Source organism: Kamptonema animale CS-326 (assembly GCF_028330895.1).
GTDB lineage: Bacteria > Cyanobacteriota > Cyanobacteriia > Cyanobacteriales > Microcoleaceae > Kamptonema > Kamptonema formosum.
Window position 1 is genome coordinate 1 of record NZ_JAQMUA010000020.1, and the last position, 57182, is coordinate 57182.

Below are 57182 nucleotides of genomic sequence, written 5' to 3' on the forward strand. Positions count from 1 at the left end.
CCCTCACAGTGCGTTCTGACATCCAAGAAGCCGACTCAAAAACAGGCATCGTCACCGCACGGGGTAACGTCCAGATTACTATCCCTCCCGGCAAATTCAGGCAACCGCAACTCAAGCTCAATATTTCAGCCGCGAACGCCGCATCGTCCTCCGAGGAGATGTTTACGTCTTGCAGGAAGGTAACAGTTTGCGGGGCGAAACCGTGACCTACCTGATCGACGAAGGACGCTTTATCGCCTTGCCAGAGTCCCAAGGACAAGTCGAATCGATCTACATCGTCTCCCCAGAACAGGACGCAGCAGCTCAAAGCACCGCCAGCCCGGAAACTCCTCCCTACAATCCCAAACCAGCCTTTAAAACGCCAATGAGTCCTCCGACAGCCCCTCGGCAATAGATAGGCGATCGAGGAAATTTTGCCTGTAAAAATCTACCGCTGTAGATAATTCCGCGATCTTGCTTCGATCCAGGCTCTATCCATTGGACTTTAAAATTTTAAAGTGTCTGCTGTGGAGGCTGCTGCGCTAAAAAATGAAAATTGTTCTGGAAAATATTCACAAATCCTATGGAAAGCGGCCCGTTGTCAGTAGAGTTAACATTTCAGTAACCCAAGGGGAAATAGTGGGATTGCTCGGCCCCAACGGTGCAGGCAAAACCACAACTTTTTACATTGCTACAGGTTTAGAAAGACCGAATCAAGGTATAGTTTGGCTTAACGATCTGGACATCACAGGCTTACCAATGCACAAGCGAGCGCATTTGGGTATCGGCTATCTTGCTCAAGAAGCAAGCATTTTTCGGCACTTGAGCGTCCGGGACAATATACTGCTAGTGATGGAGCAAACTAAAGTACCGCGCCGCGAGTGGCGGGAGCGACTCGATTTTCTATTGCGGGAGTTCCGTTTAGAAAGAGTGGCAAATAATTTAGGGGTACAGGTTTCAGGGGGAGAGCGCAGGCGGACAGAATTGGCAAGAGCTTTGGCCGCAGGGCCAGAGGGGCCCAAGTTTCTCTTGTTGGACGAACCATTTGCGGGGGTAGATCCGATCGCCGTGTCGGAAATTCAAACTATAGTAGCTAAATTGCGCGATCGCGACATCGGCATTTTAATCACCGACCACAACGTTCGAGAAACCCTAGAAATCACAGACCGAGCTTACATCATGCGAGACGGGCAAATTTTAGCTTCCGGGGGAGCTGAAGAACTTTACAGCAACCCCTTAGTACGACAGTATTACTTAGGCGACAGTTTCCAGCGCTAGCTGGCCTTAAGAGGGGAGCGGGGAAGCAACTTAATCAATTAAAAATTAAAAATGCAAAATTAAAAATTGTGAGCTTTAATTTTTAATTTTTAATTTTTAACTTTTAATCGATTTGAGGGAGCGGAGTCAATGAGAAGAGTAAAGTGATGAAATTAGAAATATCCAAAACTTTCAATTCGTTTAGCTGGCGGCTTCCCAGAATTTCGGTAATGGATTGGTACCTTACCAAAGAACTCATCGGCCCATTTTTGTTTGGCGTTGGCCTATTTTCCTCAGTTGGCGTAACTGTTGGAGCCGTATTTGAATTAGTGCGGAGAGTCACAGAATCAGGCTTACCCTTCAGCACCGCCATCCAAATTTTTCTGTTGAAAATGCCCTATTTCATTGTATTGGCATTTCCCATGTCAATGCTATTGGCAAGTTTAATGGCTTATAGCCGAATGTCTAGCGACAGCGAAATCGTAGCTCTCCGCAGTTGCGGTATTAATGTCTATAGGCTAGTAGTACCAGCAGTTATTCTGAGTTTGGCTGTTACAGGCATGACTTTTGCGATGAACGAGTTAATCGTTCCCGCTGCTAACTATCAAGCAACTGTTACTCTAGATCGAGCTCTAAAGCGAGAAAAACCCCTATTTCAAGAGAAAAACATTTTCTATCCAGAATTTCGTAACGTTGACAAAGGTAATGGTGAAGAAAGCGTACTCACGCGCTTATTTTATGCCGAACAGTTTGACGGTAAGCAGATGAAAGGTTTGACTATTCTCGATCGTTCCCAACCGGAACTCAACCAAATTATCTCCTCAGAATCAGCTATTTGGAACCCAGCTCAAAATTCCTGGGATTTTTTCAATGGTACTGTTTACATAGTTGCTCCTGATGGCTCTTACCGTAATATTGTCCGCTTTGAACACCAACAACTACAATTACCCCGCACCCCTTTAGACCTAGCTGCAAAAGCGCGGGACTATGGGGAAATGAACATTGCTCAAGCTATAGATTATTTGAATTTAATTCGCTCGAGTGGCGACGAGCAGAAAATTCGTAAGCTTAAGGTGCGAATTCAAGAGAAGTATGCTTTGCCTTTTGTTTGTATTGTCTTTGGTTTGGTAGGAGCTGCTTTGGGAACTAAGCCGCAGAGAACTGGTAGAGCTACCAGTTTTGGTATTAGTGTAATCGTGATTTTTACTTATTATGTGTTCTCTTTTATCACCAGTTCAATGGGTTTAAAGGCGGTTTTGACTCCAGTAATGGCTGCTTGGCTACCGATGATTTGTGGCTTGGGTGTAGGTGGGTTACTGTTAGTGCGTGCTTCGCGGTAAGGCTAAATTGAGGATGAGGAAAGTTCCTAATGCCGCCCTCTGGCGGGTATATTTAAACCGTCATGATGGCGGCGTTCCGAATATTTTTGTGTCAGGACTTACGCAAAGAAACAAAAACCGGGTTACTTAGAAAAATCGAAGATTCTCAACGAGGTATCTAGGAAGAAACCGCTAGGCGTAAGCCCGGTTCCTTCCCTCGATGTGCCTAAGTGTTGTGAATAAGTCATGAAACGAAAACCGCGTTTCCTGAAGATATTTCTCTAAAAATAGGAAGTTCAGAGAAATTTAGAAACCTAGTTTTGATGATAGCTTTTCTCAGCTATCAATACTTACTTGAAAAAGTAGCTCTTGAATCTTGAATCTAAGAAAATAGATTGTCTTCACTGAGAGCGATAGTCAGTTAGTTGATGGCAAAAATTGCAGGTTGACAAAAATCGTAACAGCAAAGGCAGTTAGGAACTCATTAATTACTCAAACCCTCTTCTAACTTCTTCCCCTTCTTCCCTAGCCCCTAGCCCCTAACCCCTAGCCCCTAGAATTAGGCTGTTTTGCGATTGCGGCGACGACGAGCGATCGCCATTCCACCAGCGCCAAGTGCCATACCAGCCATAGTAATTGGTTCGGGTACTGCTTGTGCAGAAACTGTGAAGTCGTTGTAGTCACCGTCACCCCCCAGGGTATCCTCGAAGGAAATTGCCACAGGAGCACCAAAGGGACTTGCTGAAGTTTGGCTACCCGCACTATCGTAACTTACTCCCTCGGAACCACCAGTAGAATTAAACACCACTTGCTGGCTACCGCCATTCTGACTGCTTGTAGAGAATACAGTCGGTATCGTACTGCCCCACAAAGTACTGCTGAGTCCTAAGCTATAGACTTGGTTAGCAAGAAATGTGAAGCTTGCGGTAGCAGAACCAACTAAGTTAGTGGCAGTTCCTAACCAGCTATTCGTACCATAACTATTGCCTTGATATCCTGCATCTGCGGTATTTGCTTTTGTAAACAGGCTTTTTAGCAGGACTTGATTGGCGTTATAAATTCCCAAGGAAGATATGGCTGCTCCCTGAGACTTAAGGAATGTAAAGTTAACAGTGGTATCTTCCTCAAAACTAATGCCTGTAGTTCCAAAAGTGGCAGCGTTGGCTGAAGTTGTTATACTCAGCATCGCAGTTAGGGCTGCGGCTGCTGCTAGTGTTAGTTTAGTCAAATCTATAGTTTTCATAATTTTGCCTCTTTTTGATAAGCCCTGTTCATACTTTCAGTATGGCCGATCCGATCGTGAATATTAACAGAATTCAGGAGGTTTCACGGAATCTTCACAGAAATCCTGCATTTTATGAAATTGGTCAAAAATTAGTCAGTGAATGGTTAGCGATCCGCCCAAAAGCGCAGTTTTCCCTCTCATTCTTCTCCGTGAAGTTACTGACTCTGTGCTGGATTAATCTTACGTAAACTCTAAACCTGCTGATTATTGTCAGTGAAGTTACGGACTCCGTATCTGGATTTGGCTGAAGTAAACTCTAAGCCTAATTATGGATTGGCAAAGGTATTGATTTCGCCTCCGCCGATATAGCGTCCGGGAATGGGGCGGGGTAATGAGACAGGCTCACTGGTAGGCGCAATCGGTTGCCATGTCTGATTTACTTGGTTAGAGCTAGCTCCAAAGTTAGGGCTAGGTGATGAAACTGATGGAAATCCTCCATTTCCTGAGTTGGTAGAGTTGGAGTTGATTATTTTGCTTCCCTGGATGGCACTAGGAAAAGCTGATTGCCCGAAGTTGTTTGGGAGTGATGATTCTCTCCCTGTTACTGTTGATGAAGGTGTGGGTAGTGTAGTAGGTTGGACTTCTGGAATAGGCTCTGAGCCATGCAAATTTGTCTGGTAAGGATTGTTACCCTGATTATTTAGATAGGAATTGGGGGATTGGTTAATTTGATAGGGGTTAGTCAGGGGGTTAATTGGAGCAGGGCTATTGAGTGGGATGGTACTTGTTGGCTGGGGAGTTAGGGTGGTGCTGGGTATACTTGGATTCAGACCCGGAAAAAGTTCTTGAGTAGTTGCAGGAGGGTTTGAAAATGGAGGTTGATTAGCGGTTAAAGCCGGAGTTGGCGTTGGTTTCAAAGGAGAATTGCCAGAGGTGATAGCATCAGAAGTCTGGACTGTTTTTTGAGGGGGAAAGTTAGCAGCTCTGTATTTTTCCATGGCTGCTTGTAGAGGACTTACAGATAACGAATTCGGGCTGGGTTTTCCAGAATTGGGGGAGTTGGTAGCAGATACGGAAGTTGGTGTGGCTGGAGATGCAGATTCTTTCGCCAACCCCCCGGCTACAGCAGAATTAGCCAAATTAGCACCAGAATTGGAATTAAACAGATTCTTGTTACCGGATATGGGGACATTTGTAATTTCGGAGTCGGGAACGGCGAAATATCTGTCGGTAAAGGAGGAGTTGGGAGCGATATCTGGTTTTGCAGTTTCCAAGCGGCGATCGCGAACTTCATCAAACAAACCCTTCGTGGTAAGCACGGGACTATTGAGTAAAACAGCACTTGTACTGGAGCGGTTTAACTGGTTTACCAAGACTGGCACTGTGTCGATATCGGCCGCAATCATGCTATCTTCGAGAGATAGTGCGATGTTTTGCTCTGTAGAAATTGAGGAAGTAATTTCTTCCTCGTCAAGGTTCAACCACTCTGGATGTACTGACACTTCCCAGAGAAATAATCCACCTACACAAAAAATTACCGTTGGTATCCACACTGTAGGCTGAATCAATGGGCGAAACTGGGCTGCGAGATGGCGGATAGATGTAGGGAGTAGTTTGAAAGCCGACATAGTTTTAGGAATTAAAAATTAAAAATTAAAGATTGAAAATAGGGAATTATGATGCGATCGGAGTTGTCACTAAGTTGCTAAGATTGTTTAATGGGGTAATGGTTGAGTTTTTTTTGATTCTGACTAGGGATTTAGAAAAATATTTGACTCTATCCTAATATATCATAAGCACAGCGATCGCTAATGTATGGGGTGTCAGCAGCGACTCGGGAAAGTGTAAAAAGCAAGCTGATTGCTTGCTCAAAAGAAAAAACAGGGGATGTGAGATTTTCACTATGAAAAAAATAGTAGAAGTTGTAGCGGATCGAGAAGCGCTGACACAGCGATCGCTCGAAGTTATCCGCTCTCAAATGCAAGCAGCCATAGCAGAGCGCGGAATCTGTACAATTGCTTTAGCTGGAGGGGGTACGCCTAAACCCGTCTACGAAGCGATCGCAGCTTGTGACTTACCTTGGGAGCGAATTCACGTATTTTGGGGTGACGAACGCTACGTACCGCCAGATCACCCAGATAGCAATCAGCGGATGGCTCGTCAGGCTTGGCTGGACAAGGTGAAAATTCCCGCAGCAAACATTCACCCGATGCCCACCAGTGCTGGCGATCCTGTAAAAGATGCCCTTACTCACGAAACTCAGCTACAGGAATTCTTTAAAGTCTCGGCTCTTGAGTTTCCAGCTTTCGACATCATTTTGCTAGGAATTGGGGATGATGCTCACACAGCATCGCTGTTTCCGGGAACAGAGGCCTTGCAAGTGCGCGATCGCCTGATTACAGTAGGTAACAAAGACGGTCAACCCCGGATCACATTTACAGTACCCTTAATTAATCACGCCCGCAGCGTCATCTTCATCATCGCCGGGGCTAGTAAAAAACCAGCTCTCGCGCAAATTTTTGCCCCTTCAGGTGACGAAATTACCTACCCTGCCCGACTTATCCAACCAGAAGGCGAACTTTGGTGGCTATTAGATGCAACGGCGGGTGAAGACCTACAGTCGCAAAAGGCATGACAATTGTTAAGATATGACCGTCTACTTGTCTGTTCTGACAGCGGCGGTTCTCTAAGACACAGCCGGTAAAGGAGAAATCAATGATTGTCTGTCCTAATTGCAATCACCAAAACCCTGATGGAGCCAACCAGTGCGAGGCTTGCTACACGCCTTTACCCGCGACTGCCAGTTGTCCAAACTGCGGCGCGGCTGTTCAGGCTGATGCCACCTTCTGCGGACAGTGCGGCTTTAACCTGCATCCAAGTTCCTCAACCCACGAGGCTGAGACAGCCGTTGCCAGTGCCTCAACTATTCCGCCAACAGTTGTATCTCCGGCTGTGCCTAATTTAGCGTCACCAGCTCCGTTGATTGAACCTGAACCTTTATTAGCGACGGCGGTAGCATCGCCCAATCTGGAAAAATCCAGTGCTAACAGTGCTGTGACTGCTGCCCCTGCACCGATTGAGGTTCCAGTGTCACAGCCAGGTGCTCAAGTTCCCAATCCAAGCTCTCCCCCTGCGCCAATGCCTGTGGGAGGAGCCGCGAGAACTCAACTGCAACAGCAAGCGGCGCGGCTGGTACACATCCAAAGTAATACTGCTATTGAATTACCGGCAAACTTATCGGTAATTCACATCGGCAAACCAAATGACCTTGTGCCGCCCGACATTGATGTTTCAGGATTTCCTAATTCTGAAGTGGTTTCTCGCACCCACGCGGACATCCGAGTGGAAGGAGATGCTTATTACATCGAAGATGTCGGCAGTTCTAACGGCACTTACATTAACAATACTCCGCTGTCTAAGGGAAATCGCCATCGGTTGCGGCCTGGCGATCGCATCTCTCTAGGCAAAGGAGACATGGTTTCATTTTTATTTCAACTCTCTTAGAGCAATTTTGGATTTGAGAGTTCAAATCTCAAATCTCAAATTGCTACTTGGGGCTCCCTACCAACACTCTAAGTTGCCAATGTGATTAAGCTCACTCTGCTACATCCATTGCAGTCTATACCCGTCCGAAGCTGGGCCTTTGAAGACGAATTGGTCGTTCGGATTGGTCGCTCTACTGATAACCACGTCGTTCTTTATAGCGCTGTCGTCTCCCGCCGCCACGTCGAGTTGCGGCGTACCGGTGTGAATTGGGAAGTGATTAATTTGGGTACGAATGGCACTTACCTGGATGGGAAACCCATAACTCAGGTTCCGGTTGTTGATGGTTTGATCATTCATTTGGCTCGCTCGGGCCCAAAAATTCAAATTCATTTGGAGAAGCAGGAGCCAAAACCACACTCAGGAAGAGTTGCTGTCAAGCCAAGAGATACTAAGGCGGTGAACGATCAGGAGGCGCTGGTGCAGATTAGCCTGATTTCCGTGGGCGACTATCCTCATAGGGGGCCGTCTAAGGAGGAAGATTTAACGGAGGGAGATTGCAAGCGCGGAAATTCTTAACCGGAGCGTTGGCTGGGGTGAGGGATAGGGGGGATACAAAATTACTTAACTGCTATCTCCTCTGGCGAGCGTGGCTAAGCTGGTGCCTCTTGAACTTTATTGGTTAGGCATTTTTTGAGAGCAAACCACAAAAAATTTTGTGACTATAGCTTGTGTTCTAGCTAGTTTAACCCTGAAGTTATGTCCTGAGTTAGCCTTAAAGAGATATTGAATTATTAAAGCAATTAGCAATTAGTAATTAGCAATTGGTTGAACAAAAAATATGGTTGCAACATCACAAAGCTCTTCTGAACAATCTGATGAGGTAACTAAAAAGCCAAGTGCGTCGGAAAAAAGGTGGGTGTTATTCAGCATCGGTTTGGGTGTACTGATGTTTTCCGTTGATGTCAGCATTGTCTATGTTTCTCTGCCGACATTAGTTGAAGCGCTCCACACCAACTTTGCCACTATCCAATGGGTAACTTTAAGTTATCTACTCGTCATCGCCGCTCTTATGTTAGGCGCGGGTCGGTTAGGGGATATGTTTGGTAAGAAATGGCTGTATCTTGGCGGACTAATACTATTTACTATAAGCTCACTACTGTGTGGATTAGCACCAGGGATAGGCTTTTTAATCGGCTTTCGAGCACTTCAAGGACTGGGTGCTGTGATGATCTCGGCATTAGGAGCAGCAATTATTACAGAAATCTTTGCTGAGTCAGGACGCGGACGTGCGCTAGGCATTATTGGCGCGATTAGCTCGCTCGGAATGATACTGGGACCAACATTAGGAGGCTTGCTAATTAGTATAGGAGGCTGGCGTTTAATTTTCTTGGTGAATGTGCCGATTGGTTTTGTTACCAGTTTGATTGTAGTCTGGAGTTTACCGTTTTCTGTTAGCAATCAGATCGAACAACGCTTTGATACTTTAGGATCGCCGATCGTAGCCGTAACATTAACCTGCTTCGCACTTGGAATGACTCAAGGACAGCTTGAAGGCTTTAACAGTCCGACAGTATTGACCTTGCTGACCTTAGCTGCTATTGGCTTAATGTGCTTTTTGGTGGTAGAAGCTAATATATTACAGCCGATGCTCGATCTGGGGATATTTCGGAACCTACAGTTTAGCCTCAGTTTGCTAGTTGGCTGGATGATGTATAGTATTATGGCTGGTACAGTTTTTATCCTGCCCTTTTTTCTGGAGTTGGTTGAAGACTATTCCATTCAGAAAGTGGGTTTGTTGCAGGCAGTGTTGCCGATTGCAGTAGGACTAATGGAACCAATTTCAGGCAGTTTGTCTGACCGCTTTGGCTGGCGAATAATTAGCTTAATTGGGTTGTTAATGATGATCGGCGCGTGCTTGGCGATCGCAACCTTGGGCACTGAATTAACGTTGTTTGGCTATATTGTGCGGGTTACTCTTTTAGGACTGGGAATGGGGATATTCTTAACACCCAACAATAGTGCCATTATGGGAGCGGTTCCACTGGAACGCTTGGGTGTCGCTTCGGCGTTGTTGTCTTTGTGTCGTATATTAGGACATCTGGTAGGTATACCGCTTCTGGGCGGTCTTTTTGCGACTTTGAGTCTTGCTAGCGCTAAGCTTGGACGATATATTGATATTACAAAGGTACCTGTCGAAGCATTGGTTTCTGCCGAACACGCTACTTTTCAGGTGGCTGCTATCATTTTGAGCGTTGCGGCTGCTTTACTAATTTTGGGAATGTTCCCAGATAGACATCGTGAAGAAATGCCTGCCACCATGAATGAAAATCCCTGACTTCTGACTATGAATACTTGAATCCTCAGCAAATAGGCTGATTAATTTTATCAATCTATGGGGATAGGATCGAGCTCCCCACAACGGTGATAATCACAGGGACTTGACACTACAAAACACGCATAACTTAAAGGCTCTCGATAATTCCTGTTAATATACTTAGCAAATTATTCGTAATTTGTTTCTAAGATTTTCTAAATCTTCTAACCACATATCTTCCCATTTTAGACCGAGAACTTTTTCTGCTGTTTGTCCCATTTGAAAACCTTTTGTTAGGACTTGTAAATAGAGTTGACCATCAAAGATTTTATCGTCAAATAGAATATGAGACATTCTCGCTATCATAAGACAATATAGATTGGGAAGCATTGCTTGACCCAGATAAAAACCTTCTATACCAATTTCACCCAAATTGTCAGTATTGAAGCCAGTAATAACGTGAATAATATCATGAGTCTCTCTGATTCTTTTAAAAAAAAAGTTGTGTATATTTTGCTCTTTGTGAGATTTGACGGGAAAAAATTTTAAGTTGTTACGATACATATGTTCTGCATATAGATAGCCGAGAGTGTTAGCTGGCATCTTAATTAATTCTTCCAAAATATGGACGGGATTATAGGATGCCTGGAATAACTCTTCTAAGCCGGGAATGCTATTGTATATAATTTCTTCAGCCTTGTCTTTATTTCTTTCAATAATAGTATCTCTGACTAACTCGGAGATATCAAGAATATTATTTAAACGACTAGGATTGACTGCTAGACCAAGCATCTTGACTAATAGGTCTGTAAACTCAGCACCACTATAACCTGTATACATTGGCAACTTCCTTAAAAATTGTCTAGCGAAAATTTGTCTGGTGGTTATGCCTTTTCATTCATTCCTTCCAAAGTACAACTGCCTGGTGTATTCATTTAGTTGAAAATTAGGAGTGCGATTGAACGACATGGTTGCGCTAATCCGAGGGGTATTGCCCTCTACAGGAGTTACCCGATGCACGGAAACCTTTCCTGAGTGCAATACCAAGACACCAGGAATGGTGGGAAGATCTTTAGTGAGAGAATGTCTTTCTCCTTTAATCATCCTGGTAAGTGCTTCTGTATCCTTTTCTATTTCGGAACGAGAGCAAGGTACATACTCTAGAACTCCTCCCTTCTGTGGAGCCAAGATGTGGAGAACAATAGTATATTCTGACACATCGAAGTGCCAATCTTGCTCGTCTCGATCGTGGTGAATATGTACTGTCATTGCTCCAAGTTTGTCTGCGGATCTGTAGACTTCTTGACCCACAATAGATGAGACGAAATTCACAAGAGGATTCCAGTTAAACAATACCTTGAGTGGAGAATCTGAAGATATTTGGTCGTGTGCTAGGGTACGCTTAGTATATTTCTTTTGAAGATGGCTTGGGTGGTCTGGAGGGAGATCGTTTATATCCTGAGTACCTAAAAATACATTATTGAACCCCGTAAAGCGAAAACTCTTGGTGAAATCATCTTCCAGTGTCTCAGCAGCAATCTGGGTGATGATTTCTGGACGTAAGAAGTCGTTGAGGATAGTCAAACTATTACTATTGAATTCCTTACGCGCTTTTTCGAGTAAGGTTCTTCCGGTTTCACTCTCTAAATCATCGATAGGATATTTATTAAGATTGATAATATTTGAAATTTGCGATTTCAATGTGCTGACCTCATATATGTTGGATTAAGGGATATAAATTTTCTCTATATTCTACTACAAAAGTGAACCAGAAGAGTTAGGTCTTGTTGCAAAAGTTTACATCATCCTTGATATTCCTCCTAGAAATCCTAAATTTCAGCGTCGGAAAATCAGTTTCTCTAATCAGTATATGTAGCGGATTTATTCACCCATCAGATAGAGAATCGAGTTAGAATTAACGGTGGAAACAATTTTTAGCTGGTAGAGTTTTAGTTAAGTTAACAAGAGCGATCGCCATACCCCAGACAGAAGCGCGATCGCGATCTGAAAACAAACCCCTTTTTGGAGAACTATTATGACTACAGCACAACAGATAATTAAGCGCAGTGATTTCTTCAATCGCCGAGTCATCGATCGCAAGACTGTGGAAGAGCTAGGTAAAGTCGATCAACTGTGGGTAGATCCTCAATCCCATCACGCGATCGGCTTTACTTGCAAGTCTGGATTTTTGGGCAATAAGAAACGCTGGTTTGCTTGGTCGCAGGTAGAGACAGTGGGTGATAATATTCTGGTCAATCTTAATCCAGAAGTGCCAGAACTAAAACAACCTGAGTCGGCTATGTCTATGATTGGCAACGAGGTATTGACGGATGGAGGCAATAAAGTGGGTGAGCTGATTGACTACCTCTTCGATGTTAAAACAGGTAATGTGGTTAATTATTTGTTTAAATCTAGCGGGTGGCGAGGTGTTTTGGATGGGATTTATCTGCTTCAACCAGCAGTTATTTCGAGTATTGGGTCTAAGCGAGTCATGGTTCCGGAGGCTGCGATCGCAGAACCTCACCATTATACGGATGGACTGAATCAAAAAGTAGGTCAAGCCAGAGATGTATTGAAAAAAGACCTTGACGATACCATCAAGCACGTAGAAGAGGCAAAAGGGGTGGCTCAAAGTTTAGCGGAAAAACTTCAAGAAAAAGCTAAAGTTGTCAAGGAAGCAGCTCAAGATCAGGCTCAAGTTGTTAGAGAAAAAGCTAAAGTTGTCAAAGAAGCAGCTCAAGATCAGGCTCAAGTTGTTAGAGAAAAAGCTCAATCTGTCAGAGAAATGGCTTCTGAGAAAATTGATGAGATCAGAGGTCATCGGGAAGAAATTGCAGAGCAGATTGCTACTGATGCTATTGAGGAGGCGATCGCACCTCAGCTACCAAAAGATCCAGAGTAGAACTTAATCTTAAGTCGAGATTGATAACGGGGCAAAACGCCCCGTCAAAAGATATCAAATCAAGCATTAAAATGACCTACACCGCCCAAAAACTTCTAACATTTGAAACATTCTTAGAACAATATTGTGACAACTCCCGCTATGAACTGGCTGACGGGGAATTAATTGAAATGGAACCTACAGGCCCCCACGAAACCGTTAGTGGCAAACTAGCTACTCAAATTGGCATCGCCATTACTACAGAAAAACTCCCTTGGTTTATTCCTCGTACTTGTTTAATCCGTCCCTTTGCAGATGCCGCTACTGCCCGCCGTCCTGATATTGTCGTGTTAGATGAAACCGTTCTTATCAACGAACCTTTATGGGAAAGAGAACCTGTAATTACACTGGGAAGATCAATCAAATTGGTGGTAGAAGTTGTTAGCACGAATTGGGAAACAGATTATGCTCGAAAAGTCGAAGAATATGCCTTTATAGGGATTCCTGAATATTGGATCGTGGATTATCGTGGGTTGGGGGGCGTGGCTTTTATTGGTAAACCTAAACAACCTACTGTTACGGTTTGTCAACTGATTGATGAAGATTACACTCAGAAACAATTTCGCCTCGGTCAAACAATTATTTCTCCTCTGTTAAAGAACTTGCAAATTCGTCTTGATGATATCCTACCCCGTTAAAGAAAGAGGGGGAGCGGGGGAGCAACTTAATCAATTAAAAATTAAAAATGCAAAATTAAAAAAAATGCAAAATTAAAAATTGTGAGATTTAATTTTTAATTTTTAATTTTTAACTTTTAATTAATCGGAGGGCAGGATGGGGGAGATGGGTAATTAGCAATTAGCGATTAGCAATTAGCAATTAGCAATTAGCAATTAGCAATTAGCGATTAGCAATTACCAATTACCAATTACCAATTACCAATTATGCAGGTATCCCCAATTGATTAACAGCCGCAGCAGGCCCTACTAAAGAAATATAGGGTTCAATAAAATATCGGCAAGCAGCTTCCTGAGCAAAATCTGCACTAACAGCAGCAATATCAGTTTGAAATTGTTGGTCAAACTCAATTCCCAACCCCAAGATTTCGTACCAGCCTAAAACTTGGGCAATTTGCGAATTAGTCTGTTTACCTAAAGCATACTGACCTAACATTTTATTCTTACAAGCTTGCAACTCCTCACTTGTCAAGGGCGCGGCGGCTAGGCGTTCGACTTCCGATTGCAAACCTTCTAAAGCGATCGCACTATTCTCAGGAGCCGTACCCATATAAACCACAAACTGAGAACTGTCAAGGCGTGTCGGGTAGAGCGCGGAAACGTCGTAAGCTAAACCCCGTTTTTCCCGTAATTCCACAAATAAGCGACTCGAAAGCCCATTACCTAAATATGTACTCAGCAACTTCATCGCTGCGTAGTCGGGATGATTCACCTCTGGTGTCAGATAACCCAGCATCACCACTGACTGCTGAGTTTCTTGAGGAGTGACAGTGAGGCGAGGTTTGGTCGAGATCGGTGCAACGCTCAATGTTGGTAGTGGGGTTGCTGGCGCTTGCCAATCTCCAAAAACCTTAGTAACTAAAGCGATCGCCTCCTCCGCTTTAATACGCCCCGCTAGAGAGATGACTACATTATCTGGGCGAAAATAAGTTTGATGGTAGTTTTGAATATCGGCACGACTCACCTGAGCAATAGTCGCTTCCGTACCCAAGGTTGAGAAAGCGTAAGGGTGATCCTCGTACATCACTTCCCGCAGTTGCTCAAAGGCGATCGCAAAAGGTTGCTCCAACTGAGAGCGAATTGCTTGCATGGCGATCCGCCGTTCCAAATCTACCTCAGATTCCGGGAAAGTGGGCGATCGCAGCAATTGCCCCGCCAACTCCAAAATTTCTGCAAAGTCAGCCGAAACCGTTTTCAGCGACAGTAAAAAATAATCACTTGAAGCGTCTGCACTCAGTCTTGCACCCACCGACTCTACACACTCGGCAATTTCCTGCGAAGACAACTTCTCGGTTCCCTTTGTTAGTACCGCCGCCAACAAGTGAGAAAGTCCAGCAAGCTTAGCTGGTACGCACCTGCTTCCTGCTCTTAGAAAAATACGAGCTGCAATAATATCGGCTGCGGGATTTTCCGCTGCTAGCAGGACAATACCGTTGTCTAAAACCGTGCGGTGAATTTCACTGTTCATTTTTTAGGAAGGGGAAATTTTGAGTTTTGAGTTTTGAGTTTGTAGGAATTGGTTTAGCTGCTCATTTTTACAACTATATAGACAAGTTTCTTACAAAACCTGCTCAGGAAAGGGCAAGGAGGGGGGAAGTTTTGAGTTGAAAATGCTTTAACTCATCACCGACAGCGGAAGAAAATCAACAATTAAAAATTAAATTGATGTTTTTAATTTTTAATTTTAATTTTTAATTATTCAGAGTGGCTTGACTGCCACTGCTGCATAGTGGGCGGGAGATAGATATTTTTGAGCTAAGCGCTGGAGTTCTGGTGGTTGAAATTCCTTAATCTTAGCTGGATAAGTGACAGCTAATTCGGCAGCAGCAATTGTGCTGTAATAACCGTAAAGGCCAGCCAGTTGGCCGGGTGTTTCGGTAGAGAAGGCAAAGTCGTTGCACAACTGTCGTTTGCACCGAGCCAGTTCAGAGTCAGAAACCGGAGTTGAAAGCAATTCCCAGACGCGATCGCCGATCTTATCTTCAACTTTTTCGATAAATTGCGGTTCAAGGACTGCACTAATTGTAAATAAACTCGAATCTTTTTGCAGCGAGAAACTGCTATCGATCGCCTGTACCCATTGTAACTCTTCCCGTAGTTCCCGAACTAAGCGGGAAGAGCGCCCATCTCCCAGCAGCACCGAGAGCAAGTCTAAACCATAAGCACTCTCAAATTCCTCTACTCCGGGCCCTACCCAAGCCATCATCAGCCGTGCTTGCTCCAGTCTGGGCAAGTAGAGTTCCTCGCGGCGGATTCCTCTGACTGGAGGCTCTATCTCTGCCTTCAGTTTGGGACAATAGCACTTGTCATAGAAACCGTCGAAAGCCAATTGCGCGGCCTCTAGAGCTCGTCCTTGCTCAATTCCTCCCACGATCGCCACTGTGATATTTTCGGGCTGGTAGTGACAGCGGTGGAAAGAACGCATCTCTTCGGGCGATCGCTCCCAAAGTTGCGCTTCCGTCCCCAAGACTGAGCGTCTGTAGGGGTGGCGATCGTAAACTATCTCCATCAGAGTTTGAAACGCGATCCAGTCTGGATTATCCTGAGCTTGGCGGATTTCCTCCAATACAACATCCCGTTCCAAGTTAAACTCGCCCTCTGGGATCGCAGCCCGGAGCAGCAACTCTGCCAATATATTTGTGACATCTTCAAAATATTCGACCGCAGTAGTAATGAAAAAATGGGCATAGTCGTGGCTTGTGGCTGCATTCGCCATCCCGCCATGATTTTCTATCACTTGGTCAAATACGCCCGGGCCAATGCGATCGGTACCTTTAAAAATCATGTGTTCCAAAAAGTGCGCCATCCCCGACCAGGGATCGGGTTCTAAGGTAGCGCCAGCCTTTACCCAAACATCTACCACTGCTACAGGTGTCGCAGGAATGTATTGGTGAATAACTGTTAACCCGTTGTCCAGCTTCAATACATGAGCTGGGAATTCTAAAGCAGTGGGGAGTTGAGACAAACTAATTAATCTTAAAACTCTACATAACTTCACATTGAACTATGGTAGCGCTTTGCGAACGCTGAATTCGGAATAAATTGATACAGATTGAGATCGCGATCGCTCATCTTGTCGCTAAAGCTCCTGGCAAGGGGGATAAATCAGAAATCCTGGCTGTAAACTTACACTTGTAGCACCCGATCGGAACTGACAGCAGATTTCCGGTAGATAGAATACGATCGAGCTCGGATATCAACTATAGCAATCCTAAATCATTTGTGAATTTCTTACTCCCTCCCCTTAGCAAGGGGAGGGTTGGGGTGGGGTAAAAAATTTACGATTCATTTAGGATTGCTATATTGACAGAGTAACTTTAAACCTGACTGTACTTTATCAACCTACAATCTCCAGTAGGTAGTTAACTATAGAGGAGACAGAGTAATTAAACGCGATCGTACTTTATCGACCTAGAATCTCCTCTAGGTAATTAACTGTAGAGGAGAGAAAAGCCCAGGGGAATAGAAGAAAATAGGCGATCTTAAAACAAAGGAAGGAAAATCAATAAATCGCTGAGCTGTAGCAAAAAGTTATTGCCTTTAAGATGAGAACCCTTATCTAGCAGTTTTCAATAAGCGTGAGTGGCTAGAGCCACAAGCTATTAGCTACTATCATTATAACTACTCAAGCATTATAACTACTCAATCGACGATTTCTATATATGCAGTATCTTTGATAAATTCTAGTTTATTTTGAGCATACTTAACTTCCGAAGTCAAGATTTAAGTTGAAATTCTAATAATACCACCTTCGACTGAGCCTCAATCAGTCGAGAGAAAGAGGAAGTAACTTGAACCCTCTCCTACGCTAAAAAGTGTACCGATCGAACACTATTTCAAAGAGGAGAACCTACATGGTAGCTACACTTGAGGATACTAAGCGCCAAGCGATTGCCAGTAAGCTAACAGACATGAAAGCGCTGCAAAACCTACTGATTGCGAATGAAGAAATGTTCTTGCAGTCATGTAGTGACTCCGACCTTTGCAATCGCTTCCGAGATATGCTCGAAGACGACCGCAAAAACCTGGGCATCTTAGAAACCACTATCGTTCAGTACGGCGTTCAAGGTAAGCCAAAAGAAACAGCCGTAAAAATGATTGAAGAAGTTCAGAAACTGATGAAAGGTTCTGAACTTACACTGTTTGAAAAAGTAGGCCAGCACGAACTGCTTAAGCACAAACAAACAATGACTGGACTGTTGATTCACAAAGCAGCTCAAGTAGTTGGTGCTGACATTGAAGCCGCCATCACCCCCCTCAATACAGTTAACTTTGAAAACCGCGCTCACCAAGAGCAACTTAAAGGTATTCTAGAAGTTCTCGGTGTCCGCGAACTAACAGGAAAAGACCCCGATCAAGGAGTTTGGGCCCGCGTTCAAGATGCAATGGCTGCTTTAACTGGTGTCATTGGTGGTGCTGTTAGTCGTAGCAAAGACGAGATGAACATCACGGAAATTATCTCGATGGATCATCGCAAAGTCGATGCCCTTTTCATGCAAATTGCTGCTACTAACGAACCCCAAAAACTGCAAGAATTCTTCGGTCAACTTTACAAAGACTTAAGCGTTCATGCAGAAGCAGAAGAGCAAGTTGTTTACCCCGCAGTCCGCAGCTACTACAATAACACCCAAGAGCTGTACGACGAGCAAGCTCAAATGAAGGAAATGCTAGCTGACATTAAGGCTACTAGCCCCAGTTCTTCTGAGTTCAAAGCTAAAATTGAAAGGCTGATGGCTGATGTTAAGGATCACGTCCGCCAAGAAGAAAATGATTTGTTCCCTTACATTCGCCGCAACTTAAGCGAAGTGCAAATGGAACAAATGGCTACTCAGTTTAAGGAAGCAAAAAGCCAGTTACAAAAACAGATGGCTTCCAGCATACGCTAATTAAGTAGATGCTAATTCTCGCTGAATAAAAGCGTTAGATAGCTAATCTGCAACCAACAAATCCCACCATCTAAATGGTGGGATTATTGTTAATACCAATATCGGCTTGGAAAACTTTACTTGTCCAGGCGATTAGAATATAACTTGCTCCTAAAAATAAAGTCTGCCGTAGTTTATACCAAATCCTGGTCATCCCCTTTATTAGTAATTATGTCGTCATTGCGTAGGCGTAGCCTGGACGTAGCACTTGACTTTGTGAAGCAATTCCAAAGACTAGGCGATTGCTTCTGTTTGCTTCGTTACTCGCAACTCGCAATGACAATAAAGGGGGCAATAAACCCGGATTTGGTATAACTAGGAAAAAAAATTGTTTAAATCTATCGCCTAGGTTTTTTGATACTAAAATTAGCCTGCGAAGGCGGACTTTGTTTGCGCGTCCGCCTTGCTTTGCGAACGATCTTCGCTGGGCATAATTTTTAACCGTTAATTACGTCGCCGCCGTTGGGATGCAATATTTGACCTGTCATATAAGACGAATCTTTCGAGGCCAAAAATACATAGCAAGGTGCAACTTCATCGGGTTGACCAGCCCGCCCCAGCGGTGTATTTGCACCAAATTTTTCTACTTTTTCTTCAGGAAAAGTAGAAGGAATTAGTGGTGTCCAAATTGGGCCGGGAGCTACCCCGTTGACGCGAATCTCTTTTTTGGCTAAGCTACCAGATAAGGAGCGCGTAAAGGCAACGATCGCACCTTTTGTTGAGGAGTAATCGAGCAATTGTTGATTGCCTTTGTAGGCGGTTACGGAGGTGGTATTAATAATTGCACTACCTTCTTTGAGATGTTTAAGAGCGGCTTTTGTTAGGTAAAACATGGAGAAAATGTTAGTGCGAAAAGTGCGCTCTAGCTGTTCGGCGGTGATGTCCTCAATGCTTTCTTGGGGATGTTGTTCGGCGGCGTTGTTGATTAGAATATCGAGATGGCTGAATGCTTTAACAGTTTGTTCTACAAGTTTCTGACAAAAGCTTTCATCACCTACGTCACCTGCGATCGCGAGACAGCGGCGGCCTTGTTCTTCTATTAATTGTTGGGTTTTTTTTGCGTCTTCATGTTCGTTGAGATAGGCGATCGCAACATCAGCACCTTCTTTAGCAAATGCGATCGCTACAGCGCGACCAATCCCGCTATCTCCCCCAGTAATTAAGGCTACTTTCCCCCGCAATTTATCACTACCGCGATATTCAGCCGCCTGCGATTCAGGTGGCGGTGTCATCTGCGATTCACTCCCCGGACGCTGTTCTTGATGCTGTGCTGGTAAAGTCTGTTCTTGTGTCGGCATAAAATCACCTCTAAGTTCTACCTTCCATAAATAAAGGTTTCCCTCAGAGCGTGAATCATTCTTTTAGCAGATCCACTTCTACGACTAAAGTTAAGTTATAAGTCTGCGGATGTGGACTTTGTTTGTACTCGTCGGTCATTAAGATTGGGAGCGATCGCACTCTATCGATCCTATAACGCGATCGACCATCTCATTCAATCGCACATCTTTGCAGCCTAAAAAAAGTGCACGCCAAAACTTGATTTTGACGTGCAGCTTAAAGATATTGCTCAAGGCATTAAGCCTTAAGTCAAACAGCTAATTGAGATTAAAATACCTGACTAGCAGCAGGAGCGGCCACCAGCAAGTTCTCGTCAAGAGAATTTTGCGCCACAATATACAGAGGATTCGAGCCGTATTCAGGCTCCGGAACAGTTACAACAGGTGCAGCAGCATTAGGGGCCAACAAACTGAAACTGTCAACTCCACTTGTCGGTTGAGTGACCGTACCGCCATTCGTTAAAGGATCGCTAGCTTCAGTAGCAGTAATAGTCACCCCATCACTTTTACCTATCAGCAGATCGCCGACAGAAGATAAAGGAGTTGTCCCATTCGCAGTTGGGGTAGCTGTATTCGATACCACTGGCGCTGTATTCGGCCCCGGTACATTGAATGTTACAGGGTTCGGCCCAGTGGGAATTGGGAAAGGATTCTGTACTTCCGGCGTGAAGACTTCCAGTACATCGTAAGTCCCAGGCGCTACATTAGTGAACGTGGCGATACCAGCAGCAGTGGTTCTTACCAGTTGTTCGCCTGCATCCACAACCCCATTCCTGTTCAAATCTAGCAAGAAGGGGATGTTTTCCAAGGGCGGTTCACCACCATCTTGGATACCGTTGCGGTTGTCATCTCGGAATTTAACAACGTTGAGGTTGTACAACAGACCGTTACCGACTACGGCACAACCAAACTCTTGATTTGCGCCGAGATTGATGTCAAGTTTTTGAGTAGTCTTGATCGCACCTGTGGGTGTTACTTCCCGGAGGCGATACAAACCTGGGGCCAAATTGTTAAATGAGAAGTTACCAAAGGTATCGCTGACAACGGTGGGTTCCCCGGCATCGAGGACGTTGTTACCATTCAAGTCCAGCGCGATTGTTACCCCTGCAATCCCCTTCTCATTTCCATCTTTATAGCCGTTGTTGTTTAAATCCTCGAATTTACACCCAGTGATGCGGCTGTTAAGGGCATTACCGAAGATCACCCGGGCATCAGTGTTGCTGAGGTCAAACTGAACGCGCGTAGCCATAGTAGGCGTGAAACCAGTCGGCACGACTTCCCTGACTACATAATTGCCTGCGGGCAAATTGGTAAAGGCAGCCTCACCTGCGGCATTGGTGGTAGTTGACTGTTCTCCAGCATCTACAGCACCGTTATCGTTAGCGTCAATAAAAACTTGAACGTTTGATATGCCTACCTCCCCTACATCTCGGCGACCGTTAACGTTTTGGTCATTGTATTTGAAGACCGTGATATTAGGTCGAGTATTTCCGACACCACCGCTGGAAGTCCCACTAGCAGGAACAGAGGGAAAAGTAACAGAAGGTTCCGGGTTGGTGGGGGGGAAAGTCGGAGCAAAATTCGCTCTAATTACCCGAATGCCATTAACGGCATTGGAATCGGGTATGGCGAATTCTAGGGGTGATTGTGGTTGCACCAGAGGGCCTGGTACGGCAATCTCGCGGGGATTGGTAGTCGTGGAGACTGGATCGTTAGCGTTACCTGTGGGGATGTCAGTGCCTGGTATTAGTGCAGGGCTGCCATTTGCGAGCGTCCCTGGGAATATTTCCCGTAAGGAGTAAGTGTTGGTCGCTAGTAAATCTCTGAAGCTAGCACGTCCGTCTACGTTTGTGATTCGCAGGGGTTCTCCAGCGTCAAAAACCCCGTTCCTGTTTATATCCAAGATGAAGGGAACATTAGCAATCGGAACTTCTCCCTGTGCCGGTTCAAAGGTACCGTTGCGATTGGTGTCTCGGAATTTGAAGATGGGGATTTCATAGAGTTGAGTGTTCCCAATATTCGCGCAACCCCAGATTTCGTTTTGGCCCAGGTTGATGTCGAGATTGGGAATGTTGTTGGGGGGAGTGCTTTGGGGAAAATCTCTTTCTAAGGGGTTCGTGTTGAGCCGTTCCTCCCGAATTCGGTACAGGCCCGCGTTCAAATTACTGAACTGCCAACTGCCATCCCGATTTGTGTAGGTAAAGGTTTCACCGGCATCAAAGGTATTGTTGTTGTTGTTGTCAATATAGACTCTGACACCTTCAATACCCGGCTCATTTCCATCCCGAAAGCCGTCATTGTCAACGTCAAGGAATTTGCAACCAATGATCTGGCTGCCAGTCGGAGAGTTGCCAAAGGTAATTCTGGCATCATTATTGTTGACGGTGACTGCCAGCGACTGGGGTGTGGTGGGTCGGAAACCGTTCGGCACGACTTCCCTGACCACATAAGTGCCTGGTACTAAGTTAGGGAATGTGAAGCTACCGTCGGATGCTGTAAGTCGACTGGTTTCTCCCGTATCCAGTACACCATCGTTGTCAGCATCTATGAAGATTGTGACATTTCCAATGCCGGGTTCTCCAGGTTGGCGGAGGCCATCAGCGTTGTCGTCCCTGAACTTAATACCCGTAATTCCGACTGGGACATCCCCGACAAACACTCTCGGATTTGGAATTACTGGACTTACTTGACTAGCTTCTAATTCTGCCATGATTTCTCTCCTTCACACCTAAATCCATTAAATTACAGACTAATGTATCGGTTTGTCAATCACCCATTAGTTTTTGTTAATGGCTGAAAACCGCTACTCACTCATACTGAATACGTTTGCACTTGCTCTGATGTTCCTCATCCAACAGGAAAATGCTTCAAGCTTTGTCGCAGGAAAGTATATCAGGTTTTTAACAACTCTGGCAATTTCAACCCAACATCTTCCGTCCTAAAAAATTGTAGGGCAGATGCGATCGCTGGGTTGCTAGCAGATGGGTCATCGAGCTGAAACATGGGAACGGTGCGTTGGCCCCCACAAAATTCTCGCTCTTTCCGAGGTCAGCCCCAGCCGTACATTAGAATTCTGCTCCCAATATACAAACTAGCGAACAGACTCCCGGAACCCAGACCTTACTGTTGGAAGTTGCCAACAATAGAGTATCACGGCAATTGCACTTTAACTGCTTTCCTATCCGTTATTGCTGTTTAGAAAACCGGGAAGAAAGGCGATCGCACCTGAAAAAACCGGGAGCCTCCCATATTGGAAAAAGACTTAACCTCCCCAGCCCCTTCCCTACAAGGGAAGGAGAAAGAAAGAAAGGAATAAATTTCCTCTTCCCGATCCGGGGGTAGGGAAGAGGTCAAATTCAGCATTCATGCAAATGGGGATGCTGCTAAAAAACCGAAATTGCTATCAACGATCGCACTGGCTGACCCCCCGCTTATAGATGCTATTAATTCACCTGTTTTACCAATTTGGATCGGGTTAGCATTCTTGTCCTGAGCAATATTGAGTTGCGGGAGGCTTAAGCCATTAGCCAAACTCAGTAAGTCTTTAGCGTCGTTACCGCTGTCAAAATTCAAAATGGCATCACTGCCAGCCGCACCCACGAGGAAACTATCGGGTTCCACTCCCGCCCTGAAAATCTCCTGTTCTAGTTTACTGCTGCTATCGGTCACAGGATCGCTATCAAAGGATTTCTTTGCCAACTCATCTTCAGAAGTCCCCGTCAGCAGATCGATACTACGGGCCGAGATGTCTGTACTCACGGTGACAATCGCAGGGGGTGTAGTCTGGATGAAACCGGGAGGCGCAATTTCTCTAAGTACATAGGTTCCAACAGGGACATTGCGGAAACTATAGTTACCTTGGGCATCTGAAAAGACGGAAGGTTCGTTTGCGTCTAAGCTGCTGTTGTTATTAAGGTCAATGTAAATTTGCGTGTTGGCGATCGGGGGTTCCCCTGCATCTAAACGACCGTTGGCATTGATATCGTTGAATTTAACACCGCTGATATTGCCCAACACCAAGCTGTTGCCAAAGGAGATGTTTGTGGCATTTGTGCCATTGGTGATGGTAATCGGGCTAGGATTGGGCGTAGTTTGACGAAATCCTGGTTGTTGAACTTCTCTAACAAAATAAGTACCCGCTGGCAAATTAATGAAAGAAAAATTACCTTCGGGATTTGTTAAAGTCGCTGGTTCGTTACTGTCTAGGCTACCGTTGTTATTGAGGTCGAGGTAGATAGACCAATTGGCAACTCTTGGTTCTGGTGGCTCATTTACGCCATCCCCATTAAGGTCATTGAATTTGAAGCCACTAATACTACCTGTGGGGAAGTTATTGCCGAAATTGACTCCTGCGGCATTAGTACCGCCACTAATGTTAATCGGGCCGGGATTAGCTGTAGTTTGTACCCAACCTGGTTGCAGCACTTCCCTAACTAAGTAAGTACCAGAGGATACGTTGGCGAAAGTATAGTTCCCTTGTCGATCGGTGAAAGTATTGGGTTCGCCTGTATCTAATCTGCCATTATTATTGGAATCTATGTAAATTTGCCAGTCAGCCAGTGTCGGTTCTGTTGCGTCTCTGAAACCATTGGCGTTGAGGTCACTGAATTTAAGACCGCTGATGCTACCCGTGAAGAAGTTGTTACCAAAGTTAATGTTACTAATATTCGCCCCTGGAGTTAGGTTGATCGTGCCAGGATTAGGCGTAGTTTGTCGAAAATTGGGTTGCTGAACTTCCCTGACTGTGTAGTTACCGGGGGGGATATTAACGAAGGCATAGTTACCTTCGGCATTAGTAAAAGTTGAGGGTTCGCCTCCATCAATATTGCCATTGTTGTTGAAGTCTAGGAAGATTTGCCAGTTAGCGAGTGTAGGTTCTCCCGGATCTAATTGACCGTTGGCATTGATGTCGTTAAATTTAAACCCGCTGATGTTACCTGCGAAGAAGTTATTACCAAAGTTGACACCTGTGGCGTTAGTACCGCTGATGATGGTAATGGGGGCAGGATTGGTAGTGGTTCGCCTCCAGTTGGGTTGCTGAACTTCTCTAACTGTGTAGGTTCCCGGTGGCAGGTTGACAAAGGAGTAGTTGCCTTGGGCATTGGTTAACGTTGATGGTTCATTGGTATCTAGTGCTCTATTGTTGTTAATGTCGAGGTAGATTTGCCAGTTAGCGAGTGTGGGTTCGCCTGGATCTAGGAATCCGTTGGCGTTGAGGTCGTTAAATTTGAGTCCACCGATCGCGCCGACTTGGACGTTCCCAAAGTTGACGTTGCCGATGTCTGTTTGGCTACCGGTTCTGATGCCGCTGGTTGGTTCTGACATGATGAGGCTTTAGCGTGCTGAATGTGATTAAAGCGTTGCTGTAGCGAAATCTAGCAGTTTTTTGGTAAAAGTAGCAAATTTAACTGGAAATAACGCGGCCCTCTGGCGAGGGTGTTTCATTAGAGATGATGTAAAAGTCTGGGCGCAATTGCAAAAGTCTCTCTATATATTCCTGCTTTTGCTCAGCATAATAATTGTTTTCGGATGCTTTGATAACTACATTTAAAAGTTATATAAGTCACCGCTTCTACCACTTCAATTAAATATAAGATGGTATCTATTTTTTATACAAATCAGTTCTGTTTCAATTGACTTAAGTAGAAGGAAGAAGGAAAAAGGAAAAAAAAATTAGTTATCTAGGAGAGAAGGAAGAAAAATTTAGTTATCTAGGAGAGAAGGAAGAATGTTTATACAGTCGGCTTTTTAGCCATCCCGATCTTATGTTTAATTAGGTGGATTTACTTATATCAACCACCACAACAGTTAGGACATTCTCAATCGCCCAAACTATTTCTAGTATTGCATTTTCCTCCTGCCTTCTGCCTCCTGCCTCCTGCTATACCATTAGCTTTATTAAGACTTACGCAAAGAAACCGAGTTTCTTAGAAAATCGAAGATTCTAAACTAGATATCTACGAAGAAACCCGGTTTCTGACCTAAACGTGCGTAAGTTCTGACTTAATTAATAAGCATCTTGCAACTCGTAAAAATCAGGGGAGATGTAATCTTTACGCAGCGGCCAGCCTACCCAGTCTTCCGGCATTAAAATCCGCTTGAGATTGGGATGGCCTTCGTAGACGATGCCGTACATATCGTAAGATTCCCGCTCTTGGAAATCTGCGGCTTTCCAAATCCAGTAAACTGAGGGTAATCGGGGGTCTGCGCGGGGCAAAAAGACTTTGACGCGCACTTCTTCGGGGCGATCGCAATTATCGCTCACTTTAACTAAGTCGTAGGTGCTGACTAAATCTTCCCCCGGCCCTTGGTCGTAAGCACACTGACACCGCAGGTAATTAAACCCATAAGCGTAAAGTGCTGTTGCCATTGGGATTAAAAATTCCCGGTCTACTTTCAGGATCTCAACTCCCAAATGGTCTGGATCTAAGGCTTGGTGTTCAAAGCCATTCTGAGTTAACCATTGGGAAACTTTACCCGCTTCCACAATTGGGGCTGGCGAATCAGGCACGGGGCACCTCCTGTTTTTGACTGGCTTGTAGGGCGGGGGGTACGGGCATTCCCATTGCTTCGGTTAATGCTGCGGGTGGTGTGAATCGGGTGGGAACCTGTAAATATTTGCCGTCTAAGATTTCGTCTACGACTTTCATCTTGTGGCTTCTGGTGTAGTAGCGGTGGGTTGGCTGTAAGTTACCCCGTTCTTGCAGAGAATCGTTGGAGATTTTCTTCCGCAGTTTGATAATTGCGTCGATGATTGCTTCTGGGCGCGGGGGACAGCCGGGGATGTAAACATCGACTGGAATCAGTTTGTCTACGCCGCGTACTGCTGTGGGGGAATCCATGCTGAACATTCCGCCGGTGATGGTGCAAGCGCCCATAGCGATTACGTATTTGGGCTCTGGCATCTGCTCGTAAAGACGCACTAGGATTGGTGCGTATTTCATGGTGATCGTGCCGGCGGTGATGATTAGGTCGGCTTGCCGGGGGCTGGAACGGGGGACTAAACCGAAGCGATCGAAGTCAAAGCGGGAGCCAATTAGGGCTGCAAATTCGATGAAACAACAGGCTGTTCCATAAAGTAGCGGCCACAGGCTAGATAGCCGCGCCCAGTTGTAGAGGTCGTCAACTGTGGTGAGGATGACGTTCTCAGACAGTTGCGAGGTAATTTCAGGGCGCTCAACTGGGTTGATAAGTTGGGTTTTTTGTGTATCAGAACTTAAGACCATTCCAAGGCTCCTTTGCGCCATGCGTAAACGAGAGCAATAACTAGAATCGCGATAAAAATCAAGGCTTCGATGAAAGCTAGCAGTCCCAGTTGGCTGAAGGCGACGGCCCAGGGATAGAGGAAGACTGTTTCTACGTCAAAGATGACGAAGACTAGAGCAAACATATAGTAACGGATGTTGAATTGAATCCAGGCTCCGCCAATGGGTTCGACTCCAGATTCGTAGGTGGTGCGCCGGTCGTAGGGCCGGCTTTTGGGCCGCAGCAGCTTGGACGCTGTGAGGGCAAGAACTGGTATTAGGCTGGAGATGATTAGAAAGCCTAAGAAATACTCGTAGCCGCTGAGTGCAAACACGGTTGTTGACTACTGCCTCTGTAAAAGGGTTTTGTAACTTGTTCTTTACAATATACGATCGCGGGTGGGAGGGGCAAGGTAAATGGGTAATGAGTTATGGGTAAATTATGGCGATCGTCACTGTCTAGCTTGTAGTCAAGTTCTGATCGTACCCAAGGCCTCGGTCATCGTCGGAGTGAGAATTAATCTGAGGTTTCGACATAATTTTAGGTAAATAACAATGGAAATCATACAGGACTGAAGTGCGATCGGTTGGGGGGCGGTTTTTTATAATTGGTTGATGCGTATCAAAGATTTGGGCAAAACCGCCCCTACAGGAATTATTGGGGCGATCGCTTTACATCAATATCAATGTAGGGGCGATCGTATTGGTCAGGAAAATATCGCGATCGCTATTCTTTTGTGAGGTGCGATCGCTTATAACCACCTATTAGTGAGATTGCTTAGGCGCAATTTCAAACCCTAGTTCAGATACATAAAAACAAACATCAAACTCAGCCAAAAAATTTAACCTTCCTAAAATGAGCGGCATATTTCTTTGTCTAGTCCAAGCAAAAGCCAAGTTAACTGGTGCAAACCTGCTGACTGTCCCTGACAACAACAAAGCCCTAGCCTCGATATTTACCAGATTTCCCGACAAAGAAATAATAAAAGTTTGTTCCTCCCAAACTGCCCCTAGTTGTAACCCAATTTCATAAGGCAAAACATTCATACTTGCCCCCGTATCCAGCAACCCCATCACCTCAATCGACTGGCTCCGATAGCTTAATTTTATCGGTAAATAAGGCGCATAAGATACCTGGTCAAAGCGATCCAATTGAGAGGCAAAAGAGTATTTTTCACCATTAAGCATTTTGCAGTTTCTTTTGTTCCTCTAAAAACTGTGCTAATTGACGCGCTCCTTCATCGGAATTATGCAACATCTCAAAATAATTATCTTTAGAGTCTAAGTTCGCCAAATCTTCCTCTTTTGCTAACTCAGAGGCCAAAAATTCTATTACTCTTAATTTATCCACACGAGATAAATTGCTAAGTAGAGGAAATAGTTGTGCAATTGGCATAATTAAAATTTCCATTTATATTCATCCTATTTATGTTACCAACATTTTTGCGTTTTTGTCAACTAGATTGACGATCATCTTTTAGCGCTCCTCCAGCCACGTTTATCTTGGGTAAAAAAAGAGCGATGGCTTTATATCAATATCAATTTAGGGGCGCTCGGATTGGGCACGAAAATATTGCGAGCGCTTTTCTTTTGCGAAGGACGATCGCTCTTTTTGGGAAGACAGATTTTAGAGCGCGATCGCCTCTCCTAAAACCTTGTCAAAAAACAGATAGGTGTTAAAATAGAAGCATCATTCCCATCTCACTCATCTCAATATCAAATTTATGAAAATAGAAGACTATCCACTTGCTAAAGAATTAATCTTCGATACCGAAGGCAACATTAGTCAAGTTATACTCAATTATACCGATTATCAATATCTTCTCGATGCGATCGAAGAGCAAGGACTTCTCCTCGCTATGTGCGAAGTAAAAGCTGAAAAGCCGTTAACTTTACAGCAAGCAATGGCAGAACTGGAACAAGAATGAAAGTCGAATATCTACCCAGTTTTTTGAAGGATTTAAAAGCTCTTAAAAGTACACCTGTATTTGAGCAAATCAAGGCGATCGCTTTTGAAGAAATACCAAATGTTACGGATTTACAGACAATTGTTAACTTGAAAAAATTAAAAGGCGATGACAATGCCTATCGGCTTCGGGTGGGCGACTATCGAATAGGTTTTTATTTTGAGGGCGAAACTGTTACTTTTGCTAGGGTTCTCCACCGGAAAGATATTTATCGCTACTTTCCCCCATAAATCACTTTGATGAATGGCGATCGCTCTTTTGTGTGGAAGGGCGATCGCTTTATATGAATGTAGGGGCGATCGTATTGGTCAGGAAAATATCGCGATCGCTTTTCTTTTGTGAGGTGCGATCGCTTATAACCACCTATTAGTGAGATTGCTTAGGCGCAATTTCAAACCCCAGTTTATACGCGACACAATCTTAGTGACAAAATAAACTTTATTCTCATTATCAATTATAAAAATTACCCGCACCCGATAATCTCTCACTCTTAAGCGCCAGTCATTCCGACCTTTTAGGGGTTTAATATCAACCAAGGATCGGTTAATAGTAGGGAGTCTACTGGCGCGATCGCACTCTTTTAAAATTGACAAGTCGCAATCTTTTAAAATTGACAAATTTGGCATCTGGCAAAAAATTACGTAAACTCTACCCGATCGCCTCAAACTCACCTTAAGCCAGCTAAAACTCCCTCCACCCTTGACCCAGCAAAGTCGCAGAACCATTGTCACCCCCTGAAATCCCACCATCTCGAAAACAGGCGCTCCCTTTTTCCCAGATATGCGATCGCAGACTCATATTCTGTAATAATCTTTAATAGTTATTTTAAGATTGACTTACACACTCTATTTTGAGCTATGGGCGATCCAGCCACCGAAGTCAAAACGCTAGATCGACACGAATGCCGCGCCTGCGGCTACGTTTACGAACCGAGAAAGGGTCACGCTCAAAGTCAGATCCCTCCGGGGACGGCCTTTGAAGATTTGCCCCAGACTTGGCGCTGTCCGGCTTGCGGTGCGCCGAAGTCCCGATTTCAAAATGTTGGCCAGACTGAAGGCGCTTCTGGATTCAAGGAAAATCGGCGCTACGGGCTGGGTGTCAATACTATGAGTGAATCCCAGAAAAGTTTGCTGATTTTTGGCGGCTTAGCGGTTGGTTTCTTGTTGTTGCTGAGTTTATATGGTTTGCAGTAAGACGATTGTGAGAGTTTGGCAACGAATTGTAATCTTATTGGTTGCTGTGCTAATCTGTGCGGGTTGCAGCACTATTCCTTCTGTGAGTTACAACCCCTGGAAGGTAGTTCCTCTGCCAACTAAAGCTAATTTGCAGGATGTCGCCTTTACTGGCAATCCTCAGCATGGCTGGATTGTGGGTTCTGACACTACTTTACTGGAAACAAAAGACGGCGGGGAAAATTGGCAGGCGATCGCTCTAAATTTAGAAGATGCGATGTCCCGTTTTTCCTCGGTGAGTTTTTCCGGTTCGGAAGGGTGGATTGTCGGACAGCCTTCCGTTTTGCTGCACACTGAGGATGAGGGTAAATCTTGGACTCGCATTGCTCTAAGTAGCCAGCTTCCCGGTTCTCCCAGTACGATTGTAGCTTTAGGGCCCCAGTCTGCCGAGATGACCACTGATGTAGGCGCGATCTATCAGACTGCTGATGGCGGTAAGACTTGGAAAGCTTTAGTACAAGAAGCTTTTGGGGTAGTTCGCAATATCAACCGTTCCCCTGACGGGCAGTATGTGGCGGTTTCGTCAAAGGGTAATTTTTACTCCATTTGGCAACCGGGACAGGATGCTTGGACTCCCTACAACCGTAATAGTTCTCGCCGTCTCCAAAATATGGGGTTTGGCAAGGATGGGCGTTTGTGGATGCTGGAGAGAGGCGGCCAAATTCAATTTAGCGATCCTCAAAATCGGGATGAGTGGGGAGAACCTTTTAGTCCCGATCGCAAAGCGAGTTGGGGTTTGCTAGATTTGGTTTACCGCACGAACGATGAGATTTGGCTGGCTGGTGGCGGTGGCAATTTGCTTTGCAGTTTTGATGGCGGGAAAACTTGGCAAAAAGACCGCGAGGTTGAGGATGTGCCCGCTAATTTTTACAAAATTGTCTTTATGACTCCTGAGAAAGGGTTTATTATCGGTGCGACCGGAACTCTATTGAAATATCAGGGATCGGCGCAACCTGCTTGATAGTAAAATTGTCTTAAAGATTTTGTGTTGAGCTGTTTTCTAGGAGGTATCTAAATGGCTGGTGGTTCAACTGGTGAGCGTCCGTTTGGGGACATTGTTACGAGCGTGCGCTATTGGGTGATTCATAGCATCACCATTCCCGCGCTGTTTATTGCTGGCTGGCTGTTTGTACAGACAGGCTTAGCTTATGATGTGTTCGGGACTCCTCGGCCGAATGAGTATTTTACTCAGACTCGCCAAGAAGTGCCGATCGTATCAGACCGTTTTGAAGCTAAGAAACAAGTCGATCAGTTCATTGCTAAGTAATTTAAAAAGGAGTTTGAAAGCATGACTAGCAGAGTCCCTAATAACGAGCCAGTTTCTTATCCGATTTTTACGGTGCGGTGGTTGGCAGTTCACACCCTTGGCGTTCCCACAATTTTCTTTTTGGGCGCGATCGCAGCTATGCAGTTTATTCAACGATAGGAGTTTATAATGCCTGAAAGAGTTCCAAATCCCAATCCACAGCCTGTTGAGTTAAACCGGACTTCTCTGTATTTGGGTCTGTTGCTGATTTTCACATTGGGTATCCTATTTTCTAGTTATTTCTTTAACTAACTAGAATTTGAACGGATTTCGAGTTTTTTGGATTAGGTCTGTTTAGTTTTGATTTAAGAGGTGAACGCTGTGCTTCAATCTGGTCGAATTCCTTTGTGGCTTGTAGCAACTGTTGCTGGTATGGGCGTACTGACGATTTTGGGTATTTTCTTTTACGGAGCTTACGCTGGTTTGGGTTCTTCTATCTAACAGAGAATCAGGGGAGAGGAATTAAAAATTAAAGATTAAAAATGGCATAAATCTTAGCAATTTCCAATTTTTAATTGGACGTTTTTAATTCTGAAATATCTCCCCAAGCCCCTTAAAAATGGGCGCGAAGAGTAATTAAAAGCCTTGACTTTTTTGTATATTTGTAATATAATCCTGCTCTTTTACGAGTGGGATTTTTTGTACAGGACTTACGGAATCAACTAAAGAAACCGGGTTTTTTAGGAAAATATTTCGTTTTGACCTACATACGAGCTCAAAAACCCGGTTTCTGGGACTCCCTGCGTAAGTCCTATTGTAGTTGGGTTGGTAGGACGGGGTTGGCTAGTTTGCTAGGTTGTTATAGTTGATGCAAGTAATGATAGATAAGTTTGTCATTGCGAGGAACGAAGCAATCTCCTGTCTTCGCGATTGCTAAGCCCTAACGGGCAGGCTACGCCAACGTTTCACTCGCAATGACATAGTAATTGCACTCAGAATAAAATTATATTGAACTCATAGTTTTGAGGTTTTAATTACACAATGCAGACATCACAAACTGAACAGGAAATGGAAAGTGTGGCACTAAGTCTTTATGATGCTGATTTTTATGCTTGGACTCAGAAACAAGCAGAATTTTTACGGGATGGTAAATGGAGTCAGTTAGATTTAGTTAATTTAATTGAGGAGATTGAATCTTGGGGAAAACAGCAGCGTTCTGAATTGCGAAATCGTTTGAGTATTTTGATTGGACATTTATTGAAATGGGAATATCAATCTAATCGGCGGAGTCGTAGTTGGTTAATGACGATTCGCGTACAGCGTCGCGATACTCTGGAACTGGTGAAGGAAAATCCGCGTCTCAAACCCTATCTTCAGGAATCTTTGCAAAAGATATATGAAAATGGTAGGGATTTGGCGGCGGGAGAAACAAATTTGCCGATTAAAACTTTTCCGCTAGATTGCTGTTATTCACTGGAGGAGATTTTGAGCGATAGCTTTTATCCGGGTGAATTGGCGACCGATGATTTGATGGAATAGTGCATAAATTTCCGCTAACCTTACGCTTAAACATTCTAATGGATTTAATCACAATCTTAGGACTAACAGCCGCTACATTGACAACCAGTGCATTTCTACCTCAAGTGATTAAAACCTGGCAAACAAAATCCGCAAAAGATGTCTCTGTGTCAATGCTAATTACTTTCTGTATCGGGATTTTCCTCTGGTTAATATACGGGGTTTTTCGTCAAGATTTAGCCATTATTCTTGCCAATGCAGTTACATTAATTCTTAATTTAGCGATTTTATGGCTTAAAATTAGATATGAATGAGATATTATCCAGCTAAAGCTGAATCTGCCAGTGACTCCTGACCTATTTTCCTCTGAACGCCTCCTGTTTACGCCAGCAACCCCTAACGCTGATGCTATCCCCACAATTTTTGCTTTTCCCAACGAGTACACTGTTGGCATCACTAGCCTTGGCTATCAGGTGGTGTGGGCAACTTTAGCAACCCGGAGTGATATCGAAGTCAGCCGCTTGTTTACTGATACCCACGAACAATTACCGAGACAGCCAGAATTAGTGGGTTTTTCCTTATCTTGGGAACTCGATTATGTCAATATTCTCAATTTATTGGAATTTTTAGAAGTACCTATTTGGGCATCAAAACGCACAGATATTCATCCGATTATATTTGGCGGCGGCCCAGTTTTTACTGCTAATCCTGAACCTTTTGCTGATTTTTTTGATGTAATCTTACTAGGTGATGGCGAAAATCTACTTGCTAATTTCATTAATGCTTACAAAGAAGTTAGAACAGCAGATAGAAAAACTAAACTCCGCCATTTAGCACAAATACCAGGTGTTTATGTTCCTAGTTTATATGAAGTAACTTATCACGCTCCGGCTAGTGGCATCAAGTCTATTTTGCCAGTAGATGCAGAAATCCCTGCACAGGTGGAAAAACAAACTTATCGCGGAAATGTTTTATCTGCTTCAACTGTAGTCACAGAAAAAGCAGCTTGGGAAAATATTTACATGGTGGAAGTGGTTCGCAGTTGTCCAGAAATGTGTCGCTTTTGTTTAGCAAGTTATCTAACATTACCATTTAGAACTGCAAGTTTTGAAGACTCATTAATTCCAGCCATTGAACGTGGTTTAACAGTGACAAATCGCTTAGGTTTGCTAGGCGCTTCTGTGACTCAACACCCAGAATTTGAGGAATTATTAGATTATTTAAGTCAACCTACATATGATGAAGTGCGGTTGAGCATTTCATCAGTAAGGACGAATACTGTAACGGTACAACTCGCAGAAACTCTAGCTAAAAGAGATACTCGTTCTATTACGATAGCAGTAGAAAGTGGTAGCGAACGAGTTCGCAAAATTGTCAACAAAAAACTAAGTAATGATGAGATTATTCAGGCTGCTATCAATGCTAAAGCTGGGGGATTAAAGGGAATTAAACTTTATGGAATGGTGGGAATTCCTGGTGAAAAATCAGAAGATTTAAACGAAACTGTGGCAATGATGCGCGATATTAAAAAATCAGCTCCTGGTTTACGTTTAACTCTTGGATGCAGCACTTTTGTCCCGAAATCTCACACCCCTTTTCAATGGTTTGGAGTAAATAAAGATGCTGAGAAAAGGTTGAAGTTGTTAGAGAAAGATTTACGAAAGTTGGGGTTAGAATTTCGACCTGAAAGTTATAATTGGTCTGTAATTCAGGCATTGCTATCGCGGGGAGATAGAAGGTTATCGAATTTATTAGAATTGGTGCGGCATTATGGGGATTCTTTGGGTAGTTATCGCCGTGCTTTTAAGGAGTTACGGGGAGAGTTACCTGAGATGGATTTCTACGTTTATGCTGAGTGGGAATTAGATTTAGTTTTACCTTGGAGTCACTTAAAAGGGCCGCTACCTGTTGAGACTTTGAAAAAGCATTTAGGGGATGCAAAAAGTCATTTTTATAGCGAAGTTACGGAATTAAGAGTTTAGAAAATAAAAGCAAAAAGAGGTTAGTTATAGTTGCATAAATGATAAAATCAGGAACTCCTCAAAATGAGGGGCAATTGCTTATAATACAATTATGGAAGTACAACCCAGAGAAATTGAACGTTACACTACCTCAGAGGGAAGAGTTCCATTCGAGGATTGGTATTATTCAATCCGAGACAGTAAAACCAAAACTATTATCACCAAAAGACTTAACCGAGTTAGTTTAGGCAATTTAGGAGATTGTCGTTCTGTAGGGGAAGGAGTATTTGAATTAAAGATAGATTATGGCCCTGGGTACAGAGTCTATTTCGGAGAAGTTGGCACAACAATTGTACTTCTTCTCTGCGGTGGAGATAAAAGCACTCAAGATAGAGATATTTACCAAGCAATCGCGTACTGGACAGATTATAGGAGTTAAAATCATGCCTAAAAGTTTACCTTATCATTCTTTTCTCATTAAACAACTCAAAGACCCAAATTTTGCTGCTCTCTATTTAGAAACTCATTTTGAATTAGAGGAAGATGAAGAACCAACACCTCAATTAATTCGGTTGGCTCTTAGTCATGTACTTGAAGCTCTTAGCGAACAAAAAATGACCATTGAAGAAGTTAAAATACACTTAGAGAAACTAGATGAAATTCTTTCACAACAGGGTAGCGATGTAATTTATAATCTAGGTACTTGGTTAAAAGCTATCGGATTAAAGCTCACTGTTACTGTTTGCGAAGCAGAAGAAAGCATAAAGACTTCTGAAATTCAATCTGAGTTAAGCGTTTCGCAAAGTTCTTAAAAGAGAGTGTGAGAAAATCCAAATTAAATAAATACATCGCTTTAAATAGCTAATAGTTAATTGCCGATTTTTACAATTAACTATTAGCTATTAGTTGACATATTTAGCTTTCAACAGCTCTAGTGACCAATCCCCACATAGTGAAAGCCAACAGCTTCCAGACTCTTTCTGTCTAAGAAATTGCGACCATCAATCATCACTGGATGGTTCATCAACTTCGCCATTTTTGCATAGTCTAAGTTGCGAAACTGTTGCCAGTCAGTGACTAAAACCAAAGCATCACAACCATCTGCTAAGCGTTCGGGATCTGTTTCTACCATCACTCCAGACAAACCATGACGCATTCCCGTTTGTGAAACAATCGGGTCATAAGCTTTAACTTTTGCTCCCAATCGATTGAGATTTTCGATTAAATTCAATGCTGGTGCGTCGCGCAAATCGTCAGTATCAGGCTTGAAAGTTAAGCCAAGCAATCCTACTGTTTTACCTTTAAGAATTTTCAGCACTTGCTGCAATTTTTCAATCGCAATTGTGCGCTGGCGCTCATTAACTTCGACTGCTGCTTTCAGCAAGTGTGCGTCATAGCCGTAATCATCAGCGGTATGAACTAAAGCGGAAACATCTTTCGGGAAACACGAACCCCCCCAGCCAATTCCTGCTTGTAAAAACTTGCCACCAATCCGGGAATCTAAACCGATACCTTTGGCAATTTGTACTACATCTGCGCCGACGCGATCGCAAATATTTGCGACTTCATTAATAAAGCTAATCTTAGTAGCCAAGAAAGCATTAGCTGCGTACTTAATCATCTCCGCAGAACTGATATCAGTCACCACCACTGGTACGGGGGGTAAAGATATATTGTCAGCAAATTTGCGCTCAATAATCGGCGTGTAGAGTTGCACCATCATATCAATTCCGCGCTGACTGTTGCTACCTAAAACAATTCGATCTGGGTTGAAAGTATCGTAAACAGCAGAACCTTCTCGTAAAAATTCTGGGTTGCTAACTACATCAAATTGAACACCACTTTTGGCTGCAACTTCTTCATTACTAACCTCGCCATCTCCTACCTTAGCTTTTTGGCGTTCTGCGAGTCCATCAAGTACAATCATCCGCACCCAGTCGCCAGAACCAATTGGTACTGTGGATTTATTTACGATTACTTTGTACTCCCCATCCAAGTGAGCACCAATTCCGCGAGCGACGGCTTCCACGTAGCGGGTATCGCTTTCACCAGTAGGTAAAGGAGGCGTTCCCACTGCAATAAATAAAATGTCACCGTGAGCTACCCCTGCGGCCAAATCAGAGGTAAATTCTAGATTTCCAGATTGTGAAGCTGACTGCATAATTTCTGACAGTCCTGGCTCAAAAATCGGTGACTGTCCAGATTTCATTAACTTTACTTTTTCTTCGTTGTTGTCTACACAGATGACGTGATGACCGATGTGAGCCAAGCAGGTTCCTGTAACTAAGCCAACGTATCCAGTACCAATGACACAAACACGCATACAATTATCCTCAAAGTAAGTAATGAAATTTAGGAATTGCTAATGGCTAATGGCTAATGTCTAACAACCAACAACCAACAACTAACCACTAACTACTAACTACTAACAATTAACAACCCACAACTAACCACTAACAACCAACAATTAACCATTTCCCAGAAGGCGATCGCGAAAATCATCGATAGTCAACTTCAAACCTTCATCCAGCGGTACTTTTGGTTCCCACCCTAACCAAGTTTTAGCACGGGTAATGTCCGGCTGTCGCTGTTTTGGATCATCTTGCGGTAAAGGTTTATAGATAATTTCCGTACCTGGATTCACCATCTCCTGAATTTTCTGAGCCAATTGTAAGATCGTATATTCACCCGGATTTCCTAAATTCATAGGCCCAATGTTATCACCATTCATCAAGCCCATTATTCCTTCTACCAAGTCGGAAACATAACAAAAACTTCGCGTTTGAGAACCATCTCCGTAAACAGTTAGCGGTATTCCTCGCAAAGCTTGGACGATAAAATTACTTACCACTCGACCATCATTTTCTAACATCCTAGTGCCATAAGTGTTAAAAATTCGCACTACCCGAATGTCCACACCATTTTGACGGTGATAATCAAAGGCTAGAGTTTCAGCTACTCGCTTGCCTTCGTCATAACACGATCGAATTCCAATACAATTGACATTTCCCCAATAATCCTCTGTCTGGGGATGTACGTTGGGATCTCCGTAAACTTCAGAGGTGGATGCTAACAAAATTCTGGCTTTCACCCGCTTTGCCAAGCCTAGCATATTCATTGTCCCCATCACATTAGTTTTAATGGTTTTGACGGGATTATATTGATAGTGAACTGGCGAGGCTGGACAAGCTAAATGATAGATTTGATCGGCTTCTAAGCGAATTGGTTCTGTAATGTCGTGCCGGATCAGTTCAAAATAAGGATTGTCCATCCATTTGAGGATGTTGCGCTTAGTCCCGGTGTAAAAATTATCCAGGCAAATTACCTCATTTCCCTGGGCCATTAAGCGATCGATGAGATGGGAACCGATAAAACCTGCTCCACCTGTGACTAATATTCTCATTATTTGCGTTTCTGAGTTGTTGAGATCGAGCTACGGTACAAATATTTCGTTCTAAACTTAGATAGGACTTACACAAAAGCTGATTTTCTTTAAGAAACAGGGTAATTAGAACCCGGTTTCTTCAAGTTTTTTTGTGTAAGCTTTTTTTATGTAAGTTCTATCCTTGCTCCAAAATAACAAAGACTACGGCTGAAACAATGTTCGCAACGCAGAATTTATCAAATCTTCATTATTGTAACCAATCAAGATTATGGCTGATCCAGCCGTAACACTGCCATGAAAGCCTCTTGGGGGACATCCACTGTCCCGACAGATTTCATGCGCTTTTTACCTTTCGCCTGTTTCTGTAAGAGTTTTTTCTTACGGGAGATATCACCGCCGTAACATTTGGCGAGAACATCTTTACGCAAGGCGGGAATGTGTTCGCTGGCGATGACTTTACTGCCAATAGAAGCTTGAATGGGAACCTTAAACTGGTGACGGGGAATTAATTCCTTGAGTTTTTCTGTCATTCCTCGGCCTACATTGTAAGCTTTGTCCCGGTGAACGATCATTGCTAAGGCATCAACGGGCTCGGCGTTAATTAGAATGTCCAGTTTTACCAGAGGATTTTCGCGGTAGCCGATGATGTGATATTCCATGCTGGCATAGCCGCGCGATCGCGACTTCATCTGGTCAAAAAAGTCTGTCACTACCTCGGCTAAAGGCAACTCGTAAGTTAAAGTTGTCCGCCCCTTAGCGAGATATTTCATGTCCTTAAACACGCCTCGGCGGTTCTGGCTTAACTCCATTAGCGCCCCTACGTAAGTCTCTGGCGCGATCATTTCTACTTGAACGTAGGGTTCCTCTATTTTCTGGCGTAACTGAGGGTCGGGCAAGTGGCTGGGGTTATCGATCATCACGACTTCCCCTTTAATCGTCGTCACTTGATAGACCACAGAAGGAGCCGTAACGATTAAATTCAGATTATATTCACGCTCTAACCGTTCCTGCACGATTTCCATGTGCAGCAAGCCCAAAAAGCCGCAGCGGAAGCCAAAACCCATTGCACTTGATGTTTCTGGTTCGTAAGCCAAGGCCGCATCGTTGAGTTTCAGCTTTTCCAAAGCTTCTCGCAAGTCGGGAAATTGATCTGCATCGATGGGAAATAAGCCGCAAAATACCATCGGCTTGGCCTCAGTGTAACCAGGCCAAGGTTCGGAGGCCTTATTTTTTGCCAGCGTAATTGTATCGCCCACGCGGGCATCGGCTACGGCTCTAATGGCGGCGGCGATGTAGCCCACTTCGCCAGCATGGAGTTCGTCTACCTGGACTTGGGTGGGGGAAAGGATGCCTAACTCGTCGATTTCGTATTCTTTTTCCGAGGCCATCAGGTGAATGCGATCGCCTTTTTTCACCGTCCCATCCATCACCCGAAAATAGACAATCACCCCGCGATAGCTGTCGTAATAACTGTCAAAAATCAGGGCGCGTAAAGGTTTGGATACAGTATCCTGCGGCGGCGGTACTAGACGGACAATCGACTCCAAAATCTCGTCAATGCCAATCCCCTCTTTAGCCGAAGCTGGAATCGCCCCAGAACAGTCTAAGCCAATAATTTCTTCAATTTCGCTTTTTACCCGATCTGGTTCCGCCCCCGGCAGGTCAATTTTATTCAAAACCGGGATAATTTCTAAATTATTTTCCAGAGCCAGATAGACATTTGCCAAAGTTTGTGCTTCCACACCTTGAGAAGCATCTACCACCAACAGGGCACCTTCGCAGGCGGCGAGACTTCGCGACACCTCGTAGGAAAAATCTACGTGCCCGGGAGTATCAATTAAATTCAGCACGTACTGCTGACCATCCTTCGCAGTGTAATTCATCCGAGCCGCTTGCAGCTTAATCGTAATGCCGCGCTCCCGTTCGAGATCCATCGAGTCTAAAAATTGCTCTTTCATCTCCCGATCGCCCACCGTCCCAGTCGCCTGCAACAGGCGATCGGCCAAAGTAGACTTCCCGTGGTCGATGTGAGCGATGATTGAAAAGTTGCGAATGCGAGAAACAGGGACGCTAGTCATAGGAGCCGGGAATGGATGCTTTTTGTTGTATCATTACACACGCAGAGGCGAAACACTTGCAATCCTTCCTTCCTTTCTATTCTACAGAAGGTGTTTAGGATGTTGGTCAAGCCGCTTCCTTAAAAAGTTCCCCTTTAAGGTTGGGCGATCGCTCAACAGCAGATGTCAGGAATTACCAACGCTTGACAAAAGGCACCTAATTTGATGGTATCATTGGAATTGGGGAGGAGATGTGGTACAAAAAATATCTGTTTTTAATAGCCATAAATCCCTTTTTAGCGGCAAATTATACATTCCTTAAAAAGAAAAACCCGTAAGTTTCTATTAGGAACTTCAACAAAAATACTTCTTCCTTGTTAAGGATTTCGCGATTCTGACACTCCCACCCCTAAAGGCGATGGGTTTCCATTTTGGAGCATTTATATGAACGAGCAAACCATCCCCCCCCACAGTTCAGCCGACAAGGTGGAAGTGTCTGTCCACTTAGATTCTGAACTATTAGATCAAATTAAGCACCTCACAAATGACCCCAGCAAGGTGATAGAGACTGCGATTCGCCAGTGGCTCAGAGGCGAACGCCGCGAAGATGAGCTAGCCTTGAGTCTTCGGCGCAACCCCCCCATCCCCCCGCGCGGCGAATGGAACGATTGATGCAGAATGAAGGAGATGGGAGCAGGGGAGCAGAGGGGCAGAGGGGCAGGGGGGCAGACGGGACTGAGAAGGCAAAAGGATTTATTACTCTAGGAGAGAAGGTTGAAGACATTAGCTGAATGCTAACGCACAAGAAAAGCAAAATTCTCCCCATCTCCCCTATCCTCCCCATCCTCCCCATCTCCCCCGCTCCCGCGCCCCCCCGCTCCCCATCTCCTCCGCTCCCCTCCCCTTGCAGTTTCCAGTGGTAATTCTGATGAACTCTGATGCTGATTTCCAGCTTTCGAGCTTAGCCTCTCCCGACTTTTTGCAAGAATTAGGGGCAGAGTTAGTATTTACCCAGGATGCTTCTGGCAAATATCTACCTTTTTACTGGCAACAAGCTGAGAATTACAAACTGAACCCGGAAAAGATCGTAGGTTGCCAGATGAGCGAAACTTTTGGGCCAGTAGCGATCGCGCCTTACCTTGACCGAGTACGCCGCGCCCTCGACGGTCAAATGCCAGAGCGATTCAGCTATCCCTTTGCCTACGCAGAGGAGTATTTTCCCTTCGACCTAGTAATTAGTCCGGTGCTAACAGCTAATGGCAAAGCAACCAAAGTCCTAGTTATGGGCCGACTGTTACCTCATAAACTGAACGCTCAAGCCGTTAATTCTCAAGAATTGATCGCCTATCCCGCTTTAGCCTCAAACTTGGATTTGCACCAAAAAATGCTGATTCAAATTGCTGGGAGTATCCGCCGCACGCTCCCTCCCAGTTCTGAGTTGTATCATAAAATGCTCTCCCAAATTGCTCAGAATATCCGCCGAACTCTGGATTTAAGAACTATTTGGCAGCAAACTGTTAACAGTTTAGGGCAAGTTTTGGGAGTCACGCGCTGCATTATTTGTTCTTATAAAGAAGAAAATTCCGATTTCTCAGAACTCAATCCTAAATTTAAGGTAGTAGCTGAATATTGCCAAGAAGCTTACTCTTCGATGCTGGGTTTAGAACTCTCAGAGGCAGATCAGGCTGGGTGGAGTCAGGCTTTAGCGACTTTAGAACCAGTAGCAGTGGAGCGCACTCCTGATACTAAAGACCCCTTTGAGCGCTATTCGGCGCTGGTAGCAGCTACCTCCTATCAAGACCAACCCAATGCTTTGATTTGCTTGCACCAGTGTAATACTGTCCGCCGATGGAGCGCCGTTGAGGTAGAGTTTGTGCGGGAGTTAGCGGTGCAAGTGGGGACTGCGATCGCCCACGCTACTCTCTATCAAGAATTAGAACAAGCTCGTGCTGAAGCTGTGGCTTTATCCCAACTCAAAAGCCAGTTTCTAGCCAATACTTCCCATGAACTCCGCACTCCTCTAAATGGAATGCTTGGCTTTCTCAAGTTAGTAATGGATGGTATGGCAGACGATCCAGAGGAAGAACATCAATTTATTCAAGAAGCTTACCGTTCAGCGTTGCACCTACTCAATCTCATCAACGACGTTTTGGATATTGCCAAGATTGAAGCCGGGAAAATGGAGTTAGAACTTACTCCTATTAAAATTAATGAACTGTTGCAGGAAGTAGAAAATTTTACCCAGGCTCAGTTGCAACAAAAGCAGTTAAATTTTAAAATCCAAAAGCCTGCAACTCAAGATGAAATTATTGTATATGGCAACTACCAGCGCCTGCTCCAAGTGATGTTAAATCTAGTGGGAAATGCGATTAAATTTACCCATGAAGGGGGAATTAGTATCAGTCTGGAATTAATTAAGAGAAAGATAGTTATTCAGAATCGGGAACTACCAGGCATGGTAAAATTTAGAGTGGCGGATACAGGAATTGGAGTTTCTTTGGACAAACAAGATAAACTGTTTCAGTCTTTCTTCCAAGTAGACGGCGATCGTACTAGGCAATATGGCGGTACGGGTTTAGGTTTAGCAATTTCCCAAAAATTGGTAGAAGCTATGAGAGGGACGGTGAATTTTTATAGCATGGGAGAAGGCTTGGGATCGACGGTAACATTTACCGTGCCACTATATCAAGAACCAGTCATGGTTTCTACGCAATCTGCTGAAACTATTAACTTTTTTAGTCTAGATTAAAACTTAACTTAATTAGCAAAACTGACGCAGGATGCTTCTTAACGCCGCCATCTTAGCGGTGACTTGACCGCTAAGATCTAGCAATTAAAAATTAAAAATACAAAATTAAAACTGATGAATTTTATTTTTAACTTTTAATTTTCTGGCAGCGTTACGGCTAGAAATTTTCGCCGGAATACTTCGCCCCGATTACATACTCTCTCTGACTGCTTGAAGTTGTTCCATAGCAATTTCCTGAATTTCGCCGGCAAAATCGTTGTCTGCTGTCAAAAACAGCATACAGTGGCATTCCTTACGTTCGCGCATGGGAATGCAAGGGCAATTCCAGTATGCAGCTTTTACTTCTGCTTCTTTATCGTCGTAGTGGCGACAGGGACATAAGGGGGCACCGAGTTCGTCTTTGTGTTTCGCGAGTCCTTCAATGACTACAGCGGTGACAGAAGGTTCCACACAGAAGTAAGTGCCAGTGCGTTTAGCATAGGTTTCGGAGAAATTCTTCATCGCCTCCAGAGTTTTTTCGTTGGAGAGCTTGGTATTTTCTGTTGTTTTCATAGTTTAGATGGTAGATCGTTTGAGCAAGTAAGAAAGTCTTAATCACTTTAGCGGTTGCTATATCTTTTAATTCACGCTTTTAGCTGCCAATTTTTTACCCCTGACGATACCCAAAGGCATGACGTGGGTTGTGGGATTTCAACCGTTTCGTAGCTAAAGTCCAGAGTGTTTTGTATGGTATGTTAACTTTATCACGTCTGTTGAATATCGTGCCGCAATATTAAATAGCTAGCCTATTCGCTATAGTTGCGATCGCTACTCACCAAAAGTCTTGAGTGCCGAATCCTAGAGCAAACACCGGGCAATAGTTGCCGTTACTGACTCAGCTAACTCTTTAAGGGCATAACCCCCTTCTAGCCCAAAGGAAATGCGGCGGGTAATTTTAAGGCAGTAGTCTGTGAACACCCCATAATCCGAAGGCAGAAGGGTAATACTCGCCAAGGGATCGGCGGCATTGCCGTCGTAGCCAGCGCTGACAATCAACAAATCGGGCTTAAATTTCGATAAAAATGGCATAACTTGAGATTCAAAGGCGGTGCGGTACTCGGTGATGCCGCTACCAGGATACATCGGAAGGTTGAGTACATTGTCATAGGCTCCGCGTTCGTCTCCATAGCCAGTTCCCGGATAGCAGGGAGATTGGTGCAGGGAACAGAAAGCGATTTGGCGATTATTTTCAACTAGGGACTGGGTACCGTTACCGTGATGCACGTCCCAGTCGAGGATGGCTACTCGGTTAATTCCTGGTTGTTCGAGGGCGTAATGAGCAGCGATCGCAGCATTAGAAAACAAACAAAAACCCATGCCACGCTCTCTTTCAGCATGGTGTCCGGGCGGCCTTGCTAGCACGAAAGCTGGTTCACCACTGGCTAAGGCGCGATCGGCACCATCCAACCAAGCACTAATTGCTAGCAATGCCACATCATAACTATCTGCGGAAACTGGCGTGTCGCCATCCAAGTAGCCACCTCCCCGTTGTGCTAGGTGCTCTACTTCGTGAATGTATTTCTGCGAGTGAATCTTTTTGAGAATCGCAGTTAATACCTCACTACGTTTTTCAACAGGTGTGGGTAACTGCCAATCAAGCTCAGCAGCCCAAGGTGCAACTTTAAGAGATTCCACGATCGCACTTAGACGTTCTGGCCGCTCTGGGTGAAGCATACCAGTCTTGTGCAGCAAAAAATCCTCAGAGTAGATGACAGGTAGCATAGACAGTTTGGAGTTTTGTACCAGAGGCAACTAATAGCCAGAACGAGTTATTGTCATACTCGACTGATCCGTATGATAACCCGCTTTGACAATCGAGTGACCTCAAAAACACCAAATACTAAGATTCGTAATTGCTGAAGGGGGAAAGGTTAATTTTGTAACTTTCCTTGTTGCCAATTTCCTTCAACACGAGTGCCATCGGCATAACGGTAGGAACCTTGACCGTGCTTTTGGCCGTTGAGAAATTCTCCTTCGTAGCGATCGCCATTAGCGTAAACACAGAAACCTTTGCCGTTAAACTGACCATCGCGAAATTCCCCTTCGCAGCGATCGCCATTGGCAAACACATAAGTACCCTTCCCATTCATTTTTCCATCAGCAAACTCTCCTTCATAACGGTTGCCATTGGCGAAGGTATAAACGCCTTTACCCGTTATTTTTCCACTTTTAAATTCTCCTTGATAACTTCCTCCTTTAGCAAAAGTCAGAAGTCCCTGACCTTCTGGTTGCCCGTTGACAAAACTGCCTTTATAAGTATTACCATTGGCGAATTCTCTCACCCCTTCTCCATTGAAATCGCCATTGCTGAACATTCCTTGATAACGCCCCCCTTCTTTAAAAGTGAATATCCCCTGACCTTGGGGTTTGCCATCAACCATTTCACCTTCATATTGGTGGCCATTAGCATAATTACAGACACCTTTACCGTTAATTTTGCCGTCTTTTATCTCTCCTTCACAACGGGTGCCATTACTGAGTGTAAATGCCCCTTTACCTGTAGGAGAACCACTAGCAAATGAGCCTTCATAACGGTTGCCATTGGTAGAAGTAAAAATACCACTGCCCTCGAAGGCACCATTTTTAAATTCTCCTTCATAACGGTTGCCGTTGGGAAATTCACGGATGCCTTTGCCATTAAATTCTCCCTCAGCAAATTCACCGTCGTAACGCCCTTCTTCTTTAAAAGTATAAATACCTTTACCGTGAGGTTTGCCATTAATAAACTGTCCCTCATATCGATCGCCATTAGCATATTGGCACAGGCCAGGGCCGCTGAGCCTACCTTCGTTCAATTCACCTTCGCAACGGCTGCCATCGGGTAAGGTTACGACTCCCGCTATTGCCTTACTAGGGACTGTAAAAAACTCTGCTATTGATAAGCTAGAGCCTAGCAATAGGGCGATTCCCAACTGTTGAATGGTATTTAACTTGATTACAGACATTCCCAACTTCATAACTGTAAAAAACTCCTAAAATTAGCCTAATTTTGTATCTATTTGTTTCTGACTTTTAAAGCACAATTATTTAGTTTTTATGGGAATCATCAATCATTGAGGCGAAATAAAATTGATGCTGTTTTTCCCCGAAGGCCGCTGTCTGAGGCAGAAAATTTCCAATCTTTTACAGTTTCAATTGCGGCTCGATCGAAGTCATCATGACCGCTAGAACGCAGAATCTCGATATTAAATGAATTTCCCTCTGGGTCGAGATCGAACTTGACCTGCACTTGGCCTTCCCGTCCTTCTTTTCTGGCTTGGCTCGGATATCCAGGTTTGCCACAGCGGATGCAAGTTCCCGCTGGGGGGCCGGAGCGACGCGATGAACCTCCTGACGATCCTGGCTTTCCGGCTCTGGCGATCGCTCCAGAACCGTTGCCAAAGGGTGAGGAGGAGCCAGTACCATCTCCACCTAAACCTGAGTTGTTGGCTCCTCCTCCTCCAGGAATTCCAGAACCGCTAGAGTTTCCACCAGCACCGGGAAGAAAATCGCCTGTGTTGTTACCTCTCCCTGGACGGTTGGCGATCGCTGGTGAATTGGAAGAGGGCGATCGCCCCATTGCTCCCGAACCGCTACCAAATGGTTCTGAAGAACCTATTTCCCCATCTCCGTTCCCACCTTCTGAGGTGAGAATGTTACTGCCTCCAGGGATTCCAGAACCACCTGGATTTCCCAGATCGCCCAAACTATTGCCAGAGTTACTGCTACTACCAGGACGAGTGGTGGTGACTGGTGAGTTGGAAGAAGGCGATCTTAAGGGGCCCCCCCCATTATTCAAGGGATCAGAAGCAGGTGCGTCAAAGTCTCCACTCCCACTTGATGAGCTGCTGGAAGGGTTCGGGTTGCCCACATCTGGCAGAAAATCGCCTCTATTGTTACTTCCTCCTGGACGGTTGGCGATCGCTGGTGAATTAGAAGAGGGCTTTGGCAAGGGTTCACCGGCATTATTGAATGGTTCGGAGGAGGGTTCCTCAAACTCTCCACTTTTACTTGATGAGCTGTTGGAAGTGTCCGATGTTTCCACATCAGGGAGAAAATCGTCTCTATTCTTACTCGCTCCTGGACGGGTGGAAATGATTGGTGGTGATGGGGCTGGTTGCTCAATGGGCGGTGGGCTAGAGTTTTCAGGCTCTAAGGGTGAAGCTTTTTGAGCTGCTGGCTGAATTTCCGCCTCTGGTGCTTGGGCCTGTAGCGGTATTGGGTTAATTTCCGGCTCTGGTGCTGGTATCGATGGCGGTACTGGGCTAATTTCCGGCTCTGGTGCTGGTATTGATGGCGGCGCTGGCTGAATTTCCGGCTCTGGTGCTGGTATTGATGGCGGTTCTGGCTTAATTTCTGGCGCTGGTACCTCTGGCGGTTCTGGTTTAATTTCCGGCTCTGGTACCTGCGGCGGTTCTGGCTCAATTTGTGGCTCTGGCGGAGCAGGTGTGACCGTTTGGACGACCTTTTCCGGAACTACTTCGGGCTCCTCAACTAAAACAAATTCAATGGGTTCTTCTGCAAATTCATTTGGCTTGACCAAATTAAGGCTCAAGGGTAAAACAACACCGTGCAGAACGGTTGAGCCTAAAAGGCTCAATGCCAAAAATTTCTTCAGATCCGCTTCTTGTTGTTCTCTTTGTACTGTGGAAACGTTGGAAAAAGTCATGCCTTATGGCTCTCCTATATGCAGGGTTGGGCAAATTCTTGGTTAAACGATCGCATCTAACCGGAAAAGACTAACCAAGAGTGGTTGAGTTCGCTCTTAACTAGGAACTTATAAATTCTATCGGAAAGCGGTCACTTTTCTCAAGCACTCTTGATATTATTTAGCATTTATCAATCAAGACTGACGTACCCTGACCTAAATTTTTAATTCTCCCCACACTCACTTTAAACAGGCAGGAGATTTAGGGGATAGTGGCTGAGAAAGCGAGTTGCGGGCATTTCTGCATAAGTTTTCGACCTCTAGACTGTTAGCTACATTAATAAAATCATTCATTGCTCAGCTCTGTTTACAGGGGATTAGTTATATAAAACTTATATTTTAATGGCATATAAATAAAATATTTTAATCAAGCTGGCGATCGCCAGCTTGACATTTATTGCAGTCTATGAAAATGTAGTTGAGAAAAGTTTTTAAGTAATATACGATACTTAACTCCTAGAGCAAGCATTTCACCCAACTCTAAAACTGGAGTAACTTTTTGCTGGACTAAGCAGCCTGCGATCGCTCAACAAATCTCAACAAAGTACAAAGCAAAAGCAATGGATAATTTTATTAATCTTTTTCGTGCTGCGGGTATCGTTGCCTGGCCCCTGTTCGCCTCTTCAATTGCAGCAGTAGCACTGATCTTAGAACGTCTTGCCTTTTGGTTCCGCGTCAAACGGCGACAAAACCGAATGGTACGGGATGTCTTACAACTCTATCGCCAAAACCCGGATGGTGCGATCGAAAAACTGCGGGTTAACGCCGATCTGCCGATCTCCAGAATCTTTTTAGAAGCACTTTCATTAGAAGATCCAAACGCCGAAGAATTTCGCTTAGCTCTCGAAAGTGCGGCTCAAGCTGAAATACCTGTATTAAAGCGCTTCAATACAATATTTGACACAGTTATTAGCCTGGCTCCACTTTTTGGATTGCTAGGAACAGTTTTGGGGTTAATTGCTACTTTTGCCTCCCTCAAATTGGGTGATGTCGGTGGTACCAGCACATCAGGTGTGACTGCTGGTATTAGCGAAGCACTCGTCTCTACAGCAATGGGGTTAGTAGTAGCAATCTTTACCCTTGTATTTGCCAATATGTTTCGTGGTTTTTACTTAGAACAAATGGCTTTGATTCAAGAATCTTGCGGTCAATTAGAGTTACTTTATCGTCATTACTACGAACAAAAACGCGGAGAAAAAACTTATGCGTCTACCCGATGAACCAGATAATATACCCCAGATTAATATCGTGCCGATGATTGATGTGGTCTTTGCTATTTTGACCTTTTTCATCATTTCTTCGCTATACTTGTCCAAATCCGAAGGCCTGCCAGTAAATTTACCGCAAGCTGCAACTTCTATGTCTCAGCAAGCCCCGTCTAAAATCACCGTTACAGTTGATGCTAAAGGCAAGTTATCAGTTGATAAAAAGGCAGTTAGATTAGACGATCTAGAAAGTGCAGTGCGGCAGATTATGGGGAAGAATCAGAGTCAGTTAGTTGTGTTGAATGCTGATAAAAGTATCGCCCACGGTAATGTTGTGGAAGTAATGGATAGATTGCGTCGAATTAAAGGGGTGAAACTAGGGATTGCTACTGTGAGGTCTTAAGGAATGAAAAATAAATAACTTGCACAATTAAACCCCAGGAGCCTTGATCCACCAAGGTAAACTATTGCTCAATTAGTCACCTTATTTATTTTCCATTCCTAAGTAGGACGTAAAATTTACCCAACAAAAAGGATTGGGAACTTTTGATATTGCTGCTTATTGGCGACGTAAATATCGGGAAAAACAGGAGAATCAAGGTTGGTATCTTTTAACGAATGTCGGCGAATACGTCGTCGTCATAGTTTTTGGAATCGACATATTTCTATTCTTCCCAATAACAAATTTATTCCTTTTCTCCCTCCTAAAAGGAGACGGCAGAAAGAGGTGGGAAGGGATTGGGAGGTTAGCTCAGAGATGCGGTCATACCAAGGGTAATAGAATTTCAAATTCAGTACCAATACCAAGTTGCGATCGCATCCTGAATCTCCCACCATGCTTAGCCGTGACAATTTGATAGCTTACGGCTAGACTTGTCTCTTTCTCAGCGCGTTTTTCTGTAGAAAAGGATTGTAGAATTCTCTGCTGTTTCCCTGAAGACATCCCAGGCCCATTGTCAGCAATACGAATAGAAACCCAACGCAGCAATGGTCTTTCTGCATCCACTGGTGGCTCTGGGGAACAAACTTCTGTGGTAATTTCAATTCTGGGTTTATGAGCTGGGTCTTTGAGCGCTACACCTCTAAATTCTTTCGCCAATTCCTGACTAACAGCTTCATTAATCAAGGCGTTGATGGCGTTAGTCAAAATATTCATGAACACTTGGTTTAGCTGTCCTGCATAACAAGGCACTGGTGGTAAGTATCCATAATTTTTTACTACTTCTATTTCCCCTGTTAGTCGGCTTTTTAATAGCAAAACAATCCCGTCAATGACCGCGTGCAAGTCAGCGGGTTTGGGATGTACTTCGTCTATATGGCAAAAGTTTTGCAAACTTGTTGCTAATTTAGTCAGGCGTTCCGCTCCCGATCTAATACTACCAATAGTTCGCGGCAAATCTTTTTGTAAAAAATCAAATTCTATTTCTTGCTTTAGTTGGCAAATTTCTTCGGGAATCTCGGGCCAAAGGGCTTCGTAAGCAGATAGCAACTCTATTAAATTCTCGCTGTAACCTGTGACGTAAGTTAAATTACCCCAAATAAAACCAACTGGATCTAAAATTGCGTGTGCTACGCCATCTACTAAACGCCCCAAACTTGCCATTTTCTCACTTTGAATCATTTGAGCTTGGGCGCGTTCGTATCGCACTTGAGTTTCGATGCCTCGAATTTGCCAGTAGGCAATATTTAAAGCATGAACGTCTAATAATCGGTAAGATTTCGATTCCGACTGTACAGTGATGATTGGTTCTCCCTGTAATTCTGGCGATCGCCTAAAGGCCTGCTGTGCTGCAATTAAAATGGTTGTACTCTCTGGCAGAACTAGCATCTCCGTGCGAGCGTAACTGTAGAGGACTTTCAAGGGCAAGTTTAAAAACAACTCTAGTGCCTGGGGTTTGAGCAGGTACTCTAGCAGTCGCCGCCGCGACATCATCCCCACAAATTCGCCCTCTTCTGTCAAGATGACTCCAGGCAGAAGAGGATATTTTTCAAAGATCTCAGTAACAGTTACTCCCAAACAGGTTGATAGTACCTGAAAATGGTAAAGGGGTAAATCCCGGAGAGTGGACTCCAGAGAGAGGTCTTGGTTGCTCACTTCGGATAGGGATGGCCCAGACGATTTTGAATCTAATATATTTCCCACAAACATTCTGGCTTGGCGCGAAAGCAGACGCTTCAAGGATTGGGCAGATAGAATTTGCTACCAACTTAGCGTATCATTTCAGTTCTTTTTTAGATGTTGGATTTTCAATTTTGGATTAGGCCCAATTTTGTTAAAGCTTTGGTAAGGGTGAAGCTCAAACTACTGGTAGCAAGATTTCAAATTCTGTGCCTTTGCCTGGTTGCGATCGCAAATTCAGTCTACCGCTGTGTTTTTCCGTGACAATTTGATGGCTAATTGCCAGTCCCAAACCGCTGCCTTTGCCCATAGGTTTCGTGGTGAAAAAGTTATCAAATATCCGCTCCTGAATCTCTACGGGAATGCCGGGCCCGTTATCGCTAATCCGAATCGCTGCCCAGCTAGCACTCTCAATCTCTAAGGTTTCTGTAATAATCTCGATCTTAGGCTGCCAATTTTCGCTGCATTCTGCCTTTAATTCTTGCTCAGATGCGTGTTCTGCTAGAGCGTCGAGGGCGTTGACAAGCAAGTTCATAAATACTTGGCTTAATTGACCTGAGTAACAGTTAATCGGGGGCAGAAACCCGTATTCTTTCACGACTTTCACCGCATTTCTGAGGCGGCTTTTCAGGATCAGAAGTGTGGTATCGATACATTCATGAATGTTAGCTTCTCTGCGTTTTGTTTCATCCATGTGAGAGAAGTTGTGCAATCCATTTACAACCTTGAGCAGTTGCTCTGAACCAATTTGGATTCCTTCTAAAGTTAAAGGCAAGTCTTCTTTTAACCATTCAAATTCTATCTCTTCTTTAACTGTCTCTATTTTTGCAGGTGGCTCGGCTATTTCTTCTTCGTAAGCTGATAACAACTGCATCAGGCTCTCAAAATAGGAAATTAAAAAGCTTAAGTTCCCCCAAATACAGTTAAGCGGATTCCTAATTTCGTGAGCCACGCCAGCTACCATCCGCCCTAAATTCGCCATTTTTTCAGTTTGGATAATTTTAGCTTGAGTTTGTTTCTGGAGCAGCAGACTTGTCAATTCGTGAATTTTTGACTGAGCGACAAGTAATTGGTGTATATCTAAAATTCTGTAGTTCTGAGGCGCGATTTCAACCACAATCGGATCGTAAAGTAATTCCGCTGCTCTCTGCAATGATTGCTGTGTTGCTTCTACAATTAAGGTATTGCCGGGAAGAATTAAAATATCATGGCTCGAAAAGCGGTATAAAATCTCAATGGGTCGCTTGAAAAACATTTCTATCCCGTAGCGGCGGCTGATTTTTTCAAAAAAGAACCGACGGGAAATCATGCCTGCAAAATGACTCTGTTCAGTTAAAATAACTCCTGGGAGCAGGGGATGTGCTTCAAACGCTTGAGCAAGTTCTTTTGCTGACTGAGTAAATTCTATCTGAAAGTCGTAGAGCGGCAAGTCTTGGAGGGTTGATTCTAAAGATAGGTTCCGAGTACCAACTTCCGGTATCGGTAAAACTAATAATTCAGAGCCCAACTCATCCAACGCCCTCATAAATATACCTCCCTTAAGTTTTGTCTTGAGATCTGCAAGTTAGTAACTCACAATTTTTACTTGTCAATAAAATTTAAGCTGGTCTTAGCTAAAGAGTTGTTATTTTTATATGCAGGTTTGACTAGCAACACATCGAAGAGTGGGTAAATAGGTTCTTTTACCCACGATATTTTGATGCTATTTCCTGAAAATATATCTGAAGATGGTTGACAGTTTGAGTATAGCCTTATTATACTTGTTTGAGTTGATTATTTTTTAATTTTCCTCCCCAAACAGCTTTTTAGGGTTCTACCTCTGGCCATAAATGTTCCAACTGCCTCCGCCATACTGCTAGAGTTTGTTCGCGGGATTCTGACCCCTGCTGCATCTCACCCATCAACCCCTCTGCATAGAAACGCTCTAAAGTTTGAAGAGTAGTTTGGATAGACTGTCCTTGACGCTTAGCGGCCTGAATGATTTGACGGATGCGGCTTTCAATCAACTCATTCCAAAAGTCTGCCACTCCTTGCTGATGCAGAGATAGCAATTGTGTGGCAGCAGAAGAAAAATCAGCAATAGTAAGACTCTGGCAATTGTGCTGAAAAACTCCCCACAAGACATTTTGGTGGATGGCATAGCGAGTTTCTAGCGTGCGATCGAAGTTAGCTTCGAGTAGTTGTTCCAGAAAAGGTTGAGCTTCAGCAACAGAAACAATTGGTATTAAGATCCGCAGCCAACTTCCATCGTCAGATAGCAAGACTAACAGCCGAAAATTAGCAGTTTCTACTTGCCAAGAATTCCAGGCTATAGCTTCTACGGCTTCACCAAATAATTTTTTAAGAGTATTGGTAATTTCTTCAGGAGTCATCTTAATTTGGTAATGGGTAATTGGTAATTGGTAATGGCTAATTGCTAATGGCTAATGGCTAATCGCTAATTGCTAATGGCTAATCGCTAATGGCTAATCGCTAATTACCCATCTCCCCCCTGCTCCCCTGCTCCCCCTCTCCCCTTCTTCCTTGGGATTAGGGTAGCCAGCGGGGATGATATCCGGGAAAAGGTAGTTCTTCTGGTTGTAGCTTTGACTGAGAACCGTCTGGGGGTATGTCAACTAATGGTAACAGCCAAAGGCGGCTAGTTGCGATCGCTTCTCCGCCTTGACTGCGGGGACTATCTGCTTTTGTAGAATTTCCCGCCGTCACCGACTGGTCAAATACTAAAACCAAGCCGTCAGGAGATAAACTCATTTGAATATCTCTCTGATTCGGTAAAATTAGCAGCGGTTTGATTGTCCCAACTAAACGGCCTTTCTCCTGTATCAGGTCAATCGCTGCAATGAAAGGTTGTTCTTTGTACTCTTCAGTTTTCAGGCGTTCTGCCAATAGACAATATAAGCGTCTAACTTGAGCATTTTGACCAGTTCTAGGGTCAAATTGGACGCTGAGAATACTGCCAGGAATGCGGATAATTTCTTGTTCCTCGCCTTGGTTTGTCAACAGGAAAAGCGATCGCGTATAGTCAGTATTGTACTTAACATAGGCGGCCGCTGAATTGTCTGGGGCCATGCCTAAGACTTGCTCAAAATTTGGTAAAAATTCTACGGGATCTGCTTCGGGTTTCAGGGGGACGATGGCTAATCCTTGCTTTTGGGAAATTACCATCGATTTATTGTCCGGCCTAATAATAAAATCTCCACCTTGTTGATTTTCTAAACGTTTGGGTTTTTGACCTTCCTCCAAAATCCAAGGGCTATAATCTCCAGTCGGATTGCTGCGATTCACTCGCTGAATTACTATTATTTTACCATCGGCAGAGAGGTCAAACTTGAGGTTTTGGTATTCTTTAGAGTCTAAAACTTTATCTATTCTTCCTACTGGTTCAGGTGAGGCGATCTCTGTTCCCGGTGAAAGCGGATGAATCCCTGTAGTTACTGTATATAGTTCTTGTTCTAGAGTACCGCCAAAACTTGCGGCTGAACGGTCTGTAGCAGAAAATAAAATGCGATCGCCGTTGGGATAGGGTTTAAAATCCATCACTACTAAATCTTTAGGAGTGAGGGCGATTGGTTTCGGGTTACTTGTGAGATTAACTAGCATTAATTTCCCTTCTTCTTCTCCTTTAACGCCGATGTAAACAAAGGCACGATCTCGGCTACGAAAGAAGCCTGTGAAGGGTTGAATAAATCCCCGTCGTTTTTTAGGTGGCGTTGGTGACGGATTTGTTTGTGTGTTTTCAGCGTGAAATTTGTCCGTTGCTCCTTGTAGTTGTAAGCTGTAGGTAGTTCCATAAGGGGCTGGTTCTATTAAAGTGTAAGCCATGCGACGGCCAGCCCAGCTAAATTTGCCGGGAAGAGGCGGATCGAGGCGCAAATTCGCCTCGACGCTGGGATGATTCATCGGACGATTAAATGTAAGGATAAAACCCGTATCTTCGGCACCGATTTGTTTTCCCTGCCAGCTAAAATCTCTAACTTGTGCTGCTGTACTGTCGCCGCTAAGCAGTAATATTCCTATTAATAGACTCAGCCCTATCATCATGCCAATGGCAAGGCGATCTAGGGGCTGAACCCATTTTAAATTTTCGATCTTTGACTTGAAATCAATCATTTGGTAATTGTTAGTGGTTAGTGGTTAGTGGTTAGTGGTTAGGGAAATCGGCAACTAACAGTTAACAGTTAACAGTTAACAGTTAACTAATAATCATAGGGATTTTTAGGTTCTGGAATTGGCTTGAGAGAGGATGCCAAGATAATCAATTTACGCTTTCCTCCTAATTCTTCTGTACTCATTTCTCCTTCAATCTCTAGCCAGCTATCTGCTGGAAATGACGCTCGATCTTGTCCTGGTTGCAGTTTAACTGGCAATCCTATAGGGTAGGCATCAGCGGCGCAACAGGTAATCACAAAACGGGCAACCCAGATGTATTCCTTTGACAAGGAAGGGGGATGAATTACGAATCCTTGAACTTTAACTTTTTGACCTGTATATGAGTCTGGTTCTGGATTAAAATTTAACAGTCTTACCCATTCTATGAGCGATCTTTGTTCTGGTTTGGCGGCGTTGCGAAATTCTTGAGGCTGCATTCGTGTGACTGGTAAGGATTCAGTAATCCCTCGTTCTAAAGCTGTTTGGCTGCTAAATGTTCGCGGGGTGATGATGAAGCCAATCAATGCCACGCTTAATAGTAATATACTGCCCCAACCAGGAGGAAATAGAGTAATGTGTTGAATTTCTTCTATTCTGGGAGAATCAATTCCCGGCACTTGGCGCAAAATCTTTTTGCGTTCCTCAATCTGGAAAAGTTCGTAGATTTTAAGACTGCCAACGACAATTAAGCCTATTCCTGCTGCTAAAGTTAGGCCAAAGTAATTGGGATGGATCAGAATGTTTAATTTGCCAGTAATCCAATATTTTAGCAGCAAGATTCCCCAGGCTAAGATGGCTAAGGCATCTAGCCAAGGGCCACTGCGTCGCAATAGTGAAGGTGGTGAGAGTCTAGCAGTCATTGGTAATTGTTAACGGTTAACGGTTAACTGTTAACGGTTAACAGTTAACTAATATGCAAATTAACAGCAAGGGTGAGCAAAAATGTCAATTGAGCGGCTAGTACGATTAAGTAAATCACAGCTCGCGGCTGAAAGATTGACAACATTAAGCCAATGCCTTTGAGGTCAATCATTGGGCCAAAAACTAAAAAAGCTAGTAGCGATCCACTGGTAAAGGTTGAAGCAAAGGATAGCGCAAAAAAGGAATCAACGGTGGAACAAATTGATACGACTGTGGCTAATAGTAGCATGGCTACTATGGAGGAGATTGGGCCTTGACCAAGGCTGAGGATGAGTTCGCGGGGTGCTGCGACTTGAATGGCGGCGGCGATCGCGCTACCAATTATCAACACTCCTCCTAACTCGCGCAATTCCTGTACCATGCTATCTAGCAGTAGATACAACCGCTCTTTGGAGGGACGGCGGAAAAAAGGCGAAGCTGCTTTTTCTTCCAATACAGATTCTAGGCGCACGGGCCCTCCGGGTTGACCCAAAAAGAATGTCCCCGATCGCAATAAAGGGGAAGTTTGGGCCTCTACTAGCTCTTTTTCGGAGGGATAGGGTTCTAGTTTGGGTAAAGCGCGGGCGATCGCGGGTTGCAGCATGGGTCGAAAATCTGGCTGTACGCTAAATACCCAACCGATAGTTGTGGCTATTGTCAAGGAAAATACTACCCGCAGCACTACTATCTCCGGCTGATCGCGAAATGCTGTCCAAGTGGCCCAAATGACAATAGGATTGATGGTGGGAGCTGCCAATAAAAACCCGATCGCGACTGGGGTGGGGACTCCCTGCATCAACAATCGCCGCGCTACTGGTACATTCCCGCATTCGCAAACAGGAAACAAAAAGCCAATTAAACTGCCGACGAGAGCCCCTAACAGTGGGTGGCGGGGGATGTATGATAGAAGTTTGCGCTCGTCAATGAACCACAGGAGCAAACCTGAGAATAAGACTCCCAGTAGTAGAAAAGGCATGGCCTCTACTAACAAGCTGAGAAAAAGGGTGAAAGCACTGTTTAACTGATTTGTCAGCGTGGATTGCATCTCTCACCTATCTAGAAATTGCGGCCGCGATGGGCAAACACTTTTTGAATCATAGCAAGTAAAGCGCGAAGTTAAGGTGAGGTTAAAAATATATTATCGTGATTTCCGAGTCTTAATTCATTAGTTATAAATCTATAAAATGTTGGTGGTTGGAATAATTTTAGTTTTATACACCATCAGTTTTAAGGCGATAAAATTTTATGCCAAGTTTGCCCTCTG

Annotated in this window: 58 protein-coding genes and 1 pseudogene (1 of these 59 running past the window's edge); 30 read left to right on the forward strand and 29 right to left on the reverse strand. The window is 44.3% G+C overall.

Annotated features, from left to right (window positions below; genetic code table 11):
- The 3 genes and pseudogenes from PN499_RS01350 to PN499_RS01360 all read left to right on the forward strand — a co-directional run.
- Positions 1-394, forward strand: a pseudogene (locus PN499_RS01350) (LptA/OstA family protein); the annotation flags it as partial.
- A 134-nt stretch (positions 395-528) separates the two neighbouring features.
- Positions 529-1257, forward strand: a complete 729-nt coding sequence (gene lptB / locus PN499_RS01355; protein ID WP_019486923.1) for an LPS export ABC transporter ATP-binding protein — start codon at positions 529-531, stop codon at positions 1255-1257.
- A 146-nt stretch (positions 1258-1403) separates the two neighbouring features.
- Entirely contained in the window at positions 1404-2576 is a 1173-nt protein-coding gene (locus PN499_RS01360) for an LptF/LptG family permease (RefSeq protein WP_272029781.1), read from the forward strand.
- Between the two features lie 538 nt (positions 2577-3114).
- Here the strand turns inward: PN499_RS01360 and PN499_RS01365 are convergent.
- Positions 3115-3798, reverse strand: a complete 684-nt coding sequence (locus tag PN499_RS01365; RefSeq protein WP_272029782.1) for a PEP-CTERM sorting domain-containing protein — start codon at positions 3796-3798, stop codon at positions 3115-3117.
- A 14-nt stretch (positions 3799-3812) separates the two neighbouring features.
- Here PN499_RS01365 and PN499_RS01370 point away from each other — a divergent pair, with 14 nt between their 5' ends.
- Positions 3813-4028, forward strand: coding sequence for a hypothetical protein (locus PN499_RS01370; RefSeq protein ID WP_272029783.1), 216 nt, complete (start codon positions 3813-3815; stop codon positions 4026-4028).
- A gap of 78 nt (positions 4029-4106) precedes the next feature.
- On the opposite strand, the gene PN499_RS01375 is transcribed toward PN499_RS01370, so the two are convergent.
- Positions 4107-5408: a hypothetical protein gene (locus PN499_RS01375; protein WP_272029784.1), complete on the reverse strand. Its 1302-nt coding sequence runs from the start codon at positions 5406-5408 to the stop codon at positions 4107-4109.
- Positions 5409-5683: 275 nt separating this feature from the next.
- Between PN499_RS01375 and pgl the strand changes: the two genes are divergently transcribed.
- The 4 genes from pgl to PN499_RS01395 all read left to right on the forward strand — a co-directional run bounded on the left by pgl (position 5684) and on the right by PN499_RS01395 (position 9601).
- Positions 5684-6415: a 6-phosphogluconolactonase gene (gene pgl / locus PN499_RS01380; RefSeq protein WP_272029785.1), complete on the forward strand. Its 732-nt coding sequence runs from the start codon at positions 5684-5686 to the stop codon at positions 6413-6415.
- 80 nt (positions 6416-6495) lie between these two features.
- The gene (locus PN499_RS01385; RefSeq protein ID WP_272029786.1) at positions 6496-7284 is read left to right on the forward strand and encodes an FHA domain-containing protein; all 789 of its coding nucleotides are present in this window, start codon (positions 6496-6498) and stop codon (positions 7282-7284) included.
- An 81-nt stretch (positions 7285-7365) separates the two neighbouring features.
- Positions 7366-7842, forward strand: a complete 477-nt coding sequence (locus PN499_RS01390) for an FHA domain-containing protein (RefSeq protein ID WP_272029787.1) — start codon at positions 7366-7368, stop codon at positions 7840-7842.
- Between the two features lie 262 nt (positions 7843-8104).
- Entirely contained in the window at positions 8105-9601 is a 1497-nt protein-coding gene (locus PN499_RS01395) for an MFS transporter (RefSeq protein ID WP_272029789.1), read from the forward strand.
- Between the two features lie 159 nt (positions 9602-9760).
- Here PN499_RS01395 and PN499_RS01400 read toward each other — a convergent pair whose 3' ends face one another.
- Both PN499_RS01400 and PN499_RS01405 read right to left on the reverse strand, forming a co-directional pair.
- Positions 9761-10420, reverse strand: coding sequence for a Coq4 family protein (locus PN499_RS01400; RefSeq protein WP_272029790.1), 660 nt, complete (start codon positions 10418-10420; stop codon positions 9761-9763).
- Between the two features lie 54 nt (positions 10421-10474).
- Positions 10475-11281, reverse strand: coding sequence for a HalD/BesD family halogenase (locus PN499_RS01405; protein ID WP_272029791.1), 807 nt, complete (start codon positions 11279-11281; stop codon positions 10475-10477).
- A 334-nt stretch (positions 11282-11615) separates the two neighbouring features.
- On the opposite strand from PN499_RS01405, the gene PN499_RS01410 reads away from it, so the two are divergent.
- Both PN499_RS01410 and PN499_RS01415 read left to right on the forward strand, forming a co-directional pair.
- Complete coding sequence (locus PN499_RS01410; protein WP_272029792.1) at positions 11616-12482, forward strand: PRC-barrel domain-containing protein; 867 nt, start codon at positions 11616-11618, stop codon at positions 12480-12482.
- Between the two features lie 71 nt (positions 12483-12553).
- The gene (locus PN499_RS01415; protein WP_272029793.1) at positions 12554-13159 is read left to right on the forward strand and encodes a Uma2 family endonuclease; all 606 of its coding nucleotides are present in this window, start codon (positions 12554-12556) and stop codon (positions 13157-13159) included.
- Between the two features lie 244 nt (positions 13160-13403).
- Here PN499_RS01415 and PN499_RS01420 read toward each other — a convergent pair whose 3' ends face one another.
- Together PN499_RS01420 and PN499_RS01425 are read right to left on the reverse strand one after the other, a co-directional pair.
- Complete coding sequence (locus tag PN499_RS01420; RefSeq protein ID WP_272029794.1) at positions 13404-14666, reverse strand: M16 family metallopeptidase; 1263 nt, start codon at positions 14664-14666, stop codon at positions 13404-13406.
- Positions 14667-14897: 231 nt separating this feature from the next.
- On the reverse strand, positions 14898-16163 hold the full coding sequence (locus PN499_RS01425) for a M16 family metallopeptidase (RefSeq protein ID WP_272029795.1): 1266 nt from the start codon (positions 16161-16163) through the stop codon (positions 14898-14900).
- An 889-nt stretch (positions 16164-17052) separates the two neighbouring features.
- Between PN499_RS01425 and PN499_RS01430 the strand changes: the two genes are divergently transcribed.
- Complete coding sequence (locus PN499_RS01430; RefSeq protein ID WP_272029797.1) at positions 17053-18084, forward strand: hemerythrin domain-containing protein; 1032 nt, start codon at positions 17053-17055, stop codon at positions 18082-18084.
- A gap of 70 nt (positions 18085-18154) precedes the next feature.
- Here the strand turns inward: PN499_RS01430 and PN499_RS01435 are convergent, their stop codons facing one another.
- From PN499_RS01435 to ndhC, 8 genes are all read right to left on the reverse strand, one after another.
- Complete coding sequence (locus PN499_RS01435; protein WP_272029798.1) at positions 18155-18277, reverse strand: hypothetical protein; 123 nt, start codon at positions 18275-18277, stop codon at positions 18155-18157.
- Positions 18278-18560: 283 nt separating this feature from the next.
- Positions 18561-19421: an SDR family oxidoreductase gene (locus PN499_RS01440; protein ID WP_272029799.1), complete on the reverse strand. Its 861-nt coding sequence runs from the start codon at positions 19419-19421 to the stop codon at positions 18561-18563.
- A 138-nt stretch (positions 19422-19559) separates the two neighbouring features.
- Positions 19560-19694: a hypothetical protein gene (locus PN499_RS01445; RefSeq protein WP_272029800.1), complete on the reverse strand. Its 135-nt coding sequence runs from the start codon at positions 19692-19694 to the stop codon at positions 19560-19562.
- A 34-nt stretch (positions 19695-19728) separates the two neighbouring features.
- Positions 19729-22170: an SdrD B-like domain-containing protein gene (locus tag PN499_RS01450; protein WP_272029802.1), complete on the reverse strand. Its 2442-nt coding sequence runs from the start codon at positions 22168-22170 to the stop codon at positions 19729-19731.
- Between the two features lie 653 nt (positions 22171-22823).
- Entirely contained in the window at positions 22824-24785 is a 1962-nt protein-coding gene (locus tag PN499_RS01455) for an SdrD B-like domain-containing protein (protein WP_272029803.1), read from the reverse strand.
- Between the two features lie 682 nt (positions 24786-25467).
- Complete coding sequence (locus PN499_RS01460) at positions 25468-25971, reverse strand: NAD(P)H-quinone oxidoreductase subunit J (protein WP_272029804.1); 504 nt, start codon at positions 25969-25971, stop codon at positions 25468-25470.
- On the reverse strand, positions 25964-26686 hold the full coding sequence (gene ndhK, locus PN499_RS01465) for a photosynthetic/respiratory NAD(P)H-quinone oxidoreductase subunit K (protein ID WP_272029805.1): 723 nt from the start codon (positions 26684-26686) through the stop codon (positions 25964-25966). Before ndhK ends, PN499_RS01460 begins: the two co-directional genes overlap by 8 nt.
- Positions 26677-27039 carry a photosynthetic/respiratory NAD(P)H-quinone oxidoreductase subunit C gene (gene ndhC, locus PN499_RS01470; protein ID WP_007358204.1) on the reverse strand — a complete coding sequence of 121 codons (363 nt, stop codon included), beginning with the start codon at positions 27037-27039 and terminating at the stop codon, positions 26677-26679. The genes ndhK and ndhC overlap by 10 nt, the downstream gene beginning before the upstream one ends.
- A gap of 280 nt (positions 27040-27319) precedes the next feature.
- Between ndhC and PN499_RS01475 the strand changes: the two genes are divergently transcribed.
- Complete coding sequence (locus tag PN499_RS01475) at positions 27320-27445, forward strand: hypothetical protein (protein ID WP_272029806.1); 126 nt, start codon at positions 27320-27322, stop codon at positions 27443-27445.
- A gap of 24 nt (positions 27446-27469) precedes the next feature.
- Here PN499_RS01475 and PN499_RS01480 read toward each other — a convergent pair whose 3' ends face one another.
- A complete protein-coding gene (locus PN499_RS01480) occupies positions 27470-27892 on the reverse strand; it encodes a retroviral-like aspartic protease (protein WP_272029807.1) in 423 nt (140 codons plus the stop codon).
- Entirely contained in the window at positions 27885-28115 is a 231-nt protein-coding gene (locus tag PN499_RS01485; protein ID WP_272029808.1) for a hypothetical protein, read from the reverse strand. The genes PN499_RS01480 and PN499_RS01485 overlap by 8 nt, the downstream gene beginning before the upstream one ends.
- Positions 28116-28428: 313 nt before the next feature.
- On the opposite strand from PN499_RS01485, the gene PN499_RS01490 reads away from it, so the two are divergent.
- The 13 genes from PN499_RS01490 to PN499_RS01550 all read left to right on the forward strand — a co-directional run bounded on the left by PN499_RS01490 (position 28429) and on the right by PN499_RS01550 (position 35440).
- Positions 28429-28632 (forward strand): hypothetical protein, encoded by a 204-nt coding sequence (locus tag PN499_RS01490; protein WP_272029810.1) that lies wholly within the window; start codon positions 28429-28431, stop codon positions 28630-28632.
- Positions 28629-28901, forward strand: coding sequence for a type II toxin-antitoxin system RelE family toxin (locus PN499_RS01495; RefSeq protein ID WP_272029811.1), 273 nt, complete (start codon positions 28629-28631; stop codon positions 28899-28901). The genes PN499_RS01490 and PN499_RS01495 overlap by 4 nt, the downstream gene beginning before the upstream one ends.
- Before the next feature lie 627 nt (positions 28902-29528).
- Positions 29529-29864, forward strand: coding sequence for a rubredoxin (locus PN499_RS01500; RefSeq protein ID WP_007358198.1), 336 nt, complete (start codon positions 29529-29531; stop codon positions 29862-29864).
- Positions 29851-30864: a photosynthesis system II assembly factor Ycf48 gene (locus PN499_RS01505; RefSeq protein WP_272029812.1), complete on the forward strand. Its 1014-nt coding sequence runs from the start codon at positions 29851-29853 to the stop codon at positions 30862-30864. The genes PN499_RS01500 and PN499_RS01505 overlap by 14 nt, the downstream gene beginning before the upstream one ends.
- A 54-nt stretch (positions 30865-30918) precedes the next feature.
- The gene (gene psbE, locus PN499_RS01510) at positions 30919-31170 is read left to right on the forward strand and encodes a cytochrome b559 subunit alpha (protein ID WP_007358196.1); all 252 of its coding nucleotides are present in this window, start codon (positions 30919-30921) and stop codon (positions 31168-31170) included.
- 21 nt (positions 31171-31191) lie between these two features.
- Positions 31192-31329, forward strand: coding sequence for a cytochrome b559 subunit beta (gene psbF, locus PN499_RS01515; RefSeq protein ID WP_007358195.1), 138 nt, complete (start codon positions 31192-31194; stop codon positions 31327-31329).
- Between the two features lie 9 nt (positions 31330-31338).
- Positions 31339-31461 carry a photosystem II reaction center protein L gene (locus PN499_RS01520; RefSeq protein WP_071592451.1) on the forward strand — a complete coding sequence of 41 codons (123 nt, stop codon included), beginning with the start codon at positions 31339-31341 and terminating at the stop codon, positions 31459-31461.
- Positions 31462-31530: 69 nt separating this feature from the next.
- Positions 31531-31650, forward strand: coding sequence for a photosystem II reaction center protein J (locus PN499_RS01525; RefSeq protein ID WP_007358194.1), 120 nt, complete (start codon positions 31531-31533; stop codon positions 31648-31650).
- A 540-nt stretch (positions 31651-32190) separates the two neighbouring features.
- Complete coding sequence (locus PN499_RS01530) at positions 32191-32688, forward strand: DUF29 domain-containing protein (protein ID WP_272029813.1); 498 nt, start codon at positions 32191-32193, stop codon at positions 32686-32688.
- A 38-nt stretch (positions 32689-32726) separates the two neighbouring features.
- Positions 32727-32981 carry a SemiSWEET transporter gene (locus PN499_RS01535; RefSeq protein ID WP_272029814.1) on the forward strand — a complete coding sequence of 85 codons (255 nt, stop codon included), beginning with the start codon at positions 32727-32729 and terminating at the stop codon, positions 32979-32981.
- 30 nt (positions 32982-33011) lie between these two features.
- Positions 33012-34649, forward strand: a complete 1638-nt coding sequence (locus tag PN499_RS01540) for a B12-binding domain-containing radical SAM protein (protein ID WP_272029815.1) — start codon at positions 33012-33014, stop codon at positions 34647-34649.
- Positions 34650-34740: 91 nt separating this feature from the next.
- Positions 34741-35067 carry a type II toxin-antitoxin system RelE/ParE family toxin gene (locus tag PN499_RS01545; protein WP_272029816.1) on the forward strand — a complete coding sequence of 109 codons (327 nt, stop codon included), beginning with the start codon at positions 34741-34743 and terminating at the stop codon, positions 35065-35067.
- Between the two features lie 4 nt (positions 35068-35071).
- Positions 35072-35440, forward strand: coding sequence for a helix-turn-helix domain-containing transcriptional regulator (locus PN499_RS01550; protein WP_272029817.1), 369 nt, complete (start codon positions 35072-35074; stop codon positions 35438-35440).
- Between the two features lie 119 nt (positions 35441-35559).
- Here the strand turns inward: PN499_RS01550 and PN499_RS01555 are convergent, their stop codons facing one another.
- The 3 genes from PN499_RS01555 to lepA form a co-directional block, all read right to left on the reverse strand.
- The gene (locus tag PN499_RS01555) at positions 35560-36951 is read right to left on the reverse strand and encodes a UDP-glucose dehydrogenase family protein (RefSeq protein ID WP_272029819.1); all 1392 of its coding nucleotides are present in this window, start codon (positions 36949-36951) and stop codon (positions 35560-35562) included.
- A gap of 144 nt (positions 36952-37095) precedes the next feature.
- Entirely contained in the window at positions 37096-38031 is a 936-nt protein-coding gene (locus tag PN499_RS01560; protein WP_272029820.1) for a UDP-glucuronic acid decarboxylase family protein, read from the reverse strand.
- A 248-nt stretch (positions 38032-38279) separates the two neighbouring features.
- Positions 38280-40091, reverse strand: coding sequence for a translation elongation factor 4 (gene lepA, locus PN499_RS01565; protein WP_272029822.1), 1812 nt, complete (start codon positions 40089-40091; stop codon positions 38280-38282).
- A gap of 423 nt (positions 40092-40514) precedes the next feature.
- Between lepA and PN499_RS01570 the strand changes: the two genes are divergently transcribed.
- Positions 40515-40742, forward strand: a complete 228-nt coding sequence (locus PN499_RS01570) for a type II toxin-antitoxin system CcdA family antitoxin (protein ID WP_007358184.1) — start codon at positions 40515-40517, stop codon at positions 40740-40742.
- A gap of 256 nt (positions 40743-40998) precedes the next feature.
- Positions 40999-42819: an ATP-binding protein gene (locus PN499_RS01575; protein WP_272029823.1), complete on the forward strand. Its 1821-nt coding sequence runs from the start codon at positions 40999-41001 to the stop codon at positions 42817-42819.
- A gap of 189 nt (positions 42820-43008) precedes the next feature.
- On the opposite strand, the gene PN499_RS01580 is transcribed toward PN499_RS01575, so the two are convergent.
- The 4 genes from PN499_RS01580 to PN499_RS01595 form a co-directional block, all read right to left on the reverse strand.
- A complete protein-coding gene (locus tag PN499_RS01580; RefSeq protein WP_272029824.1) occupies positions 43009-43371 on the reverse strand; it encodes a ferredoxin-thioredoxin reductase catalytic domain-containing protein in 363 nt (120 codons plus the stop codon).
- Positions 43372-43656: 285 nt separating this feature from the next.
- Positions 43657-44580: a histone deacetylase family protein gene (locus PN499_RS01585; RefSeq protein ID WP_272029826.1), complete on the reverse strand. Its 924-nt coding sequence runs from the start codon at positions 44578-44580 to the stop codon at positions 43657-43659.
- Between the two features lie 149 nt (positions 44581-44729).
- Positions 44730-45803 carry an MORN repeat-containing protein gene (locus PN499_RS01590; RefSeq protein WP_272029828.1) on the reverse strand — a complete coding sequence of 358 codons (1074 nt, stop codon included), beginning with the start codon at positions 45801-45803 and terminating at the stop codon, positions 44730-44732.
- Between the two features lie 101 nt (positions 45804-45904).
- Positions 45905-47506 (reverse strand): TonB family protein, encoded by a 1602-nt coding sequence (locus PN499_RS01595; protein WP_272029830.1) that lies wholly within the window; start codon positions 47504-47506, stop codon positions 45905-45907.
- Between the two features lie 599 nt (positions 47507-48105).
- Here PN499_RS01595 and PN499_RS01600 point away from each other — a divergent pair.
- Positions 48106-48765 carry a MotA/TolQ/ExbB proton channel family protein gene (locus PN499_RS01600; protein ID WP_272029832.1) on the forward strand — a complete coding sequence of 220 codons (660 nt, stop codon included), beginning with the start codon at positions 48106-48108 and terminating at the stop codon, positions 48763-48765.
- Positions 48749-49153, forward strand: a complete 405-nt coding sequence (locus PN499_RS01605) for an ExbD/TolR family protein (RefSeq protein ID WP_272029834.1) — start codon at positions 48749-48751, stop codon at positions 49151-49153. Before PN499_RS01600 ends, PN499_RS01605 begins: the two co-directional genes overlap by 17 nt.
- Before the next feature lie 360 nt (positions 49154-49513).
- On the opposite strand, the gene PN499_RS01610 is transcribed toward PN499_RS01605, so the two are convergent.
- The 6 genes from PN499_RS01610 to PN499_RS01635 all read right to left on the reverse strand — a co-directional run bounded on the left by PN499_RS01610 (position 49514) and on the right by PN499_RS01635 (position 56963).
- A complete protein-coding gene (locus PN499_RS01610) occupies positions 49514-50899 on the reverse strand; it encodes a sensor histidine kinase (protein ID WP_272029883.1) in 1386 nt (461 codons plus the stop codon).
- Positions 50900-51047: 148 nt separating this feature from the next.
- Positions 51048-52394, reverse strand: a complete 1347-nt coding sequence (locus PN499_RS01615) for a sensor histidine kinase (RefSeq protein WP_272029835.1) — start codon at positions 52392-52394, stop codon at positions 51048-51050.
- A 280-nt stretch (positions 52395-52674) separates the two neighbouring features.
- Complete coding sequence (locus PN499_RS01620) at positions 52675-53241, reverse strand: hypothetical protein (RefSeq protein ID WP_272029837.1); 567 nt, start codon at positions 53239-53241, stop codon at positions 52675-52677.
- Between the two features lie 157 nt (positions 53242-53398).
- Positions 53399-54979, reverse strand: coding sequence for a hypothetical protein (locus PN499_RS01625; RefSeq protein WP_272029839.1), 1581 nt, complete (start codon positions 54977-54979; stop codon positions 53399-53401).
- Positions 54980-55065: 86 nt separating this feature from the next.
- Positions 55066-55878, reverse strand: a complete 813-nt coding sequence (locus tag PN499_RS01630; protein ID WP_272029841.1) for a TIGR03943 family putative permease subunit — start codon at positions 55876-55878, stop codon at positions 55066-55068.
- Between the two features lie 44 nt (positions 55879-55922).
- Positions 55923-56963, reverse strand: a complete 1041-nt coding sequence (locus PN499_RS01635) for a permease (protein ID WP_272029843.1) — start codon at positions 56961-56963, stop codon at positions 55923-55925.
- Between the two features lie 200 nt (positions 56964-57163).
- Between PN499_RS01635 and PN499_RS01640 the strand changes: the two genes are divergently transcribed.
- Positions 57164-57182 carry the start of a GGDEF domain-containing protein gene (locus PN499_RS01640; protein ID WP_272029845.1) on the forward strand. It continues 1061 nt past the right edge of the window, so only the first 19 of its 1080 coding nucleotides appear in the window; its start codon is at positions 57164-57166; the stop codon falls past the right edge of the window.

What these genes read in the sequence shown, in the direction of transcription:
- psbF (WP_007358195.1), top strand. Translation starts at nt 31,192, where the DNA reads ATGACTAGCAGAGTCCCTAATAACGAGCCAGTTTCTTATCCGATTTTT.
- PN499_RS01375 (WP_272029784.1), bottom strand. Translation starts at nt 5,408, where the DNA reads ATGTCGGCTTTCAAACTACTCCCTACATCTATCCGCCATCTCGCAGCC.
- PN499_RS01360 (WP_272029781.1), top strand. Translation starts at nt 1,404, where the DNA reads ATGAAATTAGAAATATCCAAAACTTTCAATTCGTTTAGCTGGCGGCTT.
- PN499_RS01395 (WP_272029789.1), top strand. Translation starts at nt 8,105, where the DNA reads ATGGTTGCAACATCACAAAGCTCTTCTGAACAATCTGATGAGGTAACT.
- PN499_RS01545 (WP_272029816.1), top strand. Translation starts at nt 34,741, where the DNA reads ATGGAAGTACAACCCAGAGAAATTGAACGTTACACTACCTCAGAGGGA.
- PN499_RS01475 (WP_272029806.1), top strand. Translation starts at nt 27,320, where the DNA reads ATGCGTATCAAAGATTTGGGCAAAACCGCCCCTACAGGAATTATTGGG.
- PN499_RS01630 (WP_272029841.1), bottom strand. Translation starts at nt 55,878, where the DNA reads ATGACTGCTAGACTCTCACCACCTTCACTATTGCGACGCAGTGGCCCT.
- PN499_RS01415 (WP_272029793.1), top strand. Translation starts at nt 12,554, where the DNA reads ATGACCTACACCGCCCAAAAACTTCTAACATTTGAAACATTCTTAGAA.
- lepA (WP_272029822.1), bottom strand. Translation starts at nt 40,091, where the DNA reads ATGACTAGCGTCCCTGTTTCTCGCATTCGCAACTTTTCAATCATCGCT.
- PN499_RS01385 (WP_272029786.1), top strand. Translation starts at nt 6,496, where the DNA reads ATGATTGTCTGTCCTAATTGCAATCACCAAAACCCTGATGGAGCCAAC.
- PN499_RS01590 (WP_272029828.1), bottom strand. Translation starts at nt 45,803, where the DNA reads ATGTCTGTAATCAAGTTAAATACCATTCAACAGTTGGGAATCGCCCTA.
- PN499_RS01485 (WP_272029808.1), bottom strand. Translation starts at nt 28,115, where the DNA reads ATGGAAATTTTAATTATGCCAATTGCACAACTATTTCCTCTACTTAGC.
- PN499_RS01555 (WP_272029819.1), bottom strand. Translation starts at nt 36,951, where the DNA reads ATGCGTGTTTGTGTCATTGGTACTGGATACGTTGGCTTAGTTACAGGA.
- PN499_RS01400 (WP_272029790.1), bottom strand. Translation starts at nt 10,420, where the DNA reads ATGTATACAGGTTATAGTGGTGCTGAGTTTACAGACCTATTAGTCAAG.
- lptB (WP_019486923.1), top strand. Translation starts at nt 529, where the DNA reads ATGAAAATTGTTCTGGAAAATATTCACAAATCCTATGGAAAGCGGCCC.
- PN499_RS01600 (WP_272029832.1), top strand. Translation starts at nt 48,106, where the DNA reads ATGGATAATTTTATTAATCTTTTTCGTGCTGCGGGTATCGTTGCCTGG.
- PN499_RS01550 (WP_272029817.1), top strand. Translation starts at nt 35,072, where the DNA reads ATGCCTAAAAGTTTACCTTATCATTCTTTTCTCATTAAACAACTCAAA.
- PN499_RS01615 (WP_272029835.1), bottom strand. Translation starts at nt 52,394, where the DNA reads ATGAGGGCGTTGGATGAGTTGGGCTCTGAATTATTAGTTTTACCGATA.
- PN499_RS01440 (WP_272029799.1), bottom strand. Translation starts at nt 19,421, where the DNA reads ATGCCGACACAAGAACAGACTTTACCAGCACAGCATCAAGAACAGCGT.
- pgl (WP_272029785.1), top strand. Translation starts at nt 5,684, where the DNA reads ATGAAAAAAATAGTAGAAGTTGTAGCGGATCGAGAAGCGCTGACACAG.
- PN499_RS01495 (WP_272029811.1), top strand. Translation starts at nt 28,629, where the DNA reads ATGAAAGTCGAATATCTACCCAGTTTTTTGAAGGATTTAAAAGCTCTT.
- PN499_RS01560 (WP_272029820.1), bottom strand. Translation starts at nt 38,031, where the DNA reads ATGAGAATATTAGTCACAGGTGGAGCAGGTTTTATCGGTTCCCATCTC.
- PN499_RS01430 (WP_272029797.1), top strand. Translation starts at nt 17,053, where the DNA reads ATGGTAGCTACACTTGAGGATACTAAGCGCCAAGCGATTGCCAGTAAG.
- PN499_RS01435 (WP_272029798.1), bottom strand. Translation starts at nt 18,277, where the DNA reads ATGACCAGGATTTGGTATAAACTACGGCAGACTTTATTTTTAGGAGCA.
- PN499_RS01580 (WP_272029824.1), bottom strand. Translation starts at nt 43,371, where the DNA reads ATGAAAACAACAGAAAATACCAAGCTCTCCAACGAAAAAACTCTGGAG.
- psbE (WP_007358196.1), top strand. Translation starts at nt 30,919, where the DNA reads ATGGCTGGTGGTTCAACTGGTGAGCGTCCGTTTGGGGACATTGTTACG.
- PN499_RS01535 (WP_272029814.1), top strand. Translation starts at nt 32,727, where the DNA reads ATGGATTTAATCACAATCTTAGGACTAACAGCCGCTACATTGACAACC.
- PN499_RS01410 (WP_272029792.1), top strand. Translation starts at nt 11,616, where the DNA reads ATGACTACAGCACAACAGATAATTAAGCGCAGTGATTTCTTCAATCGC.
- PN499_RS01595 (WP_272029830.1), bottom strand. Translation starts at nt 47,506, where the DNA reads ATGACTTTTTCCAACGTTTCCACAGTACAAAGAGAACAACAAGAAGCG.
- PN499_RS01490 (WP_272029810.1), top strand. Translation starts at nt 28,429, where the DNA reads ATGAAAATAGAAGACTATCCACTTGCTAAAGAATTAATCTTCGATACC.
- PN499_RS01420 (WP_272029794.1), bottom strand. Translation starts at nt 14,666, where the DNA reads ATGAACAGTGAAATTCACCGCACGGTTTTAGACAACGGTATTGTCCTG.
- PN499_RS01500 (WP_007358198.1), top strand. Translation starts at nt 29,529, where the DNA reads ATGGGCGATCCAGCCACCGAAGTCAAAACGCTAGATCGACACGAATGC.
- PN499_RS01520 (WP_071592451.1), top strand. Translation starts at nt 31,339, where the DNA reads ATGCCTGAAAGAGTTCCAAATCCCAATCCACAGCCTGTTGAGTTAAAC.
- PN499_RS01585 (WP_272029826.1), bottom strand. Translation starts at nt 44,580, where the DNA reads ATGCTACCTGTCATCTACTCTGAGGATTTTTTGCTGCACAAGACTGGT.
- PN499_RS01530 (WP_272029813.1), top strand. Translation starts at nt 32,191, where the DNA reads ATGCAGACATCACAAACTGAACAGGAAATGGAAAGTGTGGCACTAAGT.
- PN499_RS01625 (WP_272029839.1), bottom strand. Translation starts at nt 54,979, where the DNA reads ATGATTGATTTCAAGTCAAAGATCGAAAATTTAAAATGGGTTCAGCCC.
- PN499_RS01575 (WP_272029823.1), top strand. Translation starts at nt 40,999, where the DNA reads ATGAACTCTGATGCTGATTTCCAGCTTTCGAGCTTAGCCTCTCCCGAC.
- PN499_RS01505 (WP_272029812.1), top strand. Translation starts at nt 29,851, where the DNA reads ATGGTTTGCAGTAAGACGATTGTGAGAGTTTGGCAACGAATTGTAATC.
- PN499_RS01605 (WP_272029834.1), top strand. Translation starts at nt 48,749, where the DNA reads ATGCGTCTACCCGATGAACCAGATAATATACCCCAGATTAATATCGTG.
- PN499_RS01450 (WP_272029802.1), bottom strand. Translation starts at nt 22,170, where the DNA reads ATGGCAGAATTAGAAGCTAGTCAAGTAAGTCCAGTAATTCCAAATCCG.
- PN499_RS01455 (WP_272029803.1), bottom strand. Translation starts at nt 24,785, where the DNA reads ATGTCAGAACCAACCAGCGGCATCAGAACCGGTAGCCAAACAGACATC.
- PN499_RS01570 (WP_007358184.1), top strand. Translation starts at nt 40,515, where the DNA reads ATGAACGAGCAAACCATCCCCCCCCACAGTTCAGCCGACAAGGTGGAA.
- PN499_RS01620 (WP_272029837.1), bottom strand. Translation starts at nt 53,241, where the DNA reads ATGACTCCTGAAGAAATTACCAATACTCTTAAAAAATTATTTGGTGAA.
- PN499_RS01365 (WP_272029782.1), bottom strand. Translation starts at nt 3,798, where the DNA reads ATGAAAACTATAGATTTGACTAAACTAACACTAGCAGCAGCCGCAGCC.
- PN499_RS01480 (WP_272029807.1), bottom strand. Translation starts at nt 27,892, where the DNA reads ATGCTTAATGGTGAAAAATACTCTTTTGCCTCTCAATTGGATCGCTTT.
- PN499_RS01610 (WP_272029883.1), bottom strand. Translation starts at nt 50,899, where the DNA reads ATGTTTGTGGGAAATATATTAGATTCAAAATCGTCTGGGCCATCCCTA.
- ndhK (WP_272029805.1), bottom strand. Translation starts at nt 26,686, where the DNA reads ATGGTCTTAAGTTCTGATACACAAAAAACCCAACTTATCAACCCAGTT.
- PN499_RS01635 (WP_272029843.1), bottom strand. Translation starts at nt 56,963, where the DNA reads ATGCAATCCACGCTGACAAATCAGTTAAACAGTGCTTTCACCCTTTTT.